The sequence below is a fragment of the Acinetobacter sp. 251-1 genome, assembly GCF_030329305.1.
GTDB lineage: Bacteria > Pseudomonadota > Gammaproteobacteria > Pseudomonadales > Moraxellaceae > Acinetobacter > Acinetobacter piscicola_A.
Genome location: NZ_JACANS010000006.1, coordinates 57,672 through 115,342, shown reverse-complemented (window position 1 = coordinate 115,342; position 57,671 = coordinate 57,672). Strand labels below are relative to the sequence as shown.

Annotated in this window: 55 protein-coding genes and 1 tRNA gene (2 of these 56 cut by a window edge); 26 read left to right on the top strand and 30 right to left on the bottom strand. The window is 38.0% G+C overall.

Annotation, left to right across the window (positions count from 1 at the left end):
• The 4 genes in view from HX129_RS06325 to HX129_RS06310 are tightly spaced (at most 57 nt apart) and all read right to left on the bottom strand, a layout consistent with a single transcriptional unit that may run on beyond the window.
• Positions 1-344, bottom strand: the 5' end (the start) of a protein-coding gene (locus tag HX129_RS06325; protein ID WP_286433049.1) for an ABC transporter permease. The gene continues 670 nt to the left of window position 1, outside the view; 344 of the gene's 1,014 nt are visible here — the first part of the coding sequence; the start codon lies at positions 342-344; the stop codon falls past the left edge of the window.
• The gene (locus HX129_RS06320; RefSeq protein ID WP_286433050.1) at positions 344-1,423 is read right to left on the bottom strand and encodes a microcin C ABC transporter permease YejB; all 1,080 of its coding nucleotides are present in this window, start codon (positions 1,421-1,423) and stop codon (positions 344-346) included. The genes HX129_RS06325 and HX129_RS06320 overlap by 1 nt, the downstream gene beginning before the upstream one ends.
• A gap of 57 nt (positions 1,424-1,480) precedes the next feature.
• Positions 1,481-3,325, bottom strand: a complete 1,845-nt coding sequence (locus tag HX129_RS06315) for an extracellular solute-binding protein (RefSeq protein ID WP_502872671.1) — start codon at positions 3,323-3,325, stop codon at positions 1,481-1,483.
• A 38-nt stretch (positions 3,326-3,363) separates the two neighbouring features.
• On the bottom strand, positions 3,364-6,645 hold the full coding sequence (locus tag HX129_RS06310; protein WP_286436084.1) for a lytic transglycosylase: 3,282 nt from the start codon (positions 6,643-6,645) through the stop codon (positions 3,364-3,366).
• Here HX129_RS06310 and HX129_RS06305 point away from each other — a divergent pair.
• The 4 genes from HX129_RS06305 (at position 6,581) to nudC (ending at position 10,947) form a co-directional block, all read left to right on the top strand.
• Positions 6,581-6,814 (top strand): hypothetical protein, encoded by a 234-nt coding sequence (locus HX129_RS06305; RefSeq protein WP_286433215.1) that lies wholly within the window; start codon positions 6,581-6,583, stop codon positions 6,812-6,814. The two genes, HX129_RS06310 and HX129_RS06305, sit on opposite strands and share 65 nt — an antisense overlap.
• A gap of 51 nt (positions 6,815-6,865) precedes the next feature.
• Positions 6,866-8,335, top strand: a complete 1,470-nt coding sequence (gene dnaQ / locus HX129_RS06300) for a DNA polymerase III subunit epsilon (protein WP_286433052.1) — start codon at positions 6,866-6,868, stop codon at positions 8,333-8,335.
• Between the two features lie 201 nt (positions 8,336-8,536).
• Complete coding sequence (locus HX129_RS06295) at positions 8,537-10,180, top strand: chemotaxis protein (RefSeq protein ID WP_174493038.1); 1,644 nt, start codon at positions 8,537-8,539, stop codon at positions 10,178-10,180.
• Complete coding sequence (gene nudC, locus HX129_RS06290) at positions 10,180-10,947, top strand: NAD(+) diphosphatase (protein ID WP_286436083.1); 768 nt, start codon at positions 10,180-10,182, stop codon at positions 10,945-10,947. The genes HX129_RS06295 and nudC overlap by 1 nt, the downstream gene beginning before the upstream one ends.
• Before the next feature lie 38 nt (positions 10,948-10,985).
• On the opposite strand, the gene HX129_RS06285 is transcribed toward nudC, so the two are convergent.
• The 4 genes from HX129_RS06285 to HX129_RS06270 all read right to left on the bottom strand — a co-directional run bounded on the left by HX129_RS06285 (position 10,986) and on the right by HX129_RS06270 (position 14,033).
• Positions 10,986-11,873, bottom strand: a complete 888-nt coding sequence (locus HX129_RS06285; protein WP_180044875.1) for an alpha/beta hydrolase — start codon at positions 11,871-11,873, stop codon at positions 10,986-10,988.
• Positions 11,860-12,561, bottom strand: a complete 702-nt coding sequence (locus HX129_RS06280; RefSeq protein ID WP_130072881.1) for a BON domain-containing protein — start codon at positions 12,559-12,561, stop codon at positions 11,860-11,862. Before HX129_RS06280 ends, HX129_RS06285 begins: the two co-directional genes overlap by 14 nt.
• Before the next feature lie 65 nt (positions 12,562-12,626).
• Positions 12,627-13,061 (bottom strand): YraN family protein, encoded by a 435-nt coding sequence (locus tag HX129_RS06275; protein WP_130072882.1) that lies wholly within the window; start codon positions 13,059-13,061, stop codon positions 12,627-12,629.
• Between the two features lie 21 nt (positions 13,062-13,082).
• Complete coding sequence (locus HX129_RS06270) at positions 13,083-14,033, bottom strand: penicillin-binding protein activator (protein ID WP_286433054.1); 951 nt, start codon at positions 14,031-14,033, stop codon at positions 13,083-13,085.
• Positions 14,034-14,045: 12 nt separating this feature from the next.
• Here HX129_RS06270 and rsmI point away from each other — a divergent pair, with 12 nt between their 5' ends.
• Both rsmI and HX129_RS06260 read left to right on the top strand, forming a co-directional pair.
• A complete protein-coding gene (gene rsmI, locus HX129_RS06265) occupies positions 14,046-14,885 on the top strand; it encodes a 16S rRNA (cytidine(1402)-2'-O)-methyltransferase (protein ID WP_130072884.1) in 840 nt (279 codons plus the stop codon).
• 307 nt (positions 14,886-15,192) lie between these two features.
• Entirely contained in the window at positions 15,193-15,636 is a 444-nt protein-coding gene (locus HX129_RS06260) for a universal stress protein (protein WP_286433055.1), read from the top strand.
• A gap of 55 nt (positions 15,637-15,691) precedes the next feature.
• Here the strand turns inward: HX129_RS06260 and HX129_RS06255 are convergent, their stop codons facing one another.
• Both HX129_RS06255 and HX129_RS06250 read right to left on the bottom strand, forming a co-directional pair.
• Entirely contained in the window at positions 15,692-16,003 is a 312-nt protein-coding gene (locus HX129_RS06255; RefSeq protein WP_286433056.1) for a hypothetical protein, read from the bottom strand.
• Positions 16,004-16,114: 111 nt separating this feature from the next.
• Positions 16,115-16,450, bottom strand: a complete 336-nt coding sequence (locus tag HX129_RS06250; RefSeq protein ID WP_130072887.1) for an MGMT family protein — start codon at positions 16,448-16,450, stop codon at positions 16,115-16,117.
• A 102-nt stretch (positions 16,451-16,552) separates the two neighbouring features.
• On the opposite strand from HX129_RS06250, the gene HX129_RS06245 reads away from it, so the two are divergent.
• From HX129_RS06245 to HX129_RS06235, 3 genes are all read left to right on the top strand, one after another.
• Positions 16,553-17,518, top strand: coding sequence for an alpha/beta fold hydrolase (locus HX129_RS06245; protein ID WP_286433057.1), 966 nt, complete (start codon positions 16,553-16,555; stop codon positions 17,516-17,518).
• Positions 17,519-17,750: 232 nt separating this feature from the next.
• Positions 17,751-18,725, top strand: coding sequence for a hypothetical protein (locus HX129_RS06240; RefSeq protein WP_130072889.1), 975 nt, complete (start codon positions 17,751-17,753; stop codon positions 18,723-18,725).
• Between the two features lie 13 nt (positions 18,726-18,738).
• Positions 18,739-19,614 (top strand): arginase family protein, encoded by an 876-nt coding sequence (locus HX129_RS06235; protein ID WP_130072890.1) that lies wholly within the window; start codon positions 18,739-18,741, stop codon positions 19,612-19,614.
• 71 nt (positions 19,615-19,685) lie between these two features.
• Here the strand turns inward: HX129_RS06235 and HX129_RS06230 are convergent, their stop codons facing one another.
• Positions 19,686-21,185, bottom strand: coding sequence for a cation:proton antiporter (locus tag HX129_RS06230; RefSeq protein WP_174493045.1), 1,500 nt, complete (start codon positions 21,183-21,185; stop codon positions 19,686-19,688).
• 240 nt (positions 21,186-21,425) lie between these two features.
• On the opposite strand from HX129_RS06230, the gene HX129_RS06225 reads away from it, so the two are divergent.
• Positions 21,426-21,971, top strand: coding sequence for a hypothetical protein (locus tag HX129_RS06225; RefSeq protein WP_286436082.1), 546 nt, complete (start codon positions 21,426-21,428; stop codon positions 21,969-21,971).
• Positions 21,972-22,013: 42 nt separating this feature from the next.
• Here the strand turns inward: HX129_RS06225 and ypfJ are convergent, their stop codons facing one another.
• Complete coding sequence (ypfJ, locus tag HX129_RS06220; RefSeq protein WP_130072893.1) at positions 22,014-22,904, bottom strand: KPN_02809 family neutral zinc metallopeptidase; 891 nt, start codon at positions 22,902-22,904, stop codon at positions 22,014-22,016.
• 54 nt (positions 22,905-22,958) lie between these two features.
• On the bottom strand, positions 22,959-23,885 hold the full coding sequence (locus tag HX129_RS06215) for a DUF808 domain-containing protein (protein WP_130072894.1): 927 nt from the start codon (positions 23,883-23,885) through the stop codon (positions 22,959-22,961).
• A 210-nt stretch (positions 23,886-24,095) separates the two neighbouring features.
• Here HX129_RS06215 and trpS point away from each other — a divergent pair, with 210 nt between their 5' ends.
• The 4 genes from trpS to HX129_RS06195 all read left to right on the top strand — a co-directional run bounded on the left by trpS (position 24,096) and on the right by HX129_RS06195 (position 29,451).
• Complete coding sequence (gene trpS / locus HX129_RS06210; protein ID WP_286436081.1) at positions 24,096-25,109, top strand: tryptophan--tRNA ligase; 1,014 nt, start codon at positions 24,096-24,098, stop codon at positions 25,107-25,109.
• 650 nt (positions 25,110-25,759) lie between these two features.
• The gene (locus HX129_RS06205; protein ID WP_130072896.1) at positions 25,760-26,404 is read left to right on the top strand and encodes a YqiJ family protein; all 645 of its coding nucleotides are present in this window, start codon (positions 25,760-25,762) and stop codon (positions 26,402-26,404) included.
• 29 nt (positions 26,405-26,433) lie between these two features.
• Positions 26,434-28,149, top strand: a complete 1,716-nt coding sequence (locus HX129_RS06200; RefSeq protein ID WP_286436080.1) for a flotillin family protein — start codon at positions 26,434-26,436, stop codon at positions 28,147-28,149.
• A gap of 288 nt (positions 28,150-28,437) precedes the next feature.
• The gene (locus HX129_RS06195; RefSeq protein WP_286436079.1) at positions 28,438-29,451 is read left to right on the top strand and encodes an ELM1/GtrOC1 family putative glycosyltransferase; all 1,014 of its coding nucleotides are present in this window, start codon (positions 28,438-28,440) and stop codon (positions 29,449-29,451) included.
• A gap of 44 nt (positions 29,452-29,495) precedes the next feature.
• Here the strand turns inward: HX129_RS06195 and HX129_RS06190 are convergent, their stop codons facing one another.
• On the bottom strand, positions 29,496-31,199 hold the full coding sequence (locus HX129_RS06190; protein WP_286436078.1) for a M61 family metallopeptidase: 1,704 nt from the start codon (positions 31,197-31,199) through the stop codon (positions 29,496-29,498).
• A 168-nt stretch (positions 31,200-31,367) separates the two neighbouring features.
• On the opposite strand from HX129_RS06190, the gene HX129_RS06185 reads away from it, so the two are divergent.
• The 4 genes from HX129_RS06185 to HX129_RS06170 all read left to right on the top strand — a co-directional run bounded on the left by HX129_RS06185 (position 31,368) and on the right by HX129_RS06170 (position 36,284).
• The gene (locus HX129_RS06185; RefSeq protein ID WP_286436077.1) at positions 31,368-32,636 is read left to right on the top strand and encodes a D-alanyl-D-alanine carboxypeptidase PBP6B; all 1,269 of its coding nucleotides are present in this window, start codon (positions 31,368-31,370) and stop codon (positions 32,634-32,636) included.
• Between the two features lie 128 nt (positions 32,637-32,764).
• A complete protein-coding gene (locus tag HX129_RS06180; protein WP_286436076.1) occupies positions 32,765-34,051 on the top strand; it encodes an NAD(P)/FAD-dependent oxidoreductase in 1,287 nt (428 codons plus the stop codon).
• A gap of 143 nt (positions 34,052-34,194) precedes the next feature.
• Positions 34,195-34,677, top strand: a complete 483-nt coding sequence (locus HX129_RS06175) for an FKBP-type peptidyl-prolyl cis-trans isomerase (protein WP_111859859.1) — start codon at positions 34,195-34,197, stop codon at positions 34,675-34,677.
• Between the two features lie 173 nt (positions 34,678-34,850).
• On the top strand, positions 34,851-36,284 hold the full coding sequence (locus tag HX129_RS06170) for a cryptochrome/photolyase family protein (RefSeq protein WP_286436075.1): 1,434 nt from the start codon (positions 34,851-34,853) through the stop codon (positions 36,282-36,284).
• Between the two features lie 22 nt (positions 36,285-36,306).
• Here the strand turns inward: HX129_RS06170 and HX129_RS06165 are convergent, their stop codons facing one another.
• Entirely contained in the window at positions 36,307-36,762 is a 456-nt protein-coding gene (locus HX129_RS06165; RefSeq protein WP_286436074.1) for a hypothetical protein, read from the bottom strand.
• 245 nt (positions 36,763-37,007) lie between these two features.
• Here HX129_RS06165 and HX129_RS06160 point away from each other — a divergent pair.
• A tRNA-Asn gene (locus HX129_RS06160) sits at positions 37,008-37,083 on the top strand.
• A 157-nt stretch (positions 37,084-37,240) separates the two neighbouring features.
• Here the strand turns inward: HX129_RS06160 and HX129_RS06155 are convergent.
• From HX129_RS06155 to HX129_RS06105, 11 genes are all read right to left on the bottom strand, one after another.
• Positions 37,241-37,885, bottom strand: a complete 645-nt coding sequence (locus HX129_RS06155) for a MiaE family protein (RefSeq protein WP_286436073.1) — start codon at positions 37,883-37,885, stop codon at positions 37,241-37,243.
• Positions 37,886-37,912: 27 nt separating this feature from the next.
• Complete coding sequence (pdxJ, locus tag HX129_RS06150; RefSeq protein ID WP_286436072.1) at positions 37,913-38,638, bottom strand: pyridoxine 5'-phosphate synthase; 726 nt, start codon at positions 38,636-38,638, stop codon at positions 37,913-37,915.
• Positions 38,639-38,668: 30 nt separating this feature from the next.
• Complete coding sequence (gene recO, locus HX129_RS06145; RefSeq protein WP_286436071.1) at positions 38,669-39,388, bottom strand: DNA repair protein RecO; 720 nt, start codon at positions 39,386-39,388, stop codon at positions 38,669-38,671.
• A 9-nt stretch (positions 39,389-39,397) separates the two neighbouring features.
• A complete protein-coding gene (locus tag HX129_RS06140) occupies positions 39,398-39,586 on the bottom strand; it encodes an NF038104 family lipoprotein (protein WP_180044891.1) in 189 nt (62 codons plus the stop codon).
• Positions 39,587-39,616: 30 nt separating this feature from the next.
• Positions 39,617-40,645, bottom strand: a complete 1,029-nt coding sequence (gene era / locus HX129_RS06135; RefSeq protein ID WP_174493057.1) for a GTPase Era — start codon at positions 40,643-40,645, stop codon at positions 39,617-39,619.
• A 5-nt stretch (positions 40,646-40,650) separates the two neighbouring features.
• Positions 40,651-41,343, bottom strand: a complete 693-nt coding sequence (rnc, locus tag HX129_RS06130) for a ribonuclease III (RefSeq protein WP_286436070.1) — start codon at positions 41,341-41,343, stop codon at positions 40,651-40,653.
• Positions 41,315-41,689: a DUF4845 domain-containing protein gene (locus HX129_RS06125; RefSeq protein WP_286436069.1), complete on the bottom strand. Its 375-nt coding sequence runs from the start codon at positions 41,687-41,689 to the stop codon at positions 41,315-41,317. The genes rnc and HX129_RS06125 overlap by 29 nt, the downstream gene beginning before the upstream one ends.
• Positions 41,690-42,044: 355 nt before the next feature.
• Positions 42,045-42,899 carry a signal peptidase I gene (gene lepB, locus HX129_RS06120; RefSeq protein ID WP_174493059.1) on the bottom strand — a complete coding sequence of 285 codons (855 nt, stop codon included), beginning with the start codon at positions 42,897-42,899 and terminating at the stop codon, positions 42,045-42,047.
• Positions 42,900-42,921: 22 nt separating this feature from the next.
• A complete protein-coding gene (gene lepA, locus HX129_RS06115) occupies positions 42,922-44,739 on the bottom strand; it encodes a translation elongation factor 4 (RefSeq protein ID WP_130072912.1) in 1,818 nt (605 codons plus the stop codon).
• 168 nt (positions 44,740-44,907) lie between these two features.
• Positions 44,908-45,357 (bottom strand): acyl-CoA thioesterase, encoded by a 450-nt coding sequence (locus HX129_RS06110; RefSeq protein ID WP_286436068.1) that lies wholly within the window; start codon positions 45,355-45,357, stop codon positions 44,908-44,910.
• Positions 45,358-45,470: 113 nt separating this feature from the next.
• A complete protein-coding gene (locus HX129_RS06105; protein ID WP_286436067.1) occupies positions 45,471-46,862 on the bottom strand; it encodes a Do family serine endopeptidase in 1,392 nt (463 codons plus the stop codon).
• 227 nt (positions 46,863-47,089) lie between these two features.
• On the opposite strand from HX129_RS06105, the gene nadB reads away from it, so the two are divergent.
• Positions 47,090-48,727 (top strand): L-aspartate oxidase, encoded by a 1,638-nt coding sequence (gene nadB, locus HX129_RS06100; RefSeq protein ID WP_130072915.1) that lies wholly within the window; start codon positions 47,090-47,092, stop codon positions 48,725-48,727.
• Positions 48,728-48,790: 63 nt separating this feature from the next.
• Here the strand turns inward: nadB and HX129_RS06095 are convergent, their stop codons facing one another.
• The 4 genes from HX129_RS06095 to pabC all read right to left on the bottom strand — a co-directional run bounded on the left by HX129_RS06095 (position 48,791) and on the right by pabC (position 52,326).
• Positions 48,791-49,207 carry a PaaI family thioesterase gene (locus tag HX129_RS06095; protein ID WP_130072916.1) on the bottom strand — a complete coding sequence of 139 codons (417 nt, stop codon included), beginning with the start codon at positions 49,205-49,207 and terminating at the stop codon, positions 48,791-48,793.
• A 634-nt stretch (positions 49,208-49,841) separates the two neighbouring features.
• Entirely contained in the window at positions 49,842-50,444 is a 603-nt protein-coding gene (gene tmk, locus HX129_RS06090) for a dTMP kinase (RefSeq protein ID WP_286436066.1), read from the bottom strand.
• Positions 50,445-50,453: 9 nt separating this feature from the next.
• Positions 50,454-51,509 carry an endolytic transglycosylase MltG gene (mltG, locus tag HX129_RS06085; RefSeq protein WP_286436065.1) on the bottom strand — a complete coding sequence of 352 codons (1,056 nt, stop codon included), beginning with the start codon at positions 51,507-51,509 and terminating at the stop codon, positions 50,454-50,456.
• Complete coding sequence (pabC, locus tag HX129_RS06080; protein ID WP_174493065.1) at positions 51,484-52,326, bottom strand: aminodeoxychorismate lyase; 843 nt, start codon at positions 52,324-52,326, stop codon at positions 51,484-51,486. The genes mltG and pabC overlap by 26 nt, the downstream gene beginning before the upstream one ends.
• Before the next feature lie 162 nt (positions 52,327-52,488).
• On the opposite strand from pabC, the gene HX129_RS06075 reads away from it, so the two are divergent.
• The 6 genes from HX129_RS06075 to HX129_RS06050 all read left to right on the top strand — a co-directional run.
• Positions 52,489-53,499 carry a sulfate ABC transporter substrate-binding protein gene (locus HX129_RS06075; protein WP_130072921.1) on the top strand — a complete coding sequence of 337 codons (1,011 nt, stop codon included), beginning with the start codon at positions 52,489-52,491 and terminating at the stop codon, positions 53,497-53,499.
• 23 nt (positions 53,500-53,522) lie between these two features.
• Entirely contained in the window at positions 53,523-54,125 is a 603-nt protein-coding gene (locus HX129_RS06070; RefSeq protein WP_286436064.1) for an RBBP9/YdeN family alpha/beta hydrolase, read from the top strand.
• A gap of 81 nt (positions 54,126-54,206) precedes the next feature.
• Positions 54,207-55,040 carry a sulfate ABC transporter permease subunit CysT gene (gene cysT / locus HX129_RS06065; RefSeq protein ID WP_130072923.1) on the top strand — a complete coding sequence of 278 codons (834 nt, stop codon included), beginning with the start codon at positions 54,207-54,209 and terminating at the stop codon, positions 55,038-55,040.
• A complete protein-coding gene (gene cysW / locus HX129_RS06060) occupies positions 55,037-55,930 on the top strand; it encodes a sulfate ABC transporter permease subunit CysW (protein ID WP_286436063.1) in 894 nt (297 codons plus the stop codon). The genes cysT and cysW overlap by 4 nt, the downstream gene beginning before the upstream one ends.
• 11 nt (positions 55,931-55,941) lie before the next feature.
• Positions 55,942-57,003, top strand: a complete 1,062-nt coding sequence (locus tag HX129_RS06055) for a sulfate/molybdate ABC transporter ATP-binding protein (RefSeq protein WP_130072925.1) — start codon at positions 55,942-55,944, stop codon at positions 57,001-57,003.
• A 55-nt stretch (positions 57,004-57,058) separates the two neighbouring features.
• Positions 57,059-57,671, top strand: the 5' portion of a protein-coding gene (locus tag HX129_RS06050) for a CysB family HTH-type transcriptional regulator (protein WP_130072926.1). The gene runs 317 nt beyond the window's last position; 613 of the gene's 930 nt are visible here — the first part of the coding sequence; its start codon is at positions 57,059-57,061; the stop codon falls past the right edge of the window.

Genomic DNA, 57,671 nt, shown 5'->3' with positions numbered 1-57,671 from the left:
GTCGGAGGTGAAGGTAATGGCACAGCCAAATCTAGATTGGGCGTTTGGTAGGAATACCGTAAGATTGGCCAGATCGCCCAACCTTTAGCATCAATCATCTGCTGTACTGCAGGATCACGATAATCTGCCTCCGTTTCAAATACCCCACCAAATGTGGTTTCAGGATATTTTTTGAATACGGGCATGTAATATTGCGCATCATATTTGACTAAAAGTGGCTTATCATTAGCAATAAACTCTGCGCCCAAAGACAAAATAAAAATAAGAATAAATAAAATAAAACAGCCAAAACCAAGACGATTTTTTTTAAATCTTTTCAATCGGGCTTGCATGATCGGTGACATTATTTCGCACCTCTCGATTCAAAATTAATTCGTGGGTCAATGATTTGATATAAGACATCACTAATCAAACGTAATACCAAACCCAATAAGGTAAATAGAAATAATGTGCCAAAAATCACAGGATAATCACGTTGGGTAATCGCCTCAAAACCAAGTAAACCCAGTCCATCCAAATTAAAAATAATTTCAATAAATAGATTTCCAACAAAGAAAATACCGACCAAAGCTTCAGGTAAACCTGCAATGACAATAAGCATAGCATTACGAAAAACGTGTCCATAGAGCACACGATTTTCATTTAAACCTTTGGCACGTGCGGCAATTACATATTGTTTATTCAGTTCTTCCATAAACGAATACTTCGTCAAATAGGTTAAACCAGCAAAACCACCCAACACAATGGCAATCAAAGGCAAAGTCATGTGCCAAAAATAATCTTTAATTTTTCCCAATACACTTAAACTATGAAAATCATCCGAAACCAAGCCTTGCAGTGGAAACCATTGAAAATAAGAACCACCCGCAAAGAATACAATGAGCAAAACTGCAAATACAAAAGATGGAACAGCATAGCCCACGGCTAAGATTAATGAAGTTGATTTATCAAAAAGCATACCGTGCTGTTTGGCTTTTTTAATCCCAAGTGGAATGGAAACCAAATAAATCAGCAAAGTACTCCACAAACCTAAAGACACAGTCACTGGCATTTTTTCCCATAACAACTGTGTGACAGGTTTGTCTTTGAAAAAGCTCGTGCCAAAATCAAAATGCAGATAGCCTTTGAGCATCATCCAAAAACGTTCAGGTGCAGGTCGATCAAACCCATACTGAGCTTTGATTTTCTCCACCATATCCTCACTCAAACCACGAGCACCTTGGTACTGACTCGAATGATTTGAAGCGGATGCCACTTCTGCTCCCTCAGGTGCGTGCCCCATACCTTGAAAGCTTTCAGCCTGTTGAATCGCTTGCTCTACAGGACCGCCAGGTGCGAGTTGAATCACCACAAAGTTAATCAATAAAATAAAAAACAATGTTGGAATAATCAGTAGAAGTCGTTTGAGAATGTATGTGCCCATTGATTAGACATTCCTTGTAAGCGCATGGCTTTTATTTTTGCTCAAATACAGTCTAAATTATTGTTTACGCAAATATTGACTGACTTTTTGTGCGTGTTGTGGATCAGACCACCAATAGTCTAAACCTAAAGATAATTTGGGTTTCACTTTCGGTTGCTTATACATATTCCAGTAGGCGTACCAATTTTTATCATTGCCATAGGTCAAAATATGATAATAACCTGAACGCAATAAACGATCTAAAATTTTGGTGCGTAGAATCAATTGCTCACGATTTGGTGCGCGAATCACTTGTTGTACCGCTTCATCAATCACAGGATTTTTAATACCTGCATAATTATAATTGCCCACCTCATCTGCCGCTTTACTGCTCCACATTTGTGCTTGTTCATTGCCTGGCGTTAAGGATTGTGGCATGACATTGGTGGTCATCTGAAAATCAGAACGGCGCATACGTTCAATATACTGCGGCACATCAACTTGACGTACTGAGACTTGAATACCAAGTTTTTTAAGATTACGTACAAATGGCATCAATGTTCGCTGCAAACCCTCTTGATGAATCATAAATTCAATCCGAATCGGTTGCCCTTTTGCATCGACCAACATCGCATTTTGATAACGATAACCTGCTTTTAGCAACAACGCCCGTGCTGTTAATAGATTATTGCGGTTAAAGCCACTGGCATCTGAAATAGGATACTTCCAGTCTGCTAAAACCCCTTGACGTTGTAAAGGGTGTAAACGCGCTAAGTACGGCTGCAAAATTTGTAACTCTTGCTGACTCGGTTTGCCTGTAGCTGCCAATTCACTATTTTGGAAATAACTGTTTAAACGAATATATTGCCCATAAAATAAAGCTTTATTGAGCCACTCAAAATCATAAACATAACTAAGCGCCTGCCGAAAATAGATATCATTAAATGGTGCTTTACGGGTATTAAATAAAAAGCTTTGTGTCGGCGCAGGATTTTCAGTTTTGGCAATATATTTTGTCACCATTCCCGCAGTTAAGGCAGGGAAATTATATTCTGTTGTCCATTTTCGAGAAATTTTCTCTTCGTGAAATGTATATTGCCCTGATTTAAACCCTTCAAAAGCAATATCTAAACTACGATAATAGACAAATTTAACCAAATCAAAATTATAGCGACCTTTGTTGACCGCTAAATCTTTGCCCCAATAATATGGATTACGCTTGTAAGAAATACTGCGTCCTGCATCGATACGATCAATCAGATAAGGACCTGAACCTAAGATAGGTTGCATGGTAATTTTGGCAAAATCACGATTTTTCCAATCCGCTTTGGAATAAATCGCAATGCTAGACAAGATCAATGGCATTTCAGAATTATTGTCGGATTTAAACGTAACTTTAACTTGATACTTTGACAAAACCTCAGTTTTGGCTAAATCTGACAAATACATCTGAAAACCAGGATTTGCTTTTGCTTGAATACTGTCAAAAGTAAACTTCACATCTTCAGCAGTGACAGGCGTACCATTACTAAACTTCGCTTTGGGATTTAAATGAAAAATCACAAATTTGGTTTTTTCAGGATCAAAAGTAACTTTTTCAGCCAATAAAGGGTACATCACACTCGGTTCATCGAGCGATGAACTCATCAAGGTATCAAATAAAAAATTTGTCCCTTCAGCACTCGTTCCTTTGCCATTAAAGCCGTTCAAATTATCAAAAGTACCATTGCTTGCTTGACTGATCCAACCGCCTTTAGGTGCAGTTGGATTGGCATAAGGCATTGCTTGCGCATTTGCATACTTAGCGGTGGTATGAATTGCAATATACGGCGTAGTCTGAACCGCGGCCCAAACTTGACTTCCCATTAGCAATAAAGCATATGTCATCCCAAACTGTTTTGCATACGCAAAGCTCAATTGCATATTGAGTCTATCCTTTTACTGACTGTTCTTTCCCAATTTTACAAGTTTGGCACTTTAATAACATCCCCAATACGCAGTTGTGTAGAAGGTTTCATATCATTTAGCTCTGCAAGCTCGTTACTCGCAATCCCATATTTGCTTGCCAAACGAATCAAAGAATCACCACTTTTCACTTTATACTCTGTGACTAACTTTGGAATACGAATGCTTTGACCACGTTGTAAGCCTGTACGACCATTGAGATTATTTAACTTAGCCAACTCATTCGCTGAAATCCCTAAGCGGTTTGCAATCAGATTTAAAGACTCTCCTGATTTCACCGTATAAGTTTCTGTATTTTGCGTTGAACGTGTGGTTTTGCTCGTTGCTAGATTCTCTGTTTCTTTAGATACTGCGCCTTTACTGGGTAATTCCCCATCAATTTTTAAACGCTGTCCTGCACGTAACTTGGCATTTTTAGCCAAACCATTCAGCTCTGTTAAAAACGCGAGTTGTAAATGATACTTCTGCGCAACCGAAGCTAGTGTTTCCCCAGCTTTTACAATATGAACATCTTTTTCAGCGCTACGGCTATTATTGACCACGTCTTCAGATTCAACAGACTTGGTTCTGCTTTGTACAGGTTCACCTGACAATTTTAGTTTTTGTCCAACAAACAAGCCTGCATTGGTACTCATGCCATTTAAATCAGCAACTTGACCCACAGACATATTATATTTACTGGCAACACTCGTCAGGCTATCTCCTGATTGCACAGTATAACTGTCTGGCACTGTACTTCCTTCAGGCACTTTAATGGTTTGGCCGACCAATAAACCTTTGGAAGTCGATAAATTATTTAGCTCAGCAAGCTCAGACAAACTGATTTTTGACTGTACAGCGATACTCGATAAAGTATCCCCACTTTTTACACGATAATTTTCAGTTTTATAACGGGTTTGCGCTTGCACATTTTTAAATTTAGTCTGATCAACAATTTTAGACTCAATTTTGTCAACACGTTGTTCAACCTCTTGTACAGGAACATTAATTTTTTGCCCTGCATATAAATTCCCCACTTCCAAGCCTGGTGTTAAATCTGCCAATTCTTGTACTGACAAGGCATAACGATCCGCGATCACTTTGAGATATTCACCACGTTTCACCACATAAGGCTTTGTCTTAATTTTAGCTTCAGGCTTGCTTGTATCAGAACGAACTAAAGTTTTATTGAGTGCAGAGAGTTTATCGCTACCATTGTCTTTGAGGTGCAGCTTTTGACCCACAAATAAATTACTGGTGGTAGTCAAATTGTTATAACTTGCTAATTGTGATACAGACAAATTAAATTGATTGGCAACACCAATTAAACTGTCATTCGGTTTAACTGTATATGTGGCAGGCATGCTATCCACTTTTTTACTTGAGCTTTCAACATCTTGTGGTTTAGCGTCATATAAATATAAAGTTGCACCAACAAATAAAGTTCCATTTGGATCGACTTGGTTCCATTTGGCAATGTCACGCCAATTTACCCCATTTTTCATGGCAATCAATGCCAAAGTATCGCCCGCCAATACCGTATAGGTACTGCGCTTACCTTTTGGTGGCACCACAACCACTTCACTTTCCGTTTTTTCAAACTTTTTGTCTTGATTGAGTTTTGCTTCATCCGCACTGATCGCTGTAGGTTCAGCCAAACCTTTTGGATAAGCAAAACCAACTGTGTTTTCCCGACCCTGTTGCTCTGCAACGGATTGACTTGTTTGAATAGCAGTTAACTTAATTTTACCATCATAAGGGTCAACAATTTCTGTCCCTTGTGGTGCAATGGCTTTGATTTCTTTAACGACTTCATCTTTTTCAGCTTGCGTTGCTTGTGGTTCAACCACTTGCTTTACCGTTAACTTTTCATCGTCTGCTTTCACTGCAGCTGCAATCTGTTCACGTTCCTGTGCCGATAACGGTGGTTCAACAGTCACAGGTTTTACATTGCTTGCTTGAGTGATTGCAACAGGAATACGTGGTGCACTTGGTACAGTGGCATCTGCCGCAAATGCAGCCAAGGCCGATGATCCTTGCGGCGTTGTTTTCAACGTCGTAGGTGATGGTGTTGTCGTTGGCACTGTACTCGTTACAGCTTTCGCAGACTGAACAGGTGCTGTACTTGCAATTAACGCGGGTGGATTCGTAGTTGCAGGCGTAATCGGTGTACCTGTATTTGCAGGGACATAGGTAGGTGCAGGAACATAAGCAGGTGCCGTATTTGCCCAATAACCGCCTGTACTAGACTGTAGTTTTTTTAATTTCGCATCGATAGTCGGGTTTAAATCCGCAGGAATTAAAATCTTCATTGGACTTGAAGGATCTATAATTTCACCTCGATGCCCTGGATTTAACGCATACAATTCTGCACGACTTAAACCTGTGGTTGCAGCAATTTGATTTAACTGTACACCCGCAGGCACAGAAACTTCCCTAAAATGCGGACGGTTGGCAATAGGAGGTAAAGTTACCCCATATTTTTGTGGATTTTTAACAATTTGTGCCACGGCCAAGAAGCGTGGGACATAGTTCATAGTTTCTTGCGGCAAACGTAATGACCAATAATCTGTCGGTAGACCCGCTGCTTCATTACGATTAATTGCTTGTTGAATACGACCTGGACCTGCATTATATGCAGCAAGTGCCAATTCCCAAGAACCAAATTGATTATATAAGCTACCTAAAAATTCATAAGCTGCACGCGTCGACTCAACGACATCACGACGACCATCATAAGCACTTGTTTGTCTTAAACCGTAAATTTTCCCTGTACTTGGAATAAACTGCCACATTCCCGCTGCCGCTGCACTACTGGTTGCGGCAGGATCATAAGAACTTTCAATAATCGGTAATAACGCTAATTCTGTAGGTAAACCACGGCGCTCAGCTTCTTTTACAGTATGATACAAATAACGAGATGCACGCGCACTCAAACGGTCAATATACGGTTGACGTGCTGCAAACCAACTACGCTGAGCATCAATACGAGGGTCCCAACGATCTTCATTCATTTTAAAACCAACGGACATACGTTTCCATACATCACCATGTTTTAAAATCAATAAACGATCACCTTCCACTGCACGCATATCAGTTGCAGACAGTAGATCTTCTAAAGAATCTAAACTGCTTGCATCTAACATTCCTGTTTGCTTACTCGTTTGTGTCTTGGTCACAGTTTGCGAAGAAGAACACCCTGTCATTAACCCAATGGCAGCCAGTGCTGATGTCATGAATGATAATTTAAATAAAGCAGAAGAATTAGGCTGCCACGCAATTGTGGTTGGTTTAGACATACAGGGTTCCGAACATCAAAATATAGTAAATTATTTTATCTATGCCATTTTAGTAGAGCATCTGACTCATACAAGGCACTTATTGCAAGCAAAATGCTTACAAATGTTACAAAAAATTAAAAAAATCGCCGTTCTGCCCGTTGAAAGGCGCGATTTGCGTATACAATAAATTCTTCGCTCGTTATGTTCAACACTAAATTCAATTTCATTGGTTATCACTATGTCTCAAACAATCACGCTTTATGTAGATGGTGCATGTAAAGGCAACCCCGGACTTGGGGGTTGGGGTGCATATATCATTACAGCAACAGAAGAACATAAACTCTGTGGGGGTGAGCTTGAAACAACCAATAACCGTATGGAACTATCAGCAGCCATTCAAGGGATTGCCTTTTGTCCAAAAGAAGCAAAATTGGTTCTTTGGACAGATTCCAACTACGTCAAACGCGGCATCACGGAGTGGATTGAAGGTTGGAAAAAGAAAAACTGGAAAGATGTGAAAAATCCAGACCTTTGGAAAGAACTTGATGCAACCTGCAAAGATCGTGATATTGAATGGAATTGGATCAAAGGACATGCGGGACACGCGGGCAATGAAATGGCAGATCAACTTGCCAACTTAGGTGCAGCAAATACGGCCAAAGGCATAACCACACCACAAATCACCACGGTTCAAAAAACAGTGACACAGGCAAATACTCCCATGACTGAAGATAAAAAAAAAGTTGAAACAGATTGGCTTTTAGACGACCCCTTTGGTTTTGATTTGACTGATCAAGATATGCCTGATGAATTTGAAAACACTGAAATAACCGATGCCTCAGAGACGACATCAGTCATGCATGAAGTGAACTATACAACCGATGACAGCGATTCATCTCAAATAACAGGCTCTAATGCTCTAGTACAGCAAAATCAAGTGCATGAAACTATCAGCCCAAGTACTTCATCACATCCACAGATTGTCATTACTCCGAAAAAACTCGATATACAGGGTCCGCGCCAATTGATCTTGGATACAGAAACCACAGGTTTTTATTTTCAAGATAGCGACCGAATTATCGAGGTCGGTGCGATTGAAATGATCAATCGTAAACTAACAGGTAGCTCAATTCATATTTATATTAACCCTGAAAAACCTGTGGGCGACTCAGAAGCAATTCACGGCATCACCGATGAGTTTTTAAAAGATAAACCGAAATACAATGACATTGCACAAGTCTTATTTGACTATCTAAAAGGCAGCGAAATCATTGCACATAATGCAAGCTTCGATATGAACTTCTTAGATATGGAGTTTAAACGTAGTGGTTTCGTCGCATTGTCTGAGGTGTGTACTGTCACCGATACTTTAGCCATGGCAAAAAGTAAGCATCCAGGACAAAAAAACTCCTTAGATGCCTTGGTTCGCCGTTATGAAATTCCGCAAAGGGATCGTACTTTCCACGGTGCATTACTGGATGCGGAAATTTTATCTGACGTCTATTTAGCGATGACGGGTGGACAAGTCTCTTTTGATATGGACGCTTTGTCGAATGACGATGAATTTTCCAATGATGCACAAGTACGTCAAAAAATCGATCTAGACGCACCTGTCATTCTAGCTTCAGCAGCAGAACTTGAAGCACATCAAACATGGATGGATGAATATCAAGAAAAAAATGGCACAGCCTGCCTCTTTGCCCGTTGATAAAGTTAATATCGCATCTTTCTTATATTTTGCTTTTGGGTAAATCACATGCAATTCGTTATGCAAGACATAGAAACTATGGCAATGATGGCATAAGTCTATTGTAAAAGCTGCGCATTTAAGCGATATTAAAATCTAAAAATTAGTCTTTAAGATAAAGACTAAAAAACTAAAACATGTATTTTTTATCAGGGGGCTTTGATGTCTTATCAAACATCAATTTATTTCGATCCAACGGCTTTATTAATAATAAAAAATGAAGTGGATAACTCGATTCAATTGGTAGAGTCTGCTGTCAGCAGTTTGGTTGAAGATCAAACATTGCCTTTTGGTATTGATGATGCACTGAATCAGTTTGAGCAATGTGCACATGTCATTCGTTTAATTGACATGCCACAACTTGCGCAACTGACTGAATACGCTGCTGAACTAATGCGTAAAATCATGCAAGATCCACAAAATATCAAAACCTCAGACGTACTTGCGCTCAGCGAAGGCACCACCATGCTGAAGCGTTTTATTGAGTTTACTTGCTTACGCGAAGTCAAAGTTCATCAGTTTCTATTAGACACCTTAAACCGTTTAGAATTAGCGTTGGGTAAACCACTGACACAAGATGGTGAAAGTATTGCACCACTTTTAGACTGTGTCGTGCCAAACTTAGAGCTTCAAGCTGCACCTGAACTTGAAAAGTCTGCTTATGTACATAAGCTGTATAAAATTTGCTTGAATAATTTGCTTAAACAACAAGAATCACCACTTGATTTTCAAGGTTTACAACTCGTTGGTTCATATCTGTCTTATTTGTCAGAAGCAACAGCCACTGCACAATATTGGAAATTGGTTGCCAATGCCTTACAAAACATTAAAGATCTTATTTTAAGTGATGCACGTTTACGCACACTCATTCAAATCGAAACACATATCGCTGCATTTCTACAAGATCCACAACAATTCAATGTCAACACTCTTGAAATTGCCAACGTAATCAGCTTATGTATTAGCCAAGACAATGATCTCTCACAATACCTACGTGAAAAAATCAATGCAGGCGATGACATTTTAACAGACAACCAGTTACAAGTATTCAGCCGCCATTTATATGGTCCTGATTTTGAAACGATTCATACTGCAAGTAAGCTCATTACCGATGAAATGAGTGAAATTCGTAATGATATCGAATATAACTACGAAAATATGTCAGATGAAAAAACGGCCGAACTTAAGAATAAATTACTCGCTTTAGTCAATATTTTCAAAGTATTAAACTTAAATGAAGCAGCAAATGAACTCACACAACAAGCGGCTTTGTTATCTGATCATACCTCGTTAAGTAATGAAAACTATGCCCAACAATTAATGAATAGCATTTTATCTGCGATGAATTCTATTGGGATCTTAGAGCGTAATTACACCTCCAATCGCTTACAACTACGTGTCAATAATCTACACATTTCACTTGATCGTTTAGATGATGCACATACAGTTTTATTGGCAGAAAGTAAAGTTCAAATCGATGCAACGAGTCAAACTTTAGTGCAATATATCTCTGAACAGAACAATGAACATATTGCCAATATTCCTATGCAGTTAAAAGAAATCAGTGGTGCAATGCTGTTCTTAGGTTCACAAGAAAGTCAAAAAACTTTACTTGATAGCGCAGATTTTGTAGAAGCACAACTGTCTCAACAAGCGATATTAAACCCACAACAAGTACAAGCTTTGTTAGAAATTCTAGCAAGTGCCGATATGATGATTGATAATTTACAAAATAAACAACCTGTTTTACAGTCGATGTTTGATATAGCATTGAACAGTAGCCAAAACTTAAAAGCGACTGCCTAATGTGTAATCAAGATACTAATTTATCACTTGCCTATATTTTTCATCATCACCAACTTTTAGTCGATGATCATTTCCAACTTCCCAAAGTTGAGCAGCTGGCAAGTGATTTAGTATTTCATTCAGGTGATCAAATCATCGCCCGAGACTTATTTGTTGAAGAAAATATTCCTACAGGCTATCAACTGGTTCCCATTCGTCAGCTCATTTCACAGTGGACAAAAGTGCAGTTTGAGCAAGCCAGTCGGGCATTACAACTGTTAGAATGGCGTCGTAATCATAAGTTTTGTAGCCATTGTGGTCATGAAACCGAAGTTCATCCAACCGAATATGCCATGGTCTGTCCTGCATGCCGTTATCACCAATACCCTCGTGTACAGCCATGTATCATTACCGTGATTACCCGTGGAAAAGATGAAATTTTATTGGCAAAAAATGCTAAAAATACCAGCAATATGTATGGTTTAATTGCAGGCTTTGTCGAAGTGGGTGAAACCCTTGAAGAAGCGGTGGAACGCGAAACACTTGAAGAAGTGGGTATTAAAGTCAAGAATATTCAGTATTTAGCGAGCCAACCTTGGCCTTTCCCAAGCAATCTGATGTTAGCCTTTAAAGCCGAATATGAATCAGGCGAGCTTGTACTACAAGAAGAAGAAATTAGTGATGCAAAATTCTTTAAATTTGATGCATTACCTGAGATTCCCATTTCAGGCAGTATCGCCCATGCCATGATAGAACATGTCATTTTCAATAAAAAAATGCCTGAGTAATTCAGGCATTTTGCTTTTTCTTCATTCAAGCGATACATTTAAAGTCTTTCAAAAGTCTGATCCAATGCCTTGATAATCTCGGAACGCGTCCGATAAAAACGGCTGAATAAACTGGAAATACTGCCCATAATTGAAACGTGTCCTGTTTTGGGGATCACACAGATTTGGCAATGATTACCCAAAGCTTCAAGCTTATTTTTCAAATCAAAACTATTGGTATCTTTCACAATTTGATCATTTTCAGCCAAAAACAAATAGTGCTGCACTTCATTTTTTTCAACAAAATAATACGGCATCACATGTTGATACGGCGTATCTTGATCAAAGGCATGTCCTGCTAAAGGATCACCTTTATAATCAAAATGATAAGGCCCTGCTATCCCAATAATCGCTTTAATCTGTGTCTTGATTGCAGATTGAAACCGTTGAGGATGATACAACAATGAAGCAATATTAAATGCCCCCGCAGAATGCCCCATTAAGGCAATATTTTGTGTCGAAATCCCCAATCGCATCTGTTGTTGCTCTAAAAAATTGAGTGCAATTGCCAAGTCATCCACATAAGTTGGAAACTTAAACTGTGGTGCAAGATGATAATTTAAGACAGCAACATCATAGCCATAACGACTAAAAGCCTCACCGACAAACTTATAAGCACTTTTATCTCCATGGCTCCAAGCTCCGCCATGTACAAATATAATCAAAGGCTTATTTTGTTTTTGCTCCGAAATATACAAATCCAAGCGTTGTCTTGCTTTTAATCCATAGGCAATATTGGCATGCAGTTGATAACCTTTCTTAGGTGTCAAACCATTAATCGTGATACTCGCAAGATCATACAGTCGAAAATCTGCATAAAATGCTTTAAACGCTTGGATTTTTTTCAACACGAATTGTTGTTTGTCTTGAAAATTACGGCTGAACATTGCTACTCGGCTCTACAGCATCAGGATCTATCGCTACAGGGGTTTGCACATCAGGCTGAGCATTGGATCCCGTTGGCGCAACGGTAAAAGATGAATTTTGCATCTGACGATTTGCGATTTCTACATTATCTAAAAGCGTAACAATTCGGGTAATATTGCCAACTTTTTGCAGTACGTCATTTAAATCATTACTTTCAGCATTATTTAAACGCCCCATGACATACAACACGCCATCTTCAGTATGTACGAGCACCTTATTGTCTGAAACTACAGGCGCTTTCATGATCAAACCACGCGTATTTGCAGTCACTGAAGCATCTTGCATGATCGTCCCATAACTGATCTGATTACCTACTGTAATATAGTTATGTACAGCTTTTACATCACTCATCGCGCGGACATTATCTTCAGCAAGTTGCTTTAAATGTGCGTCAGGCACTTGCCCTGTCAGCAACACATTGCTATGGAAACTGTTAATATTGATACGGGATTGTTTAAATCTCGAATCTAATTTATATAAATTAATTTTTGCAGTACGTTCAATGGAAGAATCAATAAATACCTGACCCAGTGATCTTACTCCGCTTTCTGTTCCTACAGGCGTACTGCCCGTCCCCCCAGAGATGAAGCTTGCACATCCAGATAAACTTGCTACACACAACATTGTAATGACAATTCGGTTTAACACTCAGCAAGACTCCTCATTGAAATCATTATTTCTATCTTTTATAAGCAATTATGCTTAAATTTCAGTCACAGATTAATCAAGTCTGCATCTAAAGTAAATGCATTTTCAATCCACTGTAGATCATACGAGATTTTTGAAAAGTCATGCTGTACATTTTTTGCAATTTCTTGATGAAAATCAAAACAAACTACATCAAAACGATAATAAAAATCCTGAAATTCTGCATGATCTTGTAAAAACTTTAAGCTTGTTTTCACAATTTTGCGTTGTTTGGCCAGTGTAATGACTTCCAAAGCAGTGCCATATTCAGTTTTGGCACGAGCTTTCACCTCAACAAAAATCAGTTCATTGGCTTTTTGTACAATGAGATCTATTTCACCACATCGGGCATAATAATTTTTATACAGTAAAACAAAACCATGTTGCTCAAGCACATTCAGTGCCATCTGCTCTGCCCATTCACCGAGCTGTTGTCTTAAAGGTTTAACTTTAAGTCTCATAACGTTGCCCCATTTGAACGATTAAGCGAGTGCTAAACTTGTACCCGTACTTATAAAACACATCGGCCGACGCTTAATTTGCTGATGTTCAAAATGAATTTCTCCAGTACGTCCATGAAAATCTATCGTAGATTGCTTAGATTGAGCTAAATAAATTTGAGCAATTTGCCAAGCATCACCGCCAAAGGCATATAAGCGTTGATATGGCATAGGCGTTGGATTTTGCTGATAAGCCGTTAGAACATCTTTCCAATCAGGAAGATAAAGAGAAGGTACATCACAAAATTTTATACCTTTGGGTAAAGGCTGACTATCTTCTACGGCGAGTGCTTGCATATATAGATTACGAACGGGTAATTTTTTCAACTGACGAATCCAAGCATAATTACCCAATAATAATAAGCCTTCATTTTTCACCATTTTCGTAGGTATATTGTTGAGGATTTCAATTTGCCCTTGGAATTGTTGTGAAACCGCATTCAAAAATGCTTTATTTTCTTCAATAGTTTCAGGTTGTTGTAAAATATATAATTTATTGATTTGATCTGCCTGCATCGTACGCATCAGAGCGGCGGCATCCTCTTTTTTTGACAAACTAAATTGCATGACATTAGGGTGTTTAATGGTCACTTCATTTAAAGCCAATACAGGCACTTTAGGTGCAAGTTTAACAATCTCCTCTACATCATGACGTGCCAAAGGCCCAATGATCATCTGCGTGTGCTGATCGACTTGTTGTTTTAACACAGCACTCATAGATTTTTGGTCACTATTGACAAATTTTAAAACTGTTTTTGCCCCCATTGCCTGATATGCAGTCGATATTCCCAGTTTAATACTACTACTCGCTCGCGCCAAAGGCCCTGTTTCGGGTAAAATAACCAACACATCTGCATGTGCCATCCACATCATGCTCATCAAACCAAGACCGAGTACGATCTGTCTATAATTCACTTTTTTATTCTTAATCATGGAGAACCCCTTATGAGTGCTCAGTTATTTGTTGTAGCGACCCCAATTGGGCACTTAGATGACATGACCTTTCGTGCCATTGAAGTCTTAAAATCTGTTTCTGTCGTTGCGGCAGAAGATACACGCCAATCTGCACAACTTTTAAAGCATTATAATATCTCAACACCATTAACCGCATGTCATGATCATAATGAAAGTAACAAAATTAATATACTGATTGAACGACTCAAAAATGGTGAAGATATCGCTTTAGTCAGTGATGCAGGTACTCCTTTGATCAGTGACCCTGGCTTTAAACTGGTCCGTGCCGCACAAGAAAATCATATCCGTGTTATTCCTGTACCGGGCGCATGTGCAGCGATTGCCGCGCTGAGTGCTGTGGGTTTACCCAGTGATCGCTTTAGTTTTGAAGGTTTTTTACCCTCTAAACAATCACAACGCATGTTGCAACTCGAAAAGTTAAAACATGAAACACAAACCTTGATTATCTATGAAGCACCACATCGTATTTTAGATTGTGTCAAAGATATGGTTGAGGTCTTTGGTGCAGAACGTCCTGTCGGTTTTGCAAGAGAAATTACCAAAACCTTTGAAACCATAAAAAAAATGACTTTAGCAGAATTACTGGCATTCATTGAAAATGATCATCATCAACAAAAAGGTGAAATTGTGCTAGTCATTGGCGGTGCAACACAAGAGCATGATGTAAATCAAGAAAAGCTAGACAAATTACTTTTGCGTTTGCTTGAGGATTTATCCGTTAAAGCGGCATCACAACTGGCCGCCGATTTGACTGGAATCAAGAAAAAAGTGGCATATCAACGTGCTTTAGAACTCACACAGCAAGATTAATTTTATCTTAATTCGAGTTATTTTTTACTTTCTATTTCACATGATTTAAAAAGGTAAAAGCATCAACAAATTGTAATATTGAAATCGATAAAGCCTATTACACCACATTTCAATATTACAATTTAAAACCCGACCAATTTAGTATAAATTATTTTAAAATACATATTCTTATATTAAATATAAATTAAAAACCAATATTTATAGCTCACTTGTTTTTTAGCCATTTTCAAATCATTTCTTTTCATATATGATGAATTTATAGCCGAAAAAATATCTATATTTTTGTAATAACTATAAGGAGAATTTTATGACTTTTCAAAATATTTTAGTCCCTGTTGATGGTTCTGAAACATCACTTGCTGCAGTGCCTGAAGCTGTAGAAATCGCTAAAAAATTTAATGCTCATGTGACTGTTGTCCAAGTCATGACTCTAGATCCTTATATTGCCAATGAATATATGGTGCATGGTCAAAGTAACCAATTGATCGAACGTGCGCGCAATTATATTTTAGATAACTTAGAAACAGCGAAAGCGAAATTTAAAGAGCAAGGGGTCGATGTAGAAGTTAAATTGCTCGAAGGTGAAAATATTGCCAAAGCAATTGCCAATGCCACTGAAGAACTAAAATCAGACCTTGTCATCGTCAGTTCTCACGGACGTAGTGGTTTTAAAAAGCTACTGATTGGAAGTGTGGCGCAAAGCTTATTGACGACTGTAAATGTCCCCGTTCTGATTGTAAAACACGCTTAATCAATTGATTTTATATTAAAAACATCTCTATCTCCGTATAGAGATGTTTTTTGATTTAGACTACCCATAAAAGGAGAGGTCCAAATAAAATCATCGCTCCTAAAAACATCCATGAATAATAAAATGGTACTAAACAATTAATTTTCGGATAAGGCATAAACACATACACCTGACCACGTTTTTTGACTTTTTCTATATGTTTTTCAACTCTTTTCTTACTGAGTGCTCCTGCGGCTAAACCGAGATAATTCATTCGTTTAGCTGTATACATTTGCCCATTGATTTCAAAAGTATATTGCCCTTGTAAATGATACACATCTCCGACTTGCGAATAATTTGCATAGCAACTCAGTTGCAAATTTTTCACGGGTAGTTTTCTCCCAAAGAGATAACATAGCGTATCTAAACTCAACCCAATACATGTATATAAAGTGACAAATAATCCGATATAAAAAATCAGTGTTTGCTGCATTTTATTTCAAGGTTGCCATGCATATTTTTTCATATTTACTTTTCCATCTAACACGACAATACTTTCAGCCAACAATTTAGCTTGCTGAATATTCATCCCTTGCTCGTCCAATGTATGGGTACTTATTTTTCCCTGAGCATTAATCACCCGATACCAAGGAACATCATGCCCCGCTTCCAACTGTCCTAAAACTCGCCCAACCAACCGCGCATGCCTAGGTAATCCTGCCAATTTGGCAATTTGCCCATAACTTGCAACTTTTCCATAGGGAATTTGTACCACAACAGCGATGATCATTTGCGTCAATTCAGCAGTCGATGCAGATGAATTTTGAGTAATCATTGGCTTAAACACACTCTAATTTTATATTTTGGCAAATGTATTAAAAAAAATACTGTTTTAGTCTTAAATCATATTGAACAACAAAAACATAGAGTACTACAAATGAAAGGAATCTTCAGTAAACTCATGCTTTCTACAGCATTAAGTTTGGGCTTTGCCACAACCGCAAGTCTACCTAGTCAGGCTTTTGCAGCAATAGATATTCAGAGTGTGTTACAACAAGAGCGCACATGGGCGGGTTTACAATCCAAACGCCTCAAAGTAGGTGAAATCGATTGGGCATATAGTGAAGGTGGACAAGCCGGTAAACCGACCTTGATGTTAGTGCACGGTTTAGCAGGCAGTCGAGACAATTGGAATCGTTTGGCTCGTTATTTAACCCCTTATTATCATGTCATTATTCCAGATCTACCCGGTCAAGGTGACAGCAAAGTCGCTGCAGATTTTGACTATACTATTCCAAATATGACTGAAAAATTACGCCGTTTTGCTGAAGCTGCAAAAATTGAACAAGGTTTACACGTTGCAGGTCATAGTATGGGAGGCTCTATTGCACTCCTCTATGCAGCACAATATCCCGTCGATACCAAATCTCTGTTTTTAGTAGATAGTGCAGGTGTATTTAAATCTGCAAATACACCTTATTTGAAAGATCCAACCACTTTACGCAGTATGATTGTGGCGAAAAAAGGAGATTTAGACAAAGTGCTAAGCATTGCAACTGCACTCCCGCCTTTTATCCCCAATGAACTCAAAGAAGCTCAAGAAAAGTTAATGATTTCACAAGCAGCGAACAATGCCAAACTTGTGGAACAGTTGATTTTAATGTCAAAAGTATATACGCCAGAAACGTTTGCTTTAGCAGCACGTTCCATTGATCAGCCTGTGCTCATCGCATGGGGAGACAAAGATAAAGTCATTAATGTTGAAGCTGCAGCTGAACTTAAGTCTTTATTGAAAAATGCCAAAGAGCCATTGATCTTGAAAGGTGTAGGACATATGCCCATCATGGAACAAGAACAATTATTAGTTCAACCTTATCTAAACTTTCTGAATGGCTTAAAATAAATCACCAAAAGCAGTAGAAAACAACTACTGCTTCACACTTAAAAAGCTATAATTACTAAAATTACGCAATTTTATTGTTTAAAAATACCACAAAATAACCTTTTTTGAAGAAATTTCACACAAAATAAGCACTCTATTTTATGAAAGTATTGTGAAAATTATAGAAATTTATTATTGTTAAGCGATTAAATAATTTAAAAAACGATAAAGAATTCTTGATTGGGGAATACACATGAGTGATGTCATTTTAGAACATGAAGTTTTAAGATGTTTTAACGAACACTTACATCCATTGGCTAAAAATTTAACTGAAATGTTAAATGAGCATTTTAGTCATCAAACTGAACGCCGAGGTTGTGGCTATACTCAAGCAACACGTGTAGTGGCTGAGTTTATCAACTCAGAACAAGATGAAATTGACTTCAAAGACTTTAAAATATTTGATCAATACGATACTAAAGCGCTGAGAACGATTTTAGCCAATGCAACTGCACACGGTTTAGAACTAAAAACATGGCGCAATTTAGACATTAATGCTGAAGTACATGCATTTTTAGCAAAACATCAAGATCGTGATGATCCGTTCATTAGTGCATTAGCCAATGAAGTTGCTTTTCAAGCCAAACTCCGTAATATCCATGAACATGTCGAAAAAGAAGAAAGTAAGCTACTGTGCCAATTCTTAGAAGATATTATTTTACGTAAAGATCCTCAGGACGTAGACAGTTTAGAACTTAAAAATCTGAGTGAAAAACCGAAAGTGGGTTCTTGCCCAATGGCAGAAAACTTTTTCCTTAAAATTGCGCATGGTCGCATGTTACGTCAAGGCAACATTAATATTTTTGTAGATAAGAATGAAAAACCAATTTTGATGGAAAAAATCAAAATGGGCGATGACCATTCTTGTATTAATCTCGTGCCTTTAATTATTAATGGTATTCGTATTCCCCTTGGCAGCTTATTTTCGGTATATTATGACGAAGAGACGATTGCCAAACGTCCCAATAAAAACTTCAAAGGTCATGTCATTTCTGTGCATGATGTGATTGGTTTTTGGTTTTTACGTTTAACGACTTTGGCGATTTCCCCTGAAAATAGAGCGCGTGCATTTACTTCGCATTTTAAACAACAAATTGATAATGGTTTATTTAGCCCAGAAACAACTGAGCTTAAACAACTGATTGCCGTTGCTCAAGAACAGATTTAGTTGAGAATACTTCATGTTAAAAGCTTGCTATTCACCTCAATATTTTGCAAAAACGCATACGAATAGCATGGAAAAACTAACTGCTGTTGCACAAGTACTTGAAGCAGATGAAATGGCCGAGTTGGTTGATCCTGAAAGTATCGATCCCAAAATTTTATATGGTATTCATGACCCCGCTTATGTACAAGCATTTGTCCAAGGTAAAAAACCACTTGCCACCATGCAAGGCTTTAAACAATGGAGTTTACAATTTAGGGAAGCAATTTTAGCCGTTCAATCAGGTCAACTTTTAGCCACAGAAATTGCATTCAAAGAAGGCATAGCAGCCAATATTGCACAAGGTTTTCATCATGCTGTTTATGAGCATGGTAATGCCTATTGTACTTTCAACGGCTTAGCCTTGATCGCACAACAATATCCGCATAAAAAAATCTTTGTGCTTGATTGTGACCAACACGGTGGTAATGGCACAGCAGAATATACGCTAAGATTTGAAAATTTGTTTAATTTTAGTATTTATGCTTTGGCATTTGGGTGTGCGACTTATGAACGCAGTATCACACGGCATATCCATAATAAAAAGGGATCATTTGAGCAATATGCTGAAGCGGTCGTGGATGGGTTTGAACATGCTTTGGCATGGCAAGCGGATTTAATCGTCTATCAAGCAGGTATGGACTGTCATCAAAATGACCGTTGTGGTTCAAAGTGGTTCAGTACTGAAATGCTCTATGAACGAGATTTAATGGTATTTAAATTGGCTAAAAAATACAATTTACCCATTATGTTTGTTTTAGCTGGTGGTTATCAGAAATTAGATGATTTAGTTCCTTTACACGTCAATACCTTTAAAGCAGCCAATACGGTGTACTTTCCATCTACTAATTAAATGATTTTTGTCATTAAAAAAACCGAATGTAAAAACATTCGGTTTTTTTATGTTGAACACAATACTCAACTTTAGAAATTACTTGGATTTTCCAAACGTTTTACTTCTTGTGCTTTATCTGGACGGTGTACAGAGGCAACACCATCATCTGATTTTTTATCAACTAAAGCTTCAGGGTTATAAATCGTAATTGTTTCATGACCTTCAGCGTCTTCACCAACAATATATTTTACGCCTTTACGGTTCATTTTATGACACATACGCTGATACCAACCTTTGAAACCTTGCTTTTCTTCATTCGGGTTGTAATAAAAAGCATTCATCACCGCAGGCAAACCTAGACCACAAACAATACCTGAGAGCAATACGCTAATAAACGTATAACCAATTAAAATACTACTATAATCACGTAATTCAGGAATGTTTGCGACAGCTAAGATCAAGGCAAGCGAAATACCACCACGTACCCCACCCCAAGATAGAATCGCTAAACTGCCATTATAGCTCTTGTGTCTGAAAGAAGGAAAAAATGCAAAAGCCAAATAGTTTGCTGCAAAACGAGATAAATGTAACGCAAAGAAAGCAAAGATCCCTCCTAAAATCAAACTTGTACTCAAGTCTAAAATAAAAATCTCAAGACCAATTAAGGTAAATAAGAAAGAATTAATAATGCCTTCAACAGTATGCCAGAAATGATTAACTTCACGAATTTCACGCTCTTGTAAAATTTCTTTCCATTTATTTCCAACAATCAAACCACCGATTACACAGGCAATAGGTGCAGAAGCATGAGCAAACAACGCCACAAGATATGAACCACATGCCAGTAGCGCTGTGGTTAAAATCAAAGACTCCATTTCATGTTTACCACGCAGTAAACGTAAAATGCCTAGACCAAATGCCCAACCGATAATTACAGCAACCACAATTTCATAGAGCAGGGTTTGCAAAGTTGCAACCAAACTAAAGTGTTCACCTTCCAACACATTCAGTAAAGTCATAAAAACGGCGATACACATCGCATCATTAAATAACGATTCGCCTTCAAGTTTAACCATTAAATGATGTGGCGCACGTACCGAACTAAGTACACCTTTAATCCCGATCGGGTCAGTCGCACCCAATGCTGAACCCAATAATAACAACACCAAAATAGGTACAGGATTACCAATCAAATACTGAAAGCCAAAAACTATGCCTGCAAAAAACACCGCACAAAGTACCAAGGCAATGGTCGCCAAGATACTAATGGGTTTCCAATGCACTTTTAAGTCAGATACTTTAAACTTCAATGCAGAGGAAGTTAAAATAAAACAAATTACACCATTGACCAAAAAGTCATAAAAATCAATATGTCTAACCGCTTCTTCAATATTATGAATATTAATGGAGATAAATTGATTGCCATTTAGCAAACTCGCTCCCCATTGCAAAATAAAGACAAATATCGCTGAAACCAACGGTACTCCAATGGCTTGTGGAAACCCTAAAATTCGCTTATTAAAAATGGTAGTTGCAATGGATAAAGCAAAAACGACTGTCAAGACTTGTAGAAAAAAATAATTACCCATGCTTACCCTTTTTCAGTTTTTAATATATGTGAACAACTACAACCTAATCATTTTTAAAATGAATCAAGAAATAAAAGTGATTTTTTAAATCTATATAATTTTACAAAGAAATGCCAACAAGTGCCCGTAAAAAATATTTTTTTTAACATAAATCTCAAGTTGCAACATCATTTCTAATAAAAGCGTTTAAAAGCGAGTTTGAAATCGGTATTATCAAATTTTGCAATTTTTTATGACTGTATGCGTTTTAAAATCATCTTCCGATATTTTTATGCAGCGTTGATTGGTATTGTCAGTACTTTACTGATTTGGACAACTCTAGTTAAAACCTATGAAGCTTTCACTGCACATCAAGTCACCCCTCAATACACGCATTTAGCGAGCACACCCCTTAAAGAATTGCGCTTGGTCAGTAACAACCAAAAGCCTGATGAAAAAATATTTATTATCCTACCCAACCAAGGCTATATCTTCACAATATCATGTGAACACTATATGAATAGCTTATGTACAAATGCAGATAATCAACATTATTTGCGTCAAATTAAAACGTTAGATTTAGTTCATTACGGTAAATATCATTATATTCAAAATGTTAAGTATCAAAATACACAAAATCTCGAGACAAAAAGCTTTCATTTTGACAATCAACAAATTCATCAATTTTATACAACAGATATAGAAAGCCTAAAATTTCAATTGATTTTATTATGGTTTTTTAGTCTATTTGCACTCTATGTCTGTATTCGAATAGTGCGTGATTTTCAAACCTTTTTAAATAAATAAAGGAAAGTTTTACTTTCCTTTATTTATATATGAACCGACATTTTATTGAAAAGTATCACAACTATTCATGTCACCTGTTTTTAAACCTGTTTGAAACCATTGCATCCGTTGTTGGCTGGTTCCATGTGTAAAGCTATCCGGTACTGCATAACCACGTGCTTTTTTCTGTAAATAATCATCCCCAATTTTCTCAGCAGCATCCATCGCTTCTTCCACATCACCTTGTTCAAGGAACTGAGTTTTTTGATGGGTTTTATTTGCCCAAACACCTGCCAAACAATCTGCTTGTAATTCTAAACGCACTGATAATTGATTGCCCTGTGCCTCACTCGCACGCTGGCGTGCTTGCTGCACTTGTCCTGAAATACCCAAAAGATTTTGTACATGATGCCCCACTTCGTGAGCAATCACATAGGCTTGTGCAAAATCTCCAGCTTCATCTTGAGCACTTAGCTCTGATTGATTTTGTTCACCAGAGATTCCCATTTGCTGACGCATATCTTTGAAAAATTGCGTATCGATATATACTTTTTGATCTGCTGGACAATAGAATGGTCCCATTGCTGACTGCGCTGCACCACAGCCTGAATTGGTTGCCCCACTAAACATCACCAATTTAGGTGCAGCATATTGTGCACCTTGTGCCTGAAAAATGGGGGTCCAAACATCTTCAGTATCGGCAAGTACCGTACCGACAAAGTCTGACACTTCTTGTTGCTCAGGCGTTAAATTTTCAGGTGCAACTTGTTGGCTTTGTCCACTTGAAGTCACTTGTTTGGTTGCTTGATACGCCTGTTGTGGATCAACACCAAAAAATTTCCAAGCCACAAAAGCCACAATTAAGCCCAAAATACTGATTCCACCTGCTTTTGCCCCACCGCCGCCACGGCGATCTTCGACATTGCTACTTACTCGACGACCTTTCCAACGCATAGCCTTATCCTTATTTTTTATAAAATTCTTTCTATTTTAATGATATTTTCTCAATTAAACCGTTTCAGATTGCCCACGAATTTTTTGAACAATATTCACCAAAATAAGAACAATAAAACCCGCCACGATACCAATACCCAAATTAATCAACGTTGGCGTCATTGCACCAATGATTGAACCCACGGTAGGAATATGTTGAACCTGATCAACTGTTTGTTCAGTAAAATGATGCAAAGCGGAAATACCATGTGAAATAATCCCGCCACCCACTAAAAACATCGCAATCGTACCCACAATAGACAAAGTTTTCATTAATATCGGTGCAAATGCAAGTAAACCACGACCAATACTTTTCTTTAAGTTCGATGCTTGCTCCGTTAAATACACACCTAAGTCATCAATTTTTACAATCATCGCCACAAAACCATAAACACCAACAGTCATGATAATTGAAATCACAGTTAATACTAAAACTTTCGTCATAAAAGGTTGAGTCGCGACTGTCCCTAATGAAATCACCACAATTTCTGCAGATAAAATAAAATCTGTACGAACCGCGCCTTTAATTTTGTCTTTTTCAAATTTTTCTAAATCTGTTTCAACAGCATCAAATTCAGCCTTGGCTGTATCTGCCGTTTTTGCTTTTTTATGCATGATCGTATGAATAACTTTTTCCACACCTTCATAACATAAAAACAGACCACCAATAATCAGTAATGGCGTAATCAACCAAGGTGCAATCACACTGATTAAAAGTGCTAAAGGTACAAGAATCAATTTATTGATAAATGAGCCTTTTGCCACCCCCCACACCACAGGAATTTCTCGTTCAGAACGAACGCCTGTCACTTGCTGTGCATTAAGTGCTAAATCATCGCCTAAAACCCCTGCTGTTTTCTTGGCGGCCATTTTACTCATCACTGCAACATCATCTAACACCGTGGCAATATCATCTAATAATAATAACAAGCTACTCGCCATCTTTTTATCCTAATCTGTATTTCTGTATATTTTAATCAAGTTTTAAAATGCTTTATATAAGCACATGTATTTTTATATATCATTTTTGAAATTTTTATATTTTGCAATCAAGTGGATTTTTTCGCTGACATAAAAAAAAATTATGCCGTACAATGTGGGCATATTATTTAGCAACAACAGATGTCGTCGCTTACGGCTGTGGAATATATAATGAGTAATCAAGACAATCGTCCTATTATTTTAACGGGCGACCGTCCAACTGGACAACTTCATTTAGGACATTTTGTAGGTTCACTACGTTCACGTGTAGGGTTACAAGATTCCCATCATCAGCATTTACTTTTAGCAGATGCACAAGCACTGACAGATAATGCGGACAATTTTGAAAAAGTTCGCCGTAATATTATTGAAGTTGCAACAGATTATTTAGCGGTCGGTATTGATCCAATAAAAACCACGATTTGTGTACAATCTTGTTTGCCTGCACTCAATGAATTGACCATGCTGTATCTCAATTTCGTGACTGTTTCACGCTTAGAGCGCAATCCAACCATTAAGTCTGAAATTCAACTACGTGGTTTTGAACGTGATATTCCAGCAGGCTTTTTATGCTACCCTGTCGCACAAGCTGCTGATATAACTGCATTTAAAGCAACTGTCGTGCCTGTAGGTGAAGACCAAATTCCAATGATTGAACAAACCAACGAAATTGTTCGTCGTTTAAATCGTCAAATTGGTCATGAGGTTTTACCTGAATGTAAAGCTCTTTTATCTAATATGAGTCGCTTACCAGGTTTTGATGGTAAAGCAAAAATGTCTAAATCTTTAGGCAATACCATTGTATTAGATGCTTCGGATAAAGACATTAAAAAAGCAGTAAATGCAATGTATACCGATCCAAACCATCTTCGTATCGAAGATCCTGGTCAAGTTGAAGGTAATATTGTATTTACCTATTTAGACGCTTTTGATCCAAATAAAGAAGAAGTTGAAGAACTTAAAGCACATTATCGTCGCGGCGGTTTAGGCGATGGTACAGTGAAAAAACGCCTTGAAGGTGTGTTAAAAGAATTGATTAGCCCGATTCGTGAACGCCGTATGGAACTTGCAAAAGATCCTGATTACATTATGGATATCTTGAAAACAGGTACAGATAAGTGCCGCATTATCACTCAAGATACACTGGATGAAATCAAAAATGGTTTAGGTGTTTTTCACTTTTAAGTTATAAATAAATTGCTCAATAAAAAAGCCTTTCGATTGAAAGGCTTTTTTATATTAGAGGCTAAAGAAACATAAATCTCTTAATATTTAACGTTTATTAACATGACTTAACGCTAAAACTAATGAAGTATCTATTGAGTAGTATTATTATTTATCTCAAGTTATGAACCATCCCCAAAGTTCATAACATTTCTCCTTAACCGAATTTGTAGCTACAAATTCGTTGTTCTACGCAATGATCACCCCAATCATTGCGTATTTTTTTAAGATAAAAAATAATATACTCTTTTCCCTTTAGTTCTAATGAACTTAAATAAAAATAATCGGTAATTTTAACAACCCTTATCAATAATCTTTTTAAATATCAGCGCCATACATTCCTTGTAAGGGTGATTACGCTTTCATCTAGTTATGTATAATTTATAATCTAGTTTTTAAATAATTACAAATTTTTTCCGTTGTCGTGTACACCATCACTAAAAAACAATAACTTATTGATTTACAATTATTATTAATAAAAAAAATATTGTCAACATTGAAATAACCATATAAACTAGCTTTATTAATAGAATTAATTCATCATTTGGCAGTTGCCAAATATTAAAAACTCATCACAAAAATAAATTGTGAATTAAATAAGAGCTCAGACAATGTGGGAACTATTTACACATCCTTCAAACTTATTTTTTAGTGTCAGCTTATGCTTAATGCTGCTATTGGGCGTTTTTGAATGTTTACTTTTAATTTTAGGTGCATCTACGCAGGGATTTTTAGATCCATTTATTCCTGATGGCTTAGGTGAAGCAAAAAGTCTAGGAATAGATCTAGATGTAGAACAAAACTTTGTTGTGCAATTTTTAGATTGGCTATATTTAGGGCGCATCCCTGTTTTAGTTTGGTTAATTATTTTTTTAACTTTCTATGCTGTTTTTGGTTTTGCTGTACAAGCGGCTTTTTTTGCATTTACACAACATTATTTACCGATTTGGATTGCAGCACCCGCTTGCTTATTTTTATGCATGCCTTTGGTACGTGTAAGTGCTGCACTGATCTCCAAAATTTTACCTCAAGATGAAACCACAGCCATTCATAGTGATGAACTGATTGGGCGTACCGCATTAATCATCTTAGGTGAAGCAAAGAAAAATTATCCTGCTCAAGCTAAAGTTCTCGACCAATTTGGTCAAACACATTATGTCTTAGTCGAGCCTGAGCTCGATATGATTTTTTCACAAGGTCAAGAAGTGATTTTAACGCAAAAAACAGCAAACGGGTTTCAAGCGATTCAACTTTAATTTTTTAATAACAACGTAGAGATAATGACATGATGAGTTCATCTTTTAATCAAATTTTAATACTTGCAGGTCTTATTTTAGCTGCGCTTATTTTCATCGGGATCATTATTGCCCGCCTTTATAAACGATCAAGTAAAGAAGTATCATTTGTTCGAACTGGTTTCGGCGGTGAAAAAGTCATTTTAAATGGTGGTGCAATTGTATTACCTGTTTTACATGAAGTGATTCCTGTCAACATGAACACTTTACGTTTAGAAGTGAAACGTGCAGCAGATCAGGCACTGATCACACGAGATCGAATGCGTGTCGATGTCATGGCTGAGTTTTATGTCCGTGTAAAACCTACGGCGGAATCAATTGCGACAGCAGCACAGACATTAGGTAAAAAAACCATGTCACCGCCTGAATTAAAAGACTTAGTTGAAGGTAAATTTGTCGATTCTTTACGTGCTGTTGCCGCAGAAATGGCAATGGAAGAATTACATGAAAAGCGTGTTGATTTCGTACAAAAAGTACAACAAGTCGTTTCGGAAGATTTGTTTAAAAATGGTCTTGAACTTGAAACCGTATCTTTGACAGGTTTAGACCAAACAAGCTTTAAATTTTTCAACCCCCAAAATGCTTTTGATGCTGAGGGTTTAACTAAACTGACTGAAACGATTGAAGATCGTCGTAAAAAGCGAAATGATATTGAGCAAGATGCTGATCTTGCAATTAAAGCTAAAAACTTAGAAACCCAACAAGCGCAATTGCAAATTTTACGTGAAGAAGAATATGCAAAAATGCAACAAGAGCGTGAAATTTCCATTCGCAAAGCTGAACAATTGGCAGAAATTGCATCACAAGAAGCATCAAAAAAACGTGAAGCAGAAGAAGCACGTATTGCGGCAGATCGTGAAGTTGAACTCAAACGTATTGCATCTGCTCGTGATGTTGAAAATGAAAATATTGTCAAAGCACAGTTGATTCAAAAAGCACAAGTAGAACAGAAGAAAACCATTGAATTGGCTGAACAAGATCGTGCAATTGCGATTGCTGAAAAATCTCGTGCTGAATCTGAAGCAAAAGCACTTGCTGACCAAGCACGTGCCCAAGCAGTCAAAGCCGAAGAAGAGGTCTTAACTGTTCGTGAAACACAACGTGCTGAACGTATAAAAGCTGTTGAACTCGTGGCTGCAAAACAGGTGGCTGAAACGGATGCAATCGCCATTACAGTAGCCGCAGAAGCATCTAAAAAAGCAGCGGTAGATGAAGCCGAAGCAGTGCGTATTGCTGCCGAAGCTGAAGCTGAGAAAGTCCGTTTAAAAGCTAAAGGTGAAGCAGATGCAAAAATCTTGCTCGCACAAGCACAAGAAAAACAATACCATGTAGATGCAGAAGGTACTCGTGCAGTCAACGAAGCCAATAATATTTTGTCAACTGAGCAAGTAGAAATGCAAATTCGCTTGGCATTGTTAAAATATTTACCAGAAATTATTCGTGAAAGCGTTAAACCAATGGAAAATATTGACGACATTAAAATTTTACAAGTGAATGGTTTGGGTGGCATGGGCGGTTCATCTGCTGCAACGGATACAGGTACTGAACAAGGTCAGGTGGCTTTGTCAGATCAAGTAGTGAATAGCGCTTTGCGTTACCGTACACAAGCCCCTTTGATTGATAGCTTAATGAATGAATTAGGTATACAAGGTGGTGACATCAATGGCTTAACTCAAAGCTTAAAAGCCAAAATTGATGCAAAATAACCCAAATCGTTAATTTTTTAATTGTGATATACTCAAAAACTGCTGATTTTTAATCAATCTCATGACCAAATTTCAGCAGTTTTTTATGTTAAAACATCATGTCGCGTCATAATGATTCATTATAAATACCCTATTTACATCGTGATTTTGATTAAACTACTCAAAGCGTAAATCATACCAATAACTGCACTTTGTCAAAAATTTTTAATCTAAGCTTCAGTATGATTTAATAATGTCTCGCTAGCCTGATTCTAACAAAACATCAGATTAGGTTAAGTTGTGACTACAATGGGATCCAATACATCTGTGATCGTGATTCACGATGGTCGAAAAGGTCATTTAAATCCATCACTTGCTGTCGCTGAAATTATTCAAGAAAAATACTCGTTAGGATTGCAAGCTTTTCAACTCCCTATCACACTAAGTAAAAAATGGGTGAGTTTATTTAAAAAGTTTTCTAATTTTCCAATATTTTATAAATTTTTAGGGCAATTATTTTTTAAAGTTGAACCTACAGGCATTCAACAGACAGAAATCATCATTTGCTCAGGTATGCCAAATTTAATCTACGCAGCATATTTGGCTCAAAAATACCAAATACCACTTTTATATGTTGGAAATTTAAGAAAATTTAATGAAAATCTCATTGATTTGAGCATTACTGCCTTGGCTCAAAATGTAAATTGCAAACAAATTATTTTACCCACACCGCCAGTTTGTGCGCATTTTGCAACTCAGCTTAAAGCGCAAGAACAACATGAAGCTGTTTTACTTTTAGGTGGATCAACTTCAGATTATCCTTTTTCAAAGCAAGATTTTTCTGACATGATTCAAGAATTTGCTCATTTTGTCAGTGTACATCAGTTGAAAGGAAGCGTCATTTGTTCTCGTAGAACACCTGATTTAGACCCTAAAAGTTTAGATTTATTACATGCACAACAAATAGATCATATAGACCCGCATCAAAAATTTACAATGTCTGAAAAATTAGCACAGTGTAAATATATTTTTGTGACTGAAGACAGCATTACCATGTTATCTGAAGCCATTCATACAGGTGCAATCGTCACTTCAGTGTGTTTAAATGAAGCCAAAACAGATGAATTAATCGAAAAATACTTGAATTATCAATATATTCAAAGAAAATCTATTGCACATTTGGGACAAGTTGTCGAACACTATAGTCCGATCAAAAGAACAGACATGGTCACACCTTTAGTACAACAGTTAGATAGGCTTTATTTTCAAGGACATTTTCATAAAATCACGAACTCTCGAAAAAAGAACAAAGCTTATGCCTAAAAAAAGCACTCGAGTGAGTGCTTTTTAAATTTAGATTCGATACTTTAAATGCTTAACCATTTCGCGACTTTGCTTTGATCTACAACGTTAAGTTCAACTGTACTCAGCTCAACTTCACCGCCTTGTAGTTCACACTGTATTAATTCATCACGGCGGAACGCATAGACTGTGAAATTGGTTGCTTGTTTCGCATATTTAACCAATAACTTTTCAGATGCTTTTAAACCATCAATGGCAATAATCACATCATGGGCAGACAGTCCTGCTTTTGCTCCCGCACCATTACGATGGGCTTGCTGGATCAATACGCCTTCTGCTTTGTCTGAAATTTTTAAGCCAAATGGCAAAGTTTTTTCATTCTTCACTTGAAAATCAATACCAAATTCAGGCAGCAATTGATCAAGGGGTAATTCTTCCGTGGTATTAATTAAGTGGTTAATTTGCTCAATCCACTGCACACCTGTCAGTTCTTCGCATAAAGTGAAAATCGTGCGTTCATTCACTTGAATGCCATTTTGCGTATTTTCATACAATTTACGCATTAAAGCATCAAGGCTTGAACCTTTCATACGCAAGCCTAAATCTAAGCATAATGCCACTAGACAACCTTTGTTATAGTAACTTGTGCCTGCATTATTAGAGTTTTCATCTTGACGATAAAACTTAATCCACGCATCAAAACTAGACTCAGCAACAGTTTGAATGAAGCGCCCTGGATTTTGTAAATAACGATCAATCTGTGCTTTGAGTAGCTTTAAATAAGATTCTTGAGAAATTACGCCACTACGATACAAAATTAAGTCATCGTAATAAGAGGTAAATCCTTCAAAAATCCACAATAAAGAGGTCAAACTTTCTTGATTTAAATCATAGGTCGCTAAATTTTCAGGACGAATAAATTTCACTAACCATGAATGAAAATATTCATGACTACATAAACCTAAGAAACGTTGATAATCTGCTGATGGTTCAACAGGTTCATCGGCTTTGGGCAAATCATCACGTGGTGTAATTAAACTGGTACTGTTCGGATGCTCTAAACCACCATAGCTATTACCTGTTGCCATGGTCATAAAAGTATAGTTTGTAAAAGGTGCTGAACCAAACATGGCAATTTCAGTGCTACAAATTTTTTCAATGTCTTGCTGCATACGTTCAGCATTCATTGCATGCTGGCCAGAAACTACAAATTCATGAGGAATACCATGAGCTTCAAAGCTAAAACGTGTTTGATCTGCCAATTCAAATGGGCAGTCAATCAATTCTGCATAATTTTTCGCAGTGAGCGTATAACGACCTTTAACTAAGCTTTTTGATGCTAGTCCTGTGGCAATTTGGAAATGTTTTAACTCTTCAGGTAAAAAGATTTCCAATTCAATGGGCGAGTGTTCTTGATCTTGCAAGCCTAAACATAAACACGCAGGATTCACATAAAAACGTGTTTGATCCACATAAGCACCACGCACCGAGAGATCATAAGCATAAACATCGTATTCAACCGTGATGAGCTCATGATCTGTGTTATATAAACGCCATTTGTTCTTATCAAACTTGGTAATTTGGAGTTCGCGCCCTGCTTCATCATAGGCTTTAACAGCTTCTAAATGCTTGGCAAATTCACGAATTAAATAACTGCCCGGAATCCATGTTGGCAAAGATAATACTTGGGTTGGATTCGCTAAAAAACGTAAAGTGACATGCACGAGATGCTGACGATAGTCGTCAAATTCAATTTGATAATGCAACATAAGCCGTATTCAAAAAAATATCTAAGGTAATTATTTATTAGATTAACATTTTTTACAAAGCTGTGCTTTATTCGTGCTTTTTGATTGTAAAACTGACTAGCCAGAATAGTGAAAAAAGCATAGCATTCGTTATATTTTTCACCTCCTGTTTTGCTAAGGCTGTCCCCCTTGAAAATTGCCACTTACTTGCTTGTCTTCATTTGCTCACTGTGCTCAACGTTCGCCAATGCAGCACTATTAAATATCAATCCAGCATCAGTAGAAGCAGAAGCTTGGACGATTTTAGATACTCAAACAGGACAGACTATTGCTGAGTATAATAGTCATGTACAACGTGCACCCGCTTCAATGACCAAAATGATGGTGGCGTACATTGCATTAAAAGAAATTCAGGCAGGACATCTGAAGAAAGATGAAATACTGACAGCAACCTCTATTGTTAAAATTGTACAATGGGATGAATCACAGATGTATCTCAAAGAAGGCGAACAAATCTCAGTTGATCAACTGATTGCAGGTTTGATTGTCATGTCTGCTAATGATGCAGCTGTGACTTTAGCAGAACGTATTTCAGGTACACTCCCTGCTTTTATTGAACGCATGAACAAAGAAGCGAAAGCTTTGGGAATGAATGACACACACTTTGCCAATGCACCAGGCATTACCATGCCTGAGCATTTTTCCTCTGCGCATGATATGGCTTTACTTGGACAAGCTGTTGCACAGCATACCCCTGATTATTTGCATTATTCGGTGATGCCGAGTTTTAGCTATAAACAACATTTTCATCATGCAACCAATTTGATCTTAAAAACTGACCCAAGTGTCGATGGTTTAAAAACAGGATTCACCAAAGCTGCAGGTTATAATTTAGCCCTGTCAGCACATCGCCCAACACTCAATCCAGATGTACCTGATCGCCGTATTATCGTCGTGGTGATGGGCACAAAAAATGCGAGCAAACGTGCCGAAGTTGCACACAAGCTATTAAACTTAGCATATGCCTATACGCGTGACGAAGTTGTCATCAAAGACAAGCAATTAATCGCTGAGTTACCTGTGGTCAAATCGACTTTGAAAATGTTTAAAGTTGAAGCCAAAAAACCTCAAATTGTGACCACCAGTTTATACAATAATGTACAACCGATCGACTTGATGAGCTTTGACAATATCAATTCAAGAATCATGCAAGCAAATGCAACAGGGTTGTTGTCCGCAGTTCACCCTTTGCAAAACACAGAGACACATTTAAATGTCGAACTGAATGAAGCTTCGCTGACTGCGCCACTAGCAAAAATGATGCATTTAGCCAAAGTCAATGTCTATCAAAATGACCTCTTACTGCAATCTTTTGACATTGAAGATGAAGTACATATCGAGCAAGCATCATGGTTTGAACGCCTACTCGAATGGCTAAAAGCATGGTTAGGTTTCTGAGTAAGAGCAAATCCAACCTATTTACTTTGTTTTGTTGTAAGTATGTAAATTGTAAAACAAAAAATACAAATAATTACCAACAGGATGGCATATTAAGCCATCCTTCAATAAAAATTATTAGGTAATTCATGTCAAAAATTCATCATATCGTGATTGTCGGTGGTGGTGTCGGCGGCTTAGAACTGGTCACACAACTCGGCGATACTTTAGGCAAAGCACAAAAAGCTAAAATCACTTTGATCGATCAAAAGCTTACTCACGTTTGGAAGCCACTTTTACATGAAATTGCTGCGGGCACCATGAATCCCAATGATGAAGAAACCAATTATTATGCACATGCAGCGAAGCATCATTATGAGTTTATTCAAGGTCGCTTTGAACATTTAGACCGTGAAAAACAAGAAATTACGTTAATTAAACCCCAAACCACAAAATATGAAGCAGCAAGTGAAAAACAAACTATTGCTTATGACACTTTAGTCTTGGCGGTAGGTTCTGTTTCAAATGACTTTCATACCCCAGGTGTCAAAGAATATTGTCATTATCTAGACAGTTTGCAACAGGCTGAAATTTTCCAACAAGATCTTCTGCATTTATATTTAGATGCACAAAATAAAAATACTGAACGTCATCTCAATATTGCGGTGATTGGTGCAGGTGCAACAGGCGTTGAACTATCAGCAGAGCTAGTCGAAGCCAAACAAAATTTCTACAATTATGGCTTAAATAAAATCAATCCCAATCAAGTCAAAATTTCACTGATTGAAGGCGCAGCTCGTATCTTACCAGCCCTTTCAGAAAAAATTGCAGAACATGCTGACAAACAACTGCAACGAATGAAAATTGATATATTAACCGCAAAACGTGTCGAAAAAGTTGATGCTGAACGTGTTTATTTTAATGATGGTACAAGCATCCAAGCAGAGCTTAAAGTCTGGGCTGCAGGGATCAAGACACCACAGGTGATTTCAGAATTACCAGATTTCAGCAAAGACCGTATGGGACGCTTAGAAGTCTACGCAACACTACAAACCAAAACTGACCCCAATATTTTTGCCATTGGTGACTGTGCCAACTGTATTTTAGATGCACGAGAAGCAGCACTTGGTCCACGTGCACAAGTAGCAAGCCAACAAGCAGCATTTATGGTTGATGCTTTAAAGGCACGTGTAAGTGGTCATAAACAACCAATGTTCCAATTTTCAGACAAGGGCTCTTTAGTCTCACTCAGCAAAAATAAAGCTGTGGGTGAATTACTCGGTCAGGTCAACGTGCAAGGCTTTGTCGCGAAGTCCATGTATGTGTCATTGTATCGTTTACATCAAGCTACAATTTATGGTTATGCTCATGCAGGATTACTCACGGCCAAAGATTTTGTTACACGAAAAATCGCACCGCGGATAAAATTGCATTGAAATTTAATAATTCGCCCTTATTAATGAAAAAACCATCAAAAAAGTGGTAAAAATGCTTTTTTTTCGTAAATTTAGTCTACAAAAATTGCATTTCACTTTATGATGTAAGCTTATAACTCTCTATTGTCGTATGGATCAATAACATGACTGCTATTGCAAATAACCAAGTGGTTTCTTTCCACTACACGTTGACTAACGCTGAGGGTGAAACTCTCGATAAATCACAAGGTGAGCCACTCGCATATTTGCATGGCGCAGGAAATATCATTCCTGGTTTAGAAAAAGCTTTAGAAGGCAAAACTGTAGGCGAAAAATTCACTGTAAACGTTCCTGCAGCTGAAGGTTATGGCGAATACAATCCTGACCTCGTTCAAGAAGTTCCTGCTCAAATGTTCCAAGGTGTTGAAAACATCGAAGCGGGTATGCAATTCCAAGCACAAACTGAAGATGGCGTTCAAATCGTAACTGTTAAAGCAGTTGAAGGCGACAACGTTGTTGTAGATGCAAACTTCCCACTTGCTGGTCAAGATCTTACTTTTGAAGTAGAAATCGTTGAAATTCGTGACGCTTCTGCTGAAGAATTAGAACATGGTCATGTTCACGGTGCAGGTGGTCATCACCACTAAGATCATTGCGATCTCAGCAAAAAGGCAAAGTTTAATACTTTGCCTTTTTTATGAGCTTGTTTTTTTTATTCTCATTACTTTGTTCATTTTGAATTTTATTCTAGAATCAATAGAATTCTATTTTCGATACAGCCTTGTACACAAAGCCCCCAACCAATACCATATGAAAGATCATGAAACGACAACTGATTTGGTTTCGCCAAGACTTACGCATTCAAGACCATAGTGCACTGTGGCATGCAACACAGTCAGGACAAAGCATCGCTTTCATTGCCCTTTCCCCACAGCAATGGCGTAAACATCATGATGCTCCAATTAAAATCGACTTTTATTTGAGACAAGTACAGCAACTTAAACAGCAACTCAATGCCCTGCATATTCCCTTAATTGTTGATATCGTGTCCGAATGGCATGACCTGCCAAAGCATATTTTAAAGCATTGCGATACACTCAATATCGAAAATGTACACGCCAACATCGAATGCGGTGTCAATGAGCTACAACGTGATTTTCAAGTACAAAAAACGCTCAACCAACATGCATGCGATTTGATTTTATACCATGATCGTAGCATTTTTCCTGTGGGTTCGATTCGTAACAAATCCAACCAACCCTATCAAGTCTTTGGTGCATTTAAAAAATACTGTTATGAACAACTCAGTATTGCTATCCCTCAGCCTTATCCAGCACCTGAGCCACAAACATGGGTAGACATTGAGTTTGAAAATAAAGTTCAATGTGAAATTCCCAATTTGCAACAATTAGGTTTTGAGAACAATGACTTTTATTCAAAATGGCAAGTGGGTGAAAATCATGCCCACACAATATTAGATCATTTTATAGAACACCAAGTCCTCAATTATCAAACCGCACGAGATTTTCCACATCTTGAAGCAACCAGTCAGTTATCACCCTATTTAAATCTCGGAATTTTATCGATTCGTCAGTGCTTGAATGCGTTATTTTGTCAGCAACAAGGGTATTTCCATATAAACAATATTGGACAACAAACATGGTTAGATGAGCTACTTTGGCGAGAGTTTTATCAACATATCTTATTTGATTTCCCACGTATTTCTAAAAGTCTTCCTTTTAAAATCAATACACAATCTCTACAGTGGCGCAATTCACCAGAAGATTTAAAAGCATGGCAACAGGGACAAACAGGTATTCCAATTGTCGACGCTGGCATGCGTCAAATGTTACAAACAGGTTGGATGCATAACCGTGTACGTATGATCGTAGCCATGTTTCTCAGTAAAAATTTACTCATTGACTGGCGCTTAGGCGAACAGTGGTTTATGCAGCATTTGATTGATGGTGACTTAGCGGCAAATAATGGTGGTTGGCAATGGTGTGCCTCTACAGGGACAGATTCGGTCCCTTATTTCCGTATTTTTAACCCGATCAGTCAGTCTAAAAAGTTTGATGAAAATGGTGATTATTTAAGAAAATGGTTACCTGAAATTGCACATTTGGATGCTAAAACCATCCATGAACCTTATGCTAAAAAACCTAATTTACAACTGGATTATCCTCAACCAATCGTTGACTTAAAAATGAGTCGACAAAGAGCTATTGAGGCTTTCAAACACTTAACTGCTTAAAAGCCCTGTGCAAATGACAACTTTAAATAGCATGTTTAAAATGGTTAAATGGCAGTTGAGCAGTTTTTGGTCTTTCGATCGACTCAAAGAAACAGTAATATTTAAAAACACGATCTAAAGCAATATGCACAACTTTTTGCTCAGAAATAGACCACACTTTGGCATGATTTGCACCTGAAAAAGTACTGCCGACCAATTGAAATAAGTATAAATCATGCTCACGTTGGATGGATTGCTGCGTGTTTTGCGTACTTGTATCTGTTAAAAGTTGACACTTTGCATTGATCAGCCATTTTTCACTAAACCAAAGCTGTAATAAATCACCTAGGAATAATTTTTTCTCACCAAAAGGCCACACTTCAAAATAAGCATGCTCAACTTCAGTGTAATAATGTTCAGAATTTTGCAGAACAGAAATATAGTTTTCTTGATAAAAAGATAAATTTGAAAAAATATCGGAAATGCTAAGCGTATTCATCGCTGTCTCCTATTTAGCCATTTTAGTGCTGGCAAGTTGGTTAAATCCACACGGTTTAAGCAGTTGCTTAAACTCACTTTCTAAATTTAATCTAACAAGCCATTTTCATCATTGCAACCCTTTCTTTGATTTTTTTTGAATTTCATTATTTTTGTTCAAATAAAAAGCATACAGCACAAAAATGAAGAAAACATGACATGAAAGGCTTGACCCTCAACAATATATCCTTATAATCACATGCAGATTCTCCAATAGCTCAGTCGGTAGAGCGACGGACTGTTAATCCGCAGGTCCCTGGTTCGAGCCCAGGTTGGAGAGCCAAATACTAAAAAGCCCACTCATAACGAAGTGGGCTTTTTTTATGCAAAAACAAATATCACATTGAAACCAATAACATAATAGTTAATAGTAAAGTTTTGATCTCAAAATAAAAAAGGAAGTGTGACCACTTCCTTTTTTTAAACATTTAAGCCACAGCTTATATGGGAACACCACTATGAAAACGAAAAGTTTTATCTGGGGTTAAAATCAAATCCTTTTCTACTTCACGAATTAATTCAATACGTTGTTGAATATCTTCTTCAGGGTCTTTGAGTTTAGCGGTTTTCGCTACATCCAATGCTAAAGCGAGATAATCTTCGTAATGGCGTGATTCAGACTTTAGTAAGTAACGATAATAACGCCCAAGCTCATCATCAACTAAGGGCGCTAAAGCATAAAAACGCTCACAAGAACGTGCTTCAACAAAAGCACCAATCACCAAAACATCAATCAATGCTTCAGGTTCATAAGTACGAATTTCCTTACGCAAACCACCTGCATAACGACCTGCACTTAGACCTTTCCATTCTTGACCACGCTTGGTCATAAACTCTAAAACTTGTTCATAATGTAGCATTTCTTCACGAACAAGTTGTGCAAGCTTGACTTGTAAATCTGTAAAAAAGCTATAACGGAACATCAAATTCATGGCTGTTCCTGCGGCTTTTTTCTCACAATTGGCATGATCTTGCATTAAAATATCAAGATTATTTAGGGCTTCATCCAACCATGCTTGAGGCGTTTCACAGCCTAAAAAACCAATGACAGGTTGCATTAGTTCATCATAATTAATATTCGACATGACTACTTTTCAATATATTCCAATGTATTAACTTGCAGCATGTATTGCTGCTTTCATGTCTTTCACTGCTTGTTCTAAGCCAACAAAAACACTTTCTGCAATAATTGAATGACCAATATTCAACTCGTGAATCTGTGGAATTGCTGCAATTTCAGCGACATTTTTAAGATTTAAACCATGCCCTGCATTGACCACTAAGCCTTTTGCAGCCGCATATTCAGCACCTCTGATAATACGCTCTAACTCGTGATGATGTGCATCTTCGGTGTGTGCATCTGCATAAGCACCTGTGTGCAATTCGATGGTTTGTGCACCACATGCCACTGCTGCGTCAATTTGTGCAAAGTCAGCATCAATAAATAATGATACGTCACAGCCAATCGCAACCAATGCCTGCGTTGCAGCTCTCACATCAGCAAAATGTCCAACCACATCCAAACCACCTTCAGTCGTCACTTCTTGGCGTTTTTCAGGTACAAAGCAAACATGTTGCGGCTTAACTTCAAGTGCAATTGCGACCATTTCATCAGTGACTGCCATTTCCAAGTTCATACGTGTCTTGATTGCTGAGCGCATACGATACACGTCAGCATCTTGAATATGACGGCGATCTTCACGTAAATGCAAGGTAATTCCCTCTGCACCTGCTTGTTCACAGACCAATGCTGCCTCAACAGGATCAGGATAAGTCGTACCACGTGCTTGTCGAAGTGTTGCAACATGGTCAATATTTACACCAAGCAATGCAGCCATAATATTTTCCTAAATACATCAAAGTAAAAACTAGCGATTCACAATTTTGGACTGAGAATTTTGTATCCACAGTTGCCGACTTTTTAATGGGCGATCACCAAGCAATGAGGTAATCATTTGGCGATAAAGTTTCGACAATAATTGTAACTGTTCTGAATTAAAATCCCTACCCTTTTCATAATTCGCCATACTTAAAATCTGCTCGCCGCTTAGGGTAGATGGAGCGCTATGGGAAATAGGAATAAATCCATCTGACAGTTGAAATTGATAACGTTGCGTCGCAATGATCGGCGCTTGCTGTGCATCCATCTCATAATCTAAGGGATAGCCCAACTCTTCTAAAAGCGCATACTCAAACTGACGTAAAATTTGTTTTAAAAATGTATGAGGCTCGGGATGTGAGGCTAAATGTTGTAAATGCTCAAGCGTAACATGATATTGCTCAAAAGTTTGCGGCATACTTTCTTCAAGTGGGCATAAACGGAGCAGAATTTCATTCAGATAAAACCCTGAAAAAAATGCATCCCCATAAAAAAATACAGGTTGATTAAGTATTTCTAATTTTGAAAAGTTTTTCAGCTCACTTTTCCCTGATGCTTGCAGGGTGATTGGCTGATATTGCGGAGGCGGCGTTTGCCTTAAAATTCCATCAACACGTCCATACTCTTGTGTAAATAAATGCACAATATGGCTACGTTCACGATATTTTCGATGATGGATTAAATAACCATGCAAGATTTCATTTCGCATCTTGGCGAATTAATCATCCTTGTCTTTTTTATCATCGTCATCATCTCCATCTGGGATGACTGCACCGACGACAGCCGCAGTACCTTTTACCACACCTTTGGTCACACCATACGCTGCTTTGACAGGAACCGTAACGAGTTTGTGGACACAACCCTGTAACACGATCATACAAGATATTATGACAAAAACTTTCATCATTACGGTTCTATCCTTTTCTCAAATCAGCGCTTAAATATCGCTATAACCTAAACTTTTTAAAGCACGCTCATCATCAGACCAACCACCTTTGACTTTCACCCAAAGTGTTAGCATGATTTTTTGTTCAAACATTTTTTCCATGTCGACACGTGCATCCATACCAATTTTTTTCAGCTTAGCACCTTTTTCACCAATCACGATGGCTTTTTGTCCTGGACGATCTACAAAAATAGTTGCATCAATGTAAGTACACGCTGCTTTAGGACGACCCGTTTTAGGATTAATCGTTGCTTCTTCAGTCTTAAATGATTCAATTTGCACAGTTAAATCATAAGGCAGTTCTTCACCTAACTGACGCATGATTTTCTCACGAATAATTTCACTCGCAAGGAAACGTTCAGAACGGTCTGTTAACTGCTCTAAAGCATATAGGGGTGGTTGAAATGGCAAATACTTTTCAATGGTATTACGTAAATGATCTAAATTTGCACCACGTAATGCAGATACTGGTACAATTTCCGCAAAATTCATTAACTTTGCACGCTCTTGGATCAATGGCAAAGCATGGTTTTTATTTTCAAGCGTATCAATTTTATTGATGACTAGAATAACTGGCATTTCTGCATTTTTCAGTTTTTCAAGTACCAACTCATCGTTCTGTGTCCACTTGTCTGCATCCAATACAAACAAAACAAGGTTCACATCACGCAATGCAGAATGTGCGGCTTTATTCATCATTTTATTGATGGCACGGACTTCTTTTTTGTGCATCCCAGGCGTATCCACAAATACAGCTTGTGATGTCTCACGACTATCAATCCCGACAATTTTATGGCGAGTTGTTTGTGGCTTACGTGAGGTAATAGATAATTTTTGACCCAAAATATGGTTCATTAGGGTTGACTTACCTACATTTGGACGACCAACAATCGCCACAAAACCACTTTTATAATCTGCAGGAATTTCCGTTCCTTGTGAACTAAAAAATTGGTTAATTAAGTCATTACCGCTGTCTTGCGGCTCGTGATCAGCATCGTTGTGATCGGAATGTGTATTCATGCAGTTTACTGCTCCAATAACTTTAAAAAATCTGCCGCGACTGCCTGTTCTGCAAATCGGCGACTTGAGCCCTCACCCATCATTTTAGGCAAGCCCTCTACTAAGCATTCTACTTTAAAATGCTGATTGGGTGCATCACCCTGAATATCTACAACCTCGTAACTCGGCAATGGCTTTTTACGAGCTTGTAGATATTCTTGGAGACGTGATTTCGGATCTTTCAACTGATCTGTGGGTTCAATATGCTCTAAATAGGGCTCATACCATTTCAGTACAATATTACGTAACAGCGGTAAATCTTGACAATCTGTATAAATCGCACCAATGATGGCTTCTACTGTATCTGCTAATATTGACTCACGATGATGACCGCCTGATTTCAATTCACCTGTACTTAAAATTAAACTGGTGCTTAATTTTAAGTCATTGGCAATTTTACCTAAGGCTTCTTGGCGCACCAAAGTCGCACGCATACGGGTTAAACGACCTTCATTTTCTTGCGGATAAGCATGGTACAAATAGTTTGCAATGATCATCCCCAATAATGAATCACCTAAAAACTCTAAGCGCTCATAATTGTATTTATGACTCACCGAACGATGTGTCAATGCAAGTTGTAGCAATTCAGATTGTTTAAACTCATAGCCGATACGACTCTGTAAGCGAGGATCACTTACTTTGAACTGACCTTTGATCAAAACTTTTCTCGAATGTTTGGACTAAATCAATATTCATGAAGAATGGTGTTCTTACTTCATATTTCTTTGTCACTGTTAAGCCGTTGTCGTTTGAAACTTTCGCAATATCGCTAAATTTAATATCACGAATATTGTTCATGTCCAAACGTTGACTCATTTGGCTTTCAAATTTAGATGGTGTGATATCCGCTGAGCTCTCTTTGATAAGTTGCTCAATTTGACCATTAATCACACGATCATCCCAATACGATGGCCAAAGTGCTAATACCGCTTTCACGATAAAAGCAAAGACCACGATTCCTAATAAAATCGCAATATACGATGCACCTTGTTGAGATTTACGCATTGTTATTATCCACTAGGCGAAAATAATTATATCATTTTGCAGACTTTAAAATAAGACCAGATCCTTCAACCTTGCCACTTTAACCCTACAAATTCCCCAAATTTAAAATGTCATATTAATATGATGCGTAAATGTTAAACATTCGTCATCATGAATCAATATTTCAGTATTGTATTATCTTGCAAAGCCCATTCAGTTACTAGATTTCGATACTCATTTTTATAAAAAAATTTGCATGAAATCTTATAAACTCACCACTTTGACGTTTTACTCAGTTGTCACTCAAAAGAAAATAAAAAAGACCAATGTACATTGGTCTTTTTATACTTAAAATCAGATTCGACTCAAAGGAAGCTTAGTCAATTGTCCCATTACGGCTAAATGAAGGTAATTTCAAGCCTGGTTCTTTGTGCATCCACACATAGATCGCATGCCCTGTTAAATTTGCCTCAGGTACAAATCCCCAAAAACGGCTGTCAGCACTTTGATCGCGGTTATCACCCATCGCAAAGTAATGACCTTTCGGAACAGTGACTTCCCAACTTTGACCATTTGATTTGATAAAACGATCATTATCACGCGCAACAAAAGGTAAATCTTCTTTTTTCTGTGCATATTGGAAAGCACTCGCCAAAGTATTTTGACCTTCTAAAATACGCACAAGATGCTTATGTTCACCCATGGTTTCAGTATAGTAAATCGATTTTGGAGTATCCAAAATATCTTTTTGACGACTAAATTCGACTGGGGTCTGTGTAACATTTTTCCCATTAATACTTAATTGCCCCTGATCATAAACAATATGATCGCCCGGTAAACCAATAATACGTTTGATATAACTAATTTTTGGATTTTCAGGATAACGGAACACCGCAACATCACCACGTTGAGGCTCACCCACATCAATGACTTTAGTATTGGTAATCGGTAAACGCACACCATACTGGTACTTATTTACCAAAATATAATCACCCGTTTCTAAGGTCGGAACCATCGAATCAGAGGGAATATTAAAAGGTTCAAATAAAAATGAACGTAACACCAAAACAACGGCAAGGACTGGCCAAAAATCGTATGCCCATGAAATGATAAAATGTTCATTCCCCTTACCCTTTGTTTCGCGTTGTTTAAACACGAATTTATCGAGTAACCACAACACAAAAAACACCAGTGTTGCAGGTACGAGAATTAAATTAAAATCAAAATCCATGAGCGATACGACCTCTTACTTCTTATCTATCGACTTTTAATACAGCCAAGAACGCTTCTTGTGGAATTTCAACACTACCCACTTGTTTCATGCGTTTCTTACCTTCTTTTTGTTTCGATAACAATTTCTTCTTACGAGAAACGTCACCACCATAACATTTTGCCAAGACGTTTTTACGCATTGCTTTGACTGTAGAACGTGCAATCACTTGCGCACCGATCGCCGCTTGAATTGCAACATCAAACATTTGACGTGGAATCAAATCTTTCATCTTTTCAACCAAGGCAATGCCACGATGACGTGCATCTTGACGGTGACAAATCATCGCCAATGCATCTACTTTGTCACCATTAATTAACACGTCAACCTTAACCAAAGATGAAGACTCAAAACGTACAAAATTGTAATCGAGTGATGCAAAACCACGCGAACATGATTTCAATTTATCAAAGAAGTCCATCACGACTTCAGCCATCGGGATTTCAAACGTAATGGATACTTGGTTAGCCATAAACTTCATGTCTTTTTGCACCCCACGGCGCTCAACACATAAAGTCATCACATTACCTAAATAATCTTGTGGTACTAAAATATGACACTCGGCAATCGGTTCACGTAAATCTTCAACCGTTGAACCATCTGGCATTTTTGATGGACTGTCGATATAAATCGTGTCGCCATTTTTCATCACAGCTTCATAAATTACAGTCGGTGCTGAAGAAATGAGGTCTAAATCGTACTCACGTTCTAAACGCTCTTGTACGATTTCCATGTGCAGCATACCCAAGAAGCCACAACGAAAACCAAATCCTAACGCATCTGAGCTTTCAGGTTCAAAGAACAATGCCGAATCGTTAATTTGTAGTTTATGTAACGCTTCACGGAAGGGTTCAAAATCACTCGCATCGATTGGGAATAAACCTGCGTAGACTTGTGGTTTAACCTTTTTAAAGCCAGGTAATGAAGCTACTTCCGGTGTCGTTGCTAAAGTAATGGTATCCCCCACAGGCGCACCAAAAATATCTTTAATCCCCGCAATCACAAAGCCAACTTCACCTGCTTCCAAAATCCCAGTTTCTGTGTGTTTTGGATTAAAAATACCCACAGACGTAATGATATGAGACTGACCTGTTGATTTCATCAACATTTTGTCGCCTTTTTTCACACGTCCTTGTTTCACACGAACCAAAGACACAACACCTAAGTAGTTATCGAACCACGAGTCTACAATTAAGGCTTGTAAAGGTGCGTCACGGTCACCCTCAGGTGCAGGAATAACATTTACCAACGTCTCTAAGACACCCTCAATCCCTAATCCTGTTTTTGCTGAACATGTCGGTGCTTCAGTGGCTTCAATCCCAATAATATCTTCAATTTCTTGAATCACACGCTCAGGCTCTGCTTGCGGTAAATCGATTTTATTTAAGATTGGAAGGACTTCCAAACCTTGTTCAATCGCTGTGTAGCAGTTAGCAACCGACTGTGCTTCCACACCTTGCGCTGCATCAACAACCAATAACGCACCTTCACAAGCGGCCAAAGAACGTGATACTTCATACGAAAAGTCCACGTGTCCTGGTGTATCAATAAAGTTGAGTTGGTATTCTTGACCATTTGGATGAGTGTAATACAAGGTTACAGACGTTGCTTTAATAGTAATCCCACGCTCACGTTCTAATTCCATTGAATCTAAAACTTGTGCTTGCATTTCACGATCTTGTAAACCGCCACAGGTTTGAATGAAGCGGTCTGCGAGTGTCGACTTACCGTGGTCGATGTGCGCGATAATACTGAAATTACGAATATTTTTAATATCGACAGATTTTTTAGCTTGCGCCATGGGCTACCTTGAAGAAAAACACGCTATGTACTGAAAAAATATACATAACAAAAGCTGAATAGAAATTGCGAGGGATTATAGCAGATGGTTTTTTTAAAGTATCCATAATAATGATCAGGCAATTGAATTATTTAAAAATGAAGCGACTTAATATCCCTATTTTCATAGTCACTTTAGATCACTCACATCATAAGGATCAATATTTTCATCTAAAGGTTGATAGGCTTGAATAAACGTCGGTGATAAGCGCTTTGGGCGCCCTGTGGCAATTTCAACACATGCCCATTTCGTCGTACCTGTAAATAACAATGCATGATCTGCTGCACGAAAAAAAGCATATTGGCGGAATGAAAATAATGCATTAATGTCATTGAGCCATGTTCTTAAAATAATGTCATCCCCTTCAAGCGCAGCTTTACGATATTGCACATGATGTTCCACTGCAACCATCGCATGTTTTAATTCTAGATAATCCTTGACACCTAAACCTAAAGCTTCGATATGTGCTGTAGCGACCTCCTGCATCCATGCTACATAAACCACATTATTGACATGTCCTAAAATATCAATATGTTCAGGTTGAACCGTGAGTTTTAAATCAAAATATGCTGTTGCCACAAAAAGATCCTATTACTTCGCTTTTACAATCTTATCTACACTAACATTTTGCCCATGCAATTGACAAAAAAACCACTCCGTAGAGTGGTTCATATTTTTGCTTGCCGCCAAGATTATTGTACTCTTAGACCCAACATGGCATGTTGTCCATCGCGGATAATTGCCACGCGTGCAACAGTATTGGCTTTTAGTTCAGACACAGCTTCCACAAAATCATTGGCATTTAAAATGGTTTTCGAGTTAATTTGCGTCACAACATCCCCTGCGAGAATACGCGACTGTGCAGCTAAGCCACCACGAGTGACATCTTGAATCAAGACACCGCCTTTAACACCCAAACGTGATTTTTCAATTTCATTTAAAGTCCGAATTGCGACCCCTAAAATTGGACCTTTCTTGGCAGATGCTGTGGTACCACGATCACTTTTCGCTGGTGTATCATCAGGTGCGGTGGTTAATGTTGCGGTAATAACTTTTGCTTTATCATCACGCAAAACTTCAAGCTGTACGGTTTGTTTAGGTTGAGTACGGTTGAGGTAGTTCAACAACTCACTGGTCTGTGAAATAGGCGAACCATTATATTTCATAATCACATCACCTGATTTAAAACCTGCTTTATCTGCTGGCGAACCTGCTGCGACTTGGGTGATCAAAGATCCTTCAGGTTTTGGTAATTTGTATGCTTCCGCCAAATTACGATCAATATCTTGTAGCATGACTCCCAAATAAGAACGGGTGACTTTGCCATTGGTTTTCAACTGACTCACGACATCCATCGCGACATCGATTGGAATGGAGAATGACAAGCCCATGTAGCCGCCTGTACCACTAAAAATACGTGAGTTCACACCCACCACTTGTCCTTGTTGATTAAACAACGGGCCACCTGAGTTCCCCGGATTTAATGCAACATCAGTCTGGATAAATGGAACGGAAGTTTCACCCATCATATTACGTGACTTCGCACTGACGATCCCTGCCGAAGCGGAATAATCAAAACCAAATGGTGAACCAATGGCTAATACAGGTTGACCAACTTTAAGCTGATCGACATTGCCAGTGGATAGTGATGGAAAATTCGTCCCATCTACTTTAAGCAATGCAATGTCTGTACGCTCGTCACTTCCGATCACTTTAGCATCAATTTCACGGCGATCATTCAGGACAATGGTCACTTTTGAAGCATCTTCTACCACATGATGATTCGTTACTAAATAACCGTCTTTGCTGATAAAAAAGGCACTGCCATAGCCTGTTTTCTCTTGCGGAATTTGTTGCTGTGGAATAATGATCTGATTACCAAAGAAACGTTTTAAAATTTCAGGTACTTGCTGTTGTAATAATTCTTCTTGCGACATTTTTTTAACAACATTCACACTCACTACCGCAGGACTAACTTGTTCGACTAAATTTGAAAAATCAACAGGTGCTTGCGCTTGTGCTTGTGTTGCTGCAACTGTAAATACTGCTGCATACATTCCTTTTTGTATAAAGCTAATTTTCATGAATGACTAACCTACAAATTTTGTTTTTTGTTGATGAATTTGTTTGTAACATAGAATTTTATAATATTGCGTAATAAAATGTTTCTATATTTTTAAAAAACAATAATTTACTTAAATTATCCTTAAAAAGTGAATGATTTGCCTTATCGACAAAAATCTGAGACTTATAACCATTGAAATTTATTCAAAAAGAGAGTGTTATTAGCAAACTCTTTTCAAATTAGCTGATGGACATGTCTAATTTAAAAACCACGCACCAATTTGATGTGATTATTGTAGGTAGTGGCGGTGCAGGTTTAAGCCTCGCTCTGTCTTTACCAACACATTTTAAAATTGCCGTTTTAGCCAAATCTAGTCTTACTGATGCCAGCACCTATTTTGCGCAAGGTGGTGTGGCTGCTGTACTGGATGAAACGGATTCCATTGAACAACATATAGATGACACCATGATTGCAGGCGCGCATTTATGCGAAATCGATGCAGTCAAACATACAGTAGAAGGTGGTCGACCATCCGTTGACTTTTTACTTGAACATGGCGTGAAGTTTACTTTAAATGAAGATGAACAACTGCATCTGACCCGTGAAGGTGGACATTCTCAACGCCGTATTATTCATGCAGCCGATGCAACAGGCAAAGCTATTTCAACCACTTTGGTTGAACGTGCTCAAGAAAAAGAAAATATTACGATTTTTGAAAATTATATTGCGATTGACCTCATTACCACACACAAATTAGGTCATAAAGCATTAGTAAATAAAGCTTTAGGCTTATATGCACTCGATGAGCGTAATGAAACAGTACATACTTTTCTAGCACCATTCACTGCCCTTGCTTGCGGTGGTGCAATGAAAGCCTACTTATATACGTCCAATCCTGACATAGCAACAGGTGATGGTATTGCCATGGCGTACCGTGCAGGTTGTCGTGTTGCAAATATGGAGTTTAATCAATTCCATCCGACTTGTTTATATCACCCACAAGCGCGCTCGTTTTTAATCACCGAAGCCATGCGGGGCGAAGGTGCTTATCTGCGTCTACCAGATGGTGAACGCTTTATGCTGCGTTTTGATGAACGTGCAGAACTTGCACCTCGTGATATCGTAGCACGTGCCATTGACTATGAAATCAAACGCTTAGGTATTCGTCATGTCTGGCTTGATATTAGCCATAAACCTGCAAATTTCATTCAAGAACATTTCCCAACTTTATATGCACGTTTAATGGAACTTGGTATCGACATCACCAAAGAGATGATTCCTGTTGTCCCTGCTGCGCACTATACTTGTGGTGGTGTTGTGGTCGATGAAAATAGTGAAACCGACATTGCGGGTTTATATGCTATTGGTGAAACTTCGTATACTGGCTTGCATGGTGCAAACCGCATGGCAAGTAACTCTCTACTCGAATGTTTTGTCTATGGCATGAGTGCTGCAAAAGATATTGAGAAAAAATTTGATCAAACATTCGAAGTGCCGCATGTACCCGAATGGGATGCGACACAGGCCGTTAATCCTGATGAAGAAGTGGTGATTTTACAAAATTGGGATGAATTACGTCAGACCATGTGGAACTATGTCGGCATCGTACGAACAACCAAACGTCTCGAACGTGCTTTACATCGTATTGAAATGCTTAAACAAGAAATTACTGAATATTATCAAGATTATCATGTCAGCAAGAATTTAATTGAGCTGCGTAATTTAGTTTTGGTCTCGGAAATGATCGTACGTTGTGCGATGGAACGTAAAGAATCTCGTGGTTTACATTACACTCTTGATTATCCTGAACTATCCGATGAACTCCGTAAAACCGTACTGACACCCCCAAACTTTAAAGTGGAAACACCTTTGGTTAATACTTAATCAATATATTAAAAAAAGAGATTCCAATGAATCTCTTTTTTTAACTAAACAGCTCAGATGGTTTTATCTTTTCGGTGGAATGGAATACGTTCCCGTGACATGCGCAACAGGCTCATCCTGATCAATTGAGTAAATCCAGACTTCACCAACAATCAATGCCTGTCCCACTTTCATGAGCTTACACACCCCACGCAAATCTACGCCGCCAGAGGGTTTACGTAAAAAATTAATATTTAAATTGGTCGTTACTGTCAAACCGACAATCCCAATTTCACCTAAAATCGCGACATATAAAGCAAAATCAGCCAAAGTCATCATGGTTGGTCCTGAAATCGTCCCCCCTGGGCGAATATCTGTGCCACTCACATGCCAAATCAAACTTGCCCCACATTCAGTCACTTCCTCAATTTCACATTTTTCTAAACTTGGTGGAAAATGAACGGTTAAAAAATCAATAATTTCCTTTTTAGTGCTTTTCATTTTTCATTTATTCCTTACATTATTTCTTTATGACACTGTATTTTCAATATAAAGCTTTTTCTGCAAAGACTTGAGAACGCTTGGGTTCACATTTTCAATCAAAAAGAAGTTTTTTGCCAATGCTTTCATTTTGTTCTATTTTAAAAGTCACTCAAACCATAAATTTTCATCAAACACGGTGCAAAAGCCTTACATTTTTCCGATAGTACACAAAGCGCTTAGTTATACTTCATTGTTGAAAAAGCAACAAATTATTTTATGCAAGTCAGTGCGCAGGTTTAGAGAATCAAATATACAGCACTGAAGGCTATTTAATTCCGTTGATTGGACTGACATTTGATACAGATGTTTTATTGGATAAATATTCACACCAATTAAGACAGATATTTCATCAAGGACAATCTTGTCGCAGTGCAACCAAACTGAATACACAACAATTAGATTAACTGCGAAGCTGCATTGAAAATATCACCATTTGGTTCACGAGCAATGAACAAGAAGAAGATCAACGTCAGCATGTATGTTTAGACATGAGCCGACTAGAAGAAATCACTGAAACTTAGGTTCCTGTCGTTTCCCCTTACGGCAAAGCAATTTTAATCTGGAAAAATTGTGACTAAAGTGATGATTAAACTCATTCAACCAAATAGCTTAAAGCCTCAGCAAACACCTGTTCAGGACTTTGTGTTGCATCTAAACGCTTCATACGCTCAGGCTCACGTGTATGAATTTCTGCAAATCCTGCACGGACTGATGCAAAAAAAGCGACTTTTTCTTGTTCGAAACGGTCTAAAGCACCGCGTTCTCGCGCACGTGTCATCCCCAATTCAATCGGTGCATCCAACCAAAAAGTAAGATCAGGCATTCGACTGACAAAGTTTTCATTTAGAAGTTGTAGTTTTTCCCGACTCAGCCCACGCCCTGCACATTGATAGGCAAAACTGCTGTCCGTAAAACGATCACATAATACAATTTTATCCTCTGCCAAGGCAGGTAAAATCACGGTTTCCACATGCTGTGCCCGTGCGGCATACATCAACAATAATTCAGTATCATGACTCATTTTTTCCTCATGATTGACTGACAGTAATAACCCGCGAATTTGCTCAGCCAACGGTGTTCCACCCGGCTCACGGGTCAGTACAACATCTTTACCTTGCGCCTGAAAATGCTCAAATAATTTTCGAATCAGTGTGGTTTTACCTACGCCTTCTGTGCCTTCAAAACTAATAAACATGATTACTCCTTAATTTTTAGCACGCATCACAGTAAGGTATTCCTGAACTGCACGATTATGATCTGCCAGATTACTTGAAAATTTATGTCCACCATTGCCTGTTGCAACAAAGTAAATATTGTCTGAATTGTCAGGATGCATGGCTGCCTCAATGGCTTTTTTACTTGGCAAAGCAATCGGAGTTGGTGGTAAGCCATTGATGGTATAGGTATTATAAGGCGTTGGTGTACGTAAATCTTGCTTAGTAATATTGCCTTTATAGTGATCACCCATACCATAAATCACGGTTGGGTCAGTTTGCAGACGCATTCCTAATTTTAAACGGCGTACAAATACTCCTGATACTTGCTCTAACTCGCTGTCTACACTGGTTTCACGTTCAATGATTGACGCCATAATCAAAGCTTCATATTTATTTTGATAAGGTAAACCTTGGTCACGTTTTTCCCAAGCCTCGTCTAAAATTTTCATTTGTCGCTGATATAAATCGGTCAGAATCTTTTGATCACTTGCGCCTTTATCAAAGAAATATGTATCAGGTGCGAACAAACCTTCTGCATGCTTAAAAGGAATATTTAAGGCTTTGAGCATCTCGGCGGTAGGTAGATTTGCGACCTCCGTTTTCACATATTGATCTTTTTTCAAGGTTTTGAGTAATTGCTGCGTTGTTGTTCCTTCAATCACTAAAATTCGGTTCATTTGTGCATTATCAGCATCTGAGACCATGACTAAAACATCACGTACACTCATGCCTTGCGTGACTTCATAGACACCCGCTTTCATGGTTTCCTGAATAAAGGCTTTGCGATATAACTTTAAAACAATTGGAAAGCTGACTTTGTCATCTTTGGCTAATTGATCAATAAAACCAGTATAAGTTTCACCATTATTAATCACTAATTTTTGTTTTACACCCGTGATAGGATAAGTTTTGAACAAACTCATTTTCAACACGACTGCGCCTAGAACTAAAAGTCCAATCAGTACAAGCGCAATACCTTTATAAAATTTATTGTGTGCTTTATTAGGCGCTTTTTTATTACTTTTTGCAGGAGTATTCGACATGAGATTTAAACTGTTGTAATTGCAAAGTTTCAAATAATTCAACACAAGGTTGAACCACTAAAGTTCGATTATCCAAAGACTGTACGATTTTCATCGGGCTCAATGCGTTGCAAAAAAACAGACTTTGGATATGTGAAATTTCATCTAGCCCAACTGAACGTTGTTCACATGAAATATTTTGGCGTTGCATACGTTGCAAAATCTCAGCACGCATCACACCATGCACACCATTATAACGGAGTTCAGGCGTAATCCATGTATTGTTTATTTGAATAAAACAATTACTGCTCACTCCTTCAACAATTCGATCTTGTAGATCAATTACCAAAGCTTCAAGCCATCCTTTTTCATGTGCTTCTTTTTTTAACATGACTTGTTCAAGTCGATTCAGGCTTTTTAACCCCACAAGTTCAGGCATTGTTAAACCTATTTTTTGGCTTAATACACCACTTTGAATCAATTCAGGCTGAAAGTTTTGGATGTTTTGTGGATAGTACAATACATATAAATCTGCGAGATGATCAGGCATCAGGTAGCCGCGTTGTCCTTCTCCACGACTGATCACAATTTTTAAAGTGCCATTTAATACATCAAATTTTTGTTCAAGTTGTTTGAACATTTTATCTAAAAGTGAAAAATCGACTGGCAAAAATAACCGTTCAGCAGATTGTTGCAGACGTTGACGATGTAAATCTTCTAGTTCGATGACATTGTCATAAATACGGGCTGTGGTAAAACAACCATCACCATACTGAAATGCACGATCAAAAATTGATACAGAATCAACAATTTGACCATTTTTATAACAGATTACCATCTCTATTTTCCTAAAATTACAGCCAATAAATGTACATTGAAAAACCAATCTTATGCTTTTTTATTCATATAAAATTCGTTTTTTATTATTTTTTATGGATAAAGACTGGCGTTATGCTGCACGCATATTAACGAAATTATGAATCATTTGGGGCATTCACACATGCAATTTTCAAAATTAAAATTAGGTATTGCTGCAGTACTCATTTCAGCAACTTCTTTTACTGCAACCGCAAAAGACTTTCTTAATGTCTCTTATGACCCAACCCGAGAGTTATATGACAACTTCAACAAGCAATTTGCAGGTTATTGGAAGTCAAAAACAGGACAAGAGATTAATTTTAAACAATCACATGGTGGTTCTGGTAAACAAGCACGTGCAGTGATTGATGGTTTAAGCGCAGATGTGGTGACCTTGGCACTGGCTGCAGATATTGACGCTATTGCAGACAAAACCAACTTATTACCTAAAGATTGGCAAAAGAAGTTTCCGCAGAACTCAACACCATATACTTCAACCATTGTATTTTTAGTGCGTAAAGGTAACCCGAAAGGCATTAAAGATTGGGGAGACTTAATCAAACCTGGTGTTGACATTATTACGCCAAATCCAAAAACTTCTGGTGGTGCACGTTGGAACTATCTTGCAGCATGGGCATGGGCTAAACATAAGTACGGTTCAGATGCAAAAGCACAAGACTTTGTTCGCCAAATTTATAAACAAACCAAAGTCTTGGACTCAGGTGCACGTGGCTCTACCACAACATTTGCAGAACGTGGCATTGGTGATGTGTTGTTGGCTTGGGAAAATGAAGCATTTTTAGCACAACGTGAACAACCTGGTAAATTTGAAATTATTACTCCATCTCTTTCAATTTTAGCTGAACCGCCTGTGGCGATTGTTGAAAAAAATGCGGAAAAAAATGGCAGTTTAAATCTTGCGAAAGCTTATCTGAATTATTTGTATTCACCTGCAGGACAAGAAATTGCGGCGAAAAACTTTTATCGTCCTCGCAATGCAGCAACATTGAAAAAATATGCCACAACCTTTAAACCACTTAAACTTGTGACTATTGATAAAGAATTTGGCGGTTGGACAAAAGTACAAAAACAACATTTTGAAAATAATGGTGTTTTCGATCAAATCGTTAAAGCCAATAATACAGCTAAATAATAGATTTCAGTAGGAGCATCGACATGATTCATACCGTAATTGTTCCAGGTGTAGGTGGCAGTGATTATGATCATTGGCAGTCTTGGTTACAGCGCCAGCTCATGTCTTGTTCACGTGTACAACAAAATTGGGATCATCCTATTTTAGCAGAATGGATCGAAAATTTTGTCCATACACTCAACAAAGTCGATGCACCTATGCAAATAATTGCACATAGTTTTGGTTGTTTAACGAGTGTGGCTGCTTTAGCACAACACCCTGAATTAAAATCAAAAGTTAAAAAATTGGTTTTAGTTGCACCCGCCAACCCTGCTCGCTTTGGTGAAGCAGGTTTTGCAAGGGATAGTATTGGAAATTATGCTGAATATTTTCAAAAACTACGCATTGATGTGCCTGTAGACATGATTATTTCTGAAAATGATCCTTGGTTAAATTTTGAAGATGCGCAAGCCTTAGCAAAAGCATGGAAAATTAAACCACATAATGTAGGACAAGCAGGTCATATTAATGTTGCATCAGGCTTTAACACTTTTCCTGAAATTTTTGATTATTTAATTGCAGCACCTGCCAATGCTTATATCAATAATTTTGATGATAGCAAGTTGTTTTTTAAATTTGCTATTTGAGTATTGCCTCTTAAGCTTGGCAAAAGTTTTAGTTTATTGGCTTGTTGACTTCAACAAGCTTTCTCTCTTTGAGGAGTAGTCATGTCGCAGCGATCCCGAGTGCTGCCAGGATTTGGTCTTTCACTAGGCTTCACCCTAGCGTATTTGTCTTTAATTGTACTGATACCATTATCTGCCGTATTCATAAAATCATTAGGTGTGGGTTGGGATGGACTTTGGGAAATTCTCAGTTCAGAACGTATTATCAAAGCCTTACAACTCAGTTTTAGTACCGCGATTATCGCAGCCTTAATTAATGTCGTTTTTGGTTTGTTACTGGCTTGGTGCTTAGTCCGCTATACTTTTCCAGGTAAACGCATTGTCGATGCTTTAGTTGATTTACCTTTTGCTTTGCCTACCGCAGTTGCAGGGATCGCCTTAACCTCTTTATATGCACCTACAGGTTGGATTGGGCAATATTTAGAGCCATTAGGCATCAAAGTTGCGTATACCCCTATAGGTATCACCTTAGCATTAATTTTTATTGGTATTCCTTTTGTTGTCCGTACCGTACAACCTGTACTAAGTGATTTTGAAACAGAACTCGAAGAAGCTGCATCAGCATTGGGTGCGAATCGTTTTCAAATCATTACCAAAGTGATTTTACCTGTACTCTTTCCTGCACTTTTAACAGGATTTGCTTTGGCATTTGCTCGTGGCGTAGGTGAATACGGCTCTGTGATTTTCATTGCAGGTAACCAACCGTTTGAAACAGAAATTGCGCCACTCATGATTATTTCTCGTTTAGAAGAATATGATTATGCAGGTGCAACGACGATTGCTGTGGTGATGTTGGTCATCTCATTTTTTATCTTGTTCTTAATTAACCTGATTCAAGCATGGGCAAGTCGCCGCACAGGGAGAACTGCACGATGAGCTTAACAACAAATAGTAATGCTTTGGCTGAAAAACTTCAGTCACGAGATGCAACACGTGAGCCGAAATGGGTTCATTATACTCTTTTGACGATTGCTTTGATCTTCTTTTTAAGCTGTCTAATTTTGCCATTAATTTTGGTCTTTGTTGAAGCATTTAAACAAGGTTTAGCGGTCTATTTTGAGGCTTTAATTAACCCTGATACATTATCAGCGGTTAAATTAACCTTGTTAACTGCTGCAATTGCAGTGCCTCTTAACGTGATTTTTGGTGTTGCTGCCGCATGGTGTGTTGCGAAGTTTAATTTCCGTGGTAAAGCCATTTTAACCACCATCATTGATACACCTTTTTCAGTTTCACCTGTCATTGCGGGTTTAATGTTGGTCTTGATCTTTGGTTCGCAAGGTTGGTTAGGCGGCTGGCTCATGGACAATGATATTAAAATTTTATATGCAACGCCTGCTATTGTTTTAGCCACAGTGTTTATTACTGTTCCCTTTGTTGCACGTGAGCTCATTCCACTGATGGAAGCGCAAGGTACAGAGGAAGAAGAAGCTGCAATCGTATTAGGTGCATCAGGCTGGCAGACTTTTTGGAAAGTCACCTTACCTAATATCAAATGGGGGCTAATCTACGGTGTTATTCTATGTAACGCACGTGCAATGGGTGAGTTTGGTGCAGTTTCTGTGGTTTCTGGACATATCCGTGGTGAAACCAATACCTTGCCTTTACATGTAGAAATTTTGTACAACGAATATACCTTTAGTGCCGCATTCGCAGTGTCATCGCTCTTGGCTTTATTGGCAATTATTACCCTGATTTTAAAAACATGGGTTGAGTTCCGCCAAGAAAAACTAAACCAAAGCAAAGATGATTCAACAGTTTCTTAAGGAATGACCTCATGAGTATTCAAGTTAAAAATATTGAAAAACACTTCGGTGCATTCCATGCACTAAAAGATATCACGTTAGATTTCCCGGATGGTCAACTGGTTGCCCTACTCGGTCCATCAGGTTGTGGAAAAACAACATTATTACGCATCATTGCAGGTTTAGAGTCAGCAGACCGTGGGCAGATCATGCTTGAGGGTCAAGATGCCACCAATGTTCATGTTCGTGAGCGTCAAGTCGGTTTTGTATTTCAGCACTATGCCTTATTCCGTCACATGACAGTCTATGACAATGTGGCTTTTGGTTTACGTGTTCGCCCACGTGCAACGCGTCCAAGTGAAGCGGAAATTAAAAAACGTGTAACACGATTACTCGATTTAGTTCAACTTGGATTTTTAGCAGATCGTTACCCTGCACAGCTTTCAGGTGGTCAACGTCAACGTATTGCATTGGCACGTGCTTTAGCCGTTGAGCCACGTGTATTATTACTGGACGAACCTTTTGGTGCATTAGACGCCAAAGTACGTAAAGAGTTACGCCGTTGGCTACGTACTTTACATGATGAGTTACACATTACCTCTATTTTTGTTACCCATGACCAAGAAGAAGCTTTAGAAGTTGCCGATCAAATCGTGGTGATGAACAAAGGGGATATTGAGCAAATTGGTTCACCTCGTGAAGTTTACGAAAAACCTGCAACACCATTTGTCTTTGACTTTTTAGGTCAAGCAAACCGATTTGAAGGTGAAAATCGTCAAGGCACACTTTATTTAGGTGATGATCATCTTCAACTTGATGCGGCAAAAAATACGGCTGATGGCAAAGTGATTGCATTTGCACGCCCTGATGAACTCACTATTCATACTCAACCCACTGAAAATGCCATTCAAGCAACTTTCTTACGTGAAGTTTGGATCGCAGGTAAAGTCATGGCGGAGTTACATGATCGTCAAGGAAATTTAATTGAAATTTCCTTAAATTCAGAAGAGGCAAAATTACATAAATTTAGACCAAACCAAACCGTTTGGCTTAGCCCTTCGACATTACACTTATTTGAAAATCAAGTTGCGTAATACGCTCTACGGATGAGTGTAATCCACTCATCCAAACCCCGAGGTAATGAATAAAATGAACTTTCAACAATTACGAATTATCCGAGAGACAGTTCGACAAAATTATAATTTAACCGAAGCTTCTGCGGCATTGTATACATCACAATCAGGTGTCAGTAAACATATCAAAGATTTAGAAGATGAACTTGGTGTACAACTTTTTGTACGTAAAGGCAAGCGTTTACTTGGTTTAACTGAGCCTGGACAAGCGTTATTGAGCATTGTTGAACGTATGTTAATCGATGCTGATAATATCAAACGTCTTGCAGATGATTTTAACAAAGTCGATGAAGGCACATTAACTATCGCAACAACACATACGCAAGCACGTTATGTATTACCACCTATTGTCAATTTATTTAAAAAAGCCTTTCCAAAAGTCCATCTGATTTTGCAACAAGCGAGTCCTGTTGAGATTTCTGAAATGTTACTACTTGGTTTAGCTGACATTGGTATCGCAACCGAGTCACTCACCACTGAAGACAACTTGGGAAGTGTGCCATTTTATGAATGGAAACATAGCATTATTACGCCACAAGATCATCCATTGACCAAACTTGATCCTCAAGACATCACTTTAGAGAAATTAGCTGAATATCCAATTATTACCTATCACGGCGGTTTTACAG

Coding starts and splice junctions, on each gene's coding strand:
- HX129_RS06200 (WP_286436080.1), top strand. CDS start 26,434: ATGATGAGTTCATCTTTTAATCAAATTTTAATACTTGCAGGTCTTATT.
- HX129_RS06155 (WP_286436073.1), bottom strand. CDS start 37,885: ATGTCGAATATTAATTATGATGAACTAATGCAACCTGTCATTGGTTTT.
- mltG (WP_286436065.1), bottom strand. CDS start 51,509: ATGTCGAATACTCCTGCAAAAAGTAATAAAAAAGCGCCTAATAAAGCA.
- rsmI (WP_130072884.1), top strand. CDS start 14,046: ATGAGTGCTCAGTTATTTGTTGTAGCGACCCCAATTGGGCACTTAGAT.
- tmk (WP_286436066.1), bottom strand. CDS start 50,444: ATGTTTATTAGTTTTGAAGGCACAGAAGGCGTAGGTAAAACCACACTG.
- HX129_RS06070 (WP_286436064.1), top strand. CDS start 53,523: ATGATTCATACCGTAATTGTTCCAGGTGTAGGTGGCAGTGATTATGAT.
- HX129_RS06190 (WP_286436078.1), bottom strand. CDS start 31,199: ATGTTGCATTATCAAATTGAATTTGACGACTATCGTCAGCATCTCGTG.
- HX129_RS06140 (WP_180044891.1), bottom strand. CDS start 39,586: ATGATGAAAGTTTTTGTCATAATATCTTGTATGATCGTGTTACAGGGT.
- HX129_RS06320 (WP_286433050.1), bottom strand. CDS start 1,423: ATGGGCACATACATTCTCAAACGACTTCTACTGATTATTCCAACATTG.
- HX129_RS06285 (WP_180044875.1), bottom strand. CDS start 11,873: ATGTTCAGCCGTAATTTTCAAGACAAACAACAATTCGTGTTGAAAAAA.
- ypfJ (WP_130072893.1), bottom strand. CDS start 22,904: ATGCGTTGGAAAGGTCGTCGAGTAAGTAGCAATGTCGAAGATCGCCGT.
- cysT (WP_130072923.1), top strand. CDS start 54,207: ATGTCGCAGCGATCCCGAGTGCTGCCAGGATTTGGTCTTTCACTAGGC.
- HX129_RS06225 (WP_286436082.1), top strand. CDS start 21,426: ATGCGTTTTAAAATCATCTTCCGATATTTTTATGCAGCGTTGATTGGT.
- HX129_RS06260 (WP_286433055.1), top strand. CDS start 15,193: ATGACTTTTCAAAATATTTTAGTCCCTGTTGATGGTTCTGAAACATCA.
- HX129_RS06230 (WP_174493045.1), bottom strand. CDS start 21,185: ATGGGTAATTATTTTTTTCTACAAGTCTTGACAGTCGTTTTTGCTTTA.
- HX129_RS06310 (WP_286436084.1), bottom strand. CDS start 6,645: ATGTCTAAACCAACCACAATTGCGTGGCAGCCTAATTCTTCTGCTTTA.
- HX129_RS06245 (WP_286433057.1), top strand. CDS start 16,553: ATGAAAGGAATCTTCAGTAAACTCATGCTTTCTACAGCATTAAGTTTG.
- HX129_RS06295 (WP_174493038.1), top strand. CDS start 8,537: ATGTCTTATCAAACATCAATTTATTTCGATCCAACGGCTTTATTAATA.
- dnaQ (WP_286433052.1), top strand. CDS start 6,866: ATGTCTCAAACAATCACGCTTTATGTAGATGGTGCATGTAAAGGCAAC.
- HX129_RS06095 (WP_130072916.1), bottom strand. CDS start 49,207: ATGAAAAGCACTAAAAAGGAAATTATTGATTTTTTAACCGTTCATTTT.
- pabC (WP_174493065.1), bottom strand. CDS start 52,326: ATGGTAATCTGTTATAAAAATGGTCAAATTGTTGATTCTGTATCAATT.
- HX129_RS06235 (WP_130072890.1), top strand. CDS start 18,739: ATGTTAAAAGCTTGCTATTCACCTCAATATTTTGCAAAAACGCATACG.
- HX129_RS06170 (WP_286436075.1), top strand. CDS start 34,851: ATGAAACGACAACTGATTTGGTTTCGCCAAGACTTACGCATTCAAGAC.
- nadB (WP_130072915.1), top strand. CDS start 47,090: ATGGACATGTCTAATTTAAAAACCACGCACCAATTTGATGTGATTATT.
- HX129_RS06205 (WP_130072896.1), top strand. CDS start 25,760: ATGTGGGAACTATTTACACATCCTTCAAACTTATTTTTTAGTGTCAGC.
- HX129_RS06105 (WP_286436067.1), bottom strand. CDS start 46,862: ATGAAAATTAGCTTTATACAAAAAGGAATGTATGCAGCAGTATTTACA.
- cysW (WP_286436063.1), top strand. CDS start 55,037: ATGAGCTTAACAACAAATAGTAATGCTTTGGCTGAAAAACTTCAGTCA.
- HX129_RS06275 (WP_130072882.1), bottom strand. CDS start 13,061: ATGAGACTTAAAGTTAAACCTTTAAGACAACAGCTCGGTGAATGGGCA.
- HX129_RS06180 (WP_286436076.1), top strand. CDS start 32,765: ATGTCAAAAATTCATCATATCGTGATTGTCGGTGGTGGTGTCGGCGGC.
- HX129_RS06250 (WP_130072887.1), bottom strand. CDS start 16,450: ATGATTACTCAAAATTCATCTGCATCGACTGCTGAATTGACGCAAATG.
- pdxJ (WP_286436072.1), bottom strand. CDS start 38,638: ATGGCTGCATTGCTTGGTGTAAATATTGACCATGTTGCAACACTTCGA.
- HX129_RS06165 (WP_286436074.1), bottom strand. CDS start 36,762: ATGAATACGCTTAGCATTTCCGATATTTTTTCAAATTTATCTTTTTAT.
- lepA (WP_130072912.1), bottom strand. CDS start 44,739: ATGGCGCAAGCTAAAAAATCTGTCGATATTAAAAATATTCGTAATTTC.
- HX129_RS06195 (WP_286436079.1), top strand. CDS start 28,438: ATGGGATCCAATACATCTGTGATCGTGATTCACGATGGTCGAAAAGGT.
- era (WP_174493057.1), bottom strand. CDS start 40,645: ATGAATACACATTCCGATCACAACGATGCTGATCACGAGCCGCAAGAC.
- HX129_RS06270 (WP_286433054.1), bottom strand. CDS start 14,033: ATGATTAAGAATAAAAAAGTGAATTATAGACAGATCGTACTCGGTCTT.
- recO (WP_286436071.1), bottom strand. CDS start 39,388: ATGCGAAATGAAATCTTGCATGGTTATTTAATCCATCATCGAAAATAT.
- HX129_RS06175 (WP_111859859.1), top strand. CDS start 34,195: ATGACTGCTATTGCAAATAACCAAGTGGTTTCTTTCCACTACACGTTG.
- HX129_RS06055 (WP_130072925.1), top strand. CDS start 55,942: ATGAGTATTCAAGTTAAAAATATTGAAAAACACTTCGGTGCATTCCAT.
- HX129_RS06215 (WP_130072894.1), bottom strand. CDS start 23,885: ATGGCGAGTAGCTTGTTATTATTATTAGATGATATTGCCACGGTGTTA.
- HX129_RS06305 (WP_286433215.1), top strand. CDS start 6,581: ATGAATGATAATTTAAATAAAGCAGAAGAATTAGGCTGCCACGCAATT.
- HX129_RS06315 (WP_502872671.1), bottom strand. CDS start 3,325: ATGCAATTGAGCTTTGCGTATGCAAAACAGTTTGGGATGACATATGCT.
- trpS (WP_286436081.1), top strand. CDS start 24,096: ATGAGTAATCAAGACAATCGTCCTATTATTTTAACGGGCGACCGTCCA.
- nudC (WP_286436083.1), top strand. CDS start 10,180: ATGTGTAATCAAGATACTAATTTATCACTTGCCTATATTTTTCATCAT.
- HX129_RS06075 (WP_130072921.1), top strand. CDS start 52,489: ATGCAATTTTCAAAATTAAAATTAGGTATTGCTGCAGTACTCATTTCA.
- HX129_RS06125 (WP_286436069.1), bottom strand. CDS start 41,689: ATGCGTAAATCTCAACAAGGTGCATCGTATATTGCGATTTTATTAGGA.
- lepB (WP_174493059.1), bottom strand. CDS start 42,899: ATGGATTTTGATTTTAATTTAATTCTCGTACCTGCAACACTGGTGTTT.
- HX129_RS06240 (WP_130072889.1), top strand. CDS start 17,751: ATGAGTGATGTCATTTTAGAACATGAAGTTTTAAGATGTTTTAACGAA.